We start from the raw sequence: 57,671 nt of genomic DNA, 5'->3' as shown, positions 1-57,671 counted from the left end.
GTGATGCACCGGCCAGACTAATCATCATCAAGCATAACCAATAATCATCATCATGAAGAGAATATATAAGTTATGGGCATGGATGGCAGCAGGATATATGCTGATGGCTGCCTGCCGTAAATCGGATTTTCCGGAAGTCAGTTCACCGGCTTATCTCCGGGTGTTCAACTGTTTGACCTATAATGTTACCATCGAAAATAAAGATGCGCCGCAGCCTTTCCTGACCATGCTGATAGATCCGCAGCTGGATGCTGCCGGCGTACCGGTGAATGCAGCCCTTACTTTTGACTTCCTGGATACCAGAGGCCCTCTTGCCAGGCCTTATCCCGATGCCGGCAACAGTGCTCTGTGGCAGAAGGAGTTTCCGGGAACAGCCAAAATACCGGTGGGGCCTATTGTGAACGGATACGATCTGTCGGGATATGGCATGATTACAGGAGGCCAGCATCGGTTTATGTTTGTCACCCGCCCGCGGAGCACTGATCCGTTTTACTCCCTGCCAGCCAGCGCACGTAACAAGGTGCTGGTAGATACTACCGTATCACTCACAGAAGGGGAGATATACACGATGAACATCCTGGAAAAGTCTGTATACAACAGAAAAGTGGGTGTTTACCTGCGTCAGGAACAGTTCACTAAAATGCCACTTTCCGACTCGCTGGTATACGTTAATTATTACAACCTGAGCTCAGAAGGATATGCCAAAACATTTGTGTTTGATGGAACTGCTATCAACAAATGTGTAAAGGACACCATGAATGTGTTTTATACCCTGTATGGTACAGATAGAATGCAGATGAAAGGTTTTACCAATGTGTTTTCGGCTAAAATGGTCCGTTCACAGGAAACCGGTGTACATCCTTATAGCAGCTTCCCGTTGTTTCCTGATCCGGCTTCCAGCCATATTTATGCAGGAACATCAGGTCAGTTTTTTAATATCGTGCTGCCAGGAAATCCACCTGAATATCAATTTGGTAACGGCGCTGAAAGTTATGGTACTTACACCTCTTTTGCCTTTGGCCCTGAAGCACCGGCTGCTGTCAATAATCTGGTCAGTGATCCCCGCACCGGCATGGTGATATCGGTATATTCCGGAATATACAACCCGCGCTCTTTTGCTACAGTCAATACCGTGGAGTATATCAATGGTAACCTGTACGTCACTACGCTGCAACGCCGCTATGATCCACCTGTTTACAAGTAAATGACCGGTAAAAAAAGAATAATTATGAAACGATATTTTCATTTGTTACTGTTATTCCTGATGGCTGTGGCCTGTAATAAAACAGACCTGGCCGTATCGGAAGAACGTCCTTCAGACATACGCGCTATCGGTGATTTTATCCGGAATAACTACGATCTGAGCCTGCTGTCGGCAGCCCTGCAGCAAACCGGCCTGATTGATAGTCTGAATACCAATGGAACTTTAACGGTATGGGCTCCTGATAATGCCGCTTTTAAAGCATTGGGTGTTCTCAAACCAGGCGACTTCAGCAAAATGAACCAGGACAGTTTGCGGGCATCTCTTAGGAATCTGATACAGACAGAACGTTTATTCATTCCCGATATACCCACCCAGATGGATAACAAGTATATAGCCATGGGTGGCGGCCCGCTTTATATCTCCATCTCAGCATTCGGTAACAATGCCGATAATTACCGGGCTACGGTAAACGGCTGTTATGTGTATGAGGCGCCTAAACGTAATCTCTCTCTGCGGAATGGTGTATTACATCTGCTGAAAGGAGTGCCTAAATATTTCCCGCAAACAGCTCAGGATTTTCTGGCCGCAGATACCAGCCTGTCGATTTTTGTTACGCTGATGAAAAAATCCGGTCAATGGGAAGCATTAAAAAACGAAGGACCTTATACAGTATATGCACCGCAGAATAATGTTTTCCAGCAGTACGGCCTTACAGCCGACAGCATCAATCGGCTGGATGTCAAAAAATATAAACCAGTCGCTTTTTCTGTGTATACGCTGGGCCTGCAGCCACATCACATCTTTGCCGGTGATTTAGATATACTGGGTGCCTACAACAGCCGCATCCTGCTGGATGGATACGGAATCTCTCCCGGCGGCAGCATCAATATATGGGCTCCCAATGGCTACTCCGGCTACCATAGCCCCGGTTTTATCGGATATGCCGGAGGCGTGAAAGGACAGGACAATCTCACCAGCAATGCGGTAGTGTTCCGGTTGAACAATATCATGTTGTATCCTGATTCTCTTTTAATCAAATAAAATAAACAAAATGAAATTTTTCATATATACGATGACGTTATCCATGTTGTTTTTTTCAGCCTGCCGGCTGAAAGACGCACAGGTAACGCCGGTAGGTGAACCTCTGCCGTATAACGGGCCGTCACAGACGGTAAAACAGATACTCGACGGTTCTGGTTTTACCATCTATAAGGCTATCTGGAAAAAGGTGAATATGGATTCGGTCATGGCCGATAACGGGTCACAGGCCTATACGCTGCTGGTACCTGCTGATGATGCATTTACCAAAGCCGGCATGACACTGAACACTGTAAACACTATGCCGGTGGCGGACCTGGACTCTCTGCTGTTTTATCATGTGGTAGATACCTGGCTGTCGGGCGATCAACTGAAAACACTGACTGGCAGCAATGCCATGCGCAGCCTGCTTACCAGAGGTGACCTGCCCAATTACAGCGACCGGTTTCCATACTACTATTATCAATACCTGGGGCTGCATGATGGCAAACTGGTGATCAATGGTAAACCACATCCCCTGAAAACCATGGAAGGTACCAACGGCACACTCTATGTGCTGGATGAAGTGCTGAAAAAACCAGAGAAGGACATGATCGATTACCTGAAAAATAATCCCGACTTCTCTATGCTGATGGAAGCATGCCGTATCAACGACAGCATCTATCGTCTGAACTGGGGTAGTCAGGGTTTTACCCAATTGCTCAGTACTGATGCCCGCAGCAAACAATTCACATTTTTTGCACCTACCAATCAGGCTTTTCAAAAGGCAGGATTTAATACCGTGGATGACCTGCGTAAAAGAGCACTGCGCTGGCCGGTAGGATACCAGCATTATGATGAGAACGGGTATTATGTAACACCCTACACCTCGCTGGATTCCATGTTTTTGGCCAATCATCTGGATTACAGTGGTGCCACACAGGCTGAATATCCTTTGCAGCTGTTTTCCAATGACCTGATGGATAATCCGGCGCTTGCCAACTACCTGATCAAAGCAGGTTCTCTTGCCCATCCGCCTTCGCAGTACATCCGTTTGGTATTTACCAGCTCTGCAGCCGGTATTATGGTAAGACAGCTGAATTCCCCCTCACCGGCAGTGCCACTGGCTACTACAGATCTGCTGTTCCGTAACGGGGTTATACATGTGATCAATGACGGAATGTTAATGCCGTAAGGTTTCACCCAAACATCTAACAACATGAAAAGAAATCTATTGCTGGCATCTCTGCTGTTGTTTTTTTCCTGTAAGAAAGACGATAACCAGCCTGCGGCAACAAACAGGAATAACAGTCTTGCATATGTTATCACCGATAATAAATTTAATTTTTCCTTTTTTAATACAGCCCTTACCGTTACCAACTTCGGCAATACCTTTTTTGAAAAAGGGCCTTATACGGTATTGATCCCTGATAATAATGCCTTCCAGCAATCGGGCTACAGCACCGAGAAAGATGTGGCGGTAGAAAAGGGATCGGTGCTGAACAACATGGTGAAGTATCATACACTGAATGGTATATGGCAACTGGATAAACTGCCTTTCCGCTTTAACCAGCCTATTACCACCGTTTCCGGTGCACAGCTGTTTGTAACCCATTGGGTAAGAAATCAGGATACCATCATCACTATCAACGGTACTCGTGTGACAGCCCTGAATATGCCGGCCAGCAATGGTTTGATACAGGTAATCAATACCGTATTAAATCCGTTGGTGCAGGATAAACTGAGCGATGCGGTAGCGGCAGAGCCAACACTGACCTATTTTAATGTGGCATTGCAGCAGGCAGGCATGAAAGATCTGCTGAGAGGAGTGGGGCCTTATACCATCTTCGCGCCGAACAATAGCGCATTTATCGCTGCTGGTTTCCCTACAACAGATAGTGTGGCCAATACTGATCCGGCTGTACTGAAAGCGTTGCTGCAGTTTCATATCCTGGCCAATCGTCGCTTTGTATATGACTATGCATTAAGTACAGACGCCTCTGGTCAAAGCCAGCAAACCATGCTAAACAACAGTAATACCACCGTTAATCTCATTAACAACGGAGATAATGGTATTACCATTCAGGGCTCCGGTAATACACAGCCATGCCAGCTGGTCAAATCCAATGTGCTGACCAACAATGGAGTGCTGCATATTATTGATAATGTATTGATGGAAAACTTCTAAAAGATCCGATCATGAAGAAATTTTATATACTCTGTTGCCTTTTGTGTGCGCTGTTTGGCATACAACTGAAGGCACAGGAAACCAGCGGCCGTTTGGACGGTCGTGTGGTTGACGGTAAAGGACAGCCGGTACCGGGAGTAACGGTAGTGGCTATACATACACCTACCGGCACCCGTTATGGAACAATAGCGGGTAATGATGGCCGTTATCATCTGGCAGGTTTACGCGTAGGTGGTCCTTATAGTGTACAGGCTTCTATGATGGGCATGGGCACGCAGAAAAAAGAAGGCCTGATGGTGCGTTTGGGAGAACCACTGCAACTGGCGATCGTACTGGAAGATAGTAAACAACAGCTGTCTGAAGTAGTGGTGAAAGGCAACAAGGGAGTACCGGCCAATACCTATGGCGCCGGTCAGAACATCAGCGGGTCACAGCTCCGTAGTATGCCTACTGTCAACAGAAGCATACAGGATATCACCAGGCTGGTGCCCCAGGCTTCGAAGGATAACGCTTTCGGGGGTACGAATTTCCGCTACAACAACGTAACACTGGATGGTGCCATCAACAACGATGCCATTGGCTTTAGCCCTTCCACCGGTGGTATCACCGGTACTTCCGGTATGCCCGGTGCCAGTACCCATACTAACCCGGTGTCTATGGATGCTATTGAAGATATGCAGGTATATCTGGCCCCCTTCGATGTGAAGATCGGTAACTTCACCGGTGGTAGTATCAACGCTGTAACCCGCAGCGGTACCAACACTTTCACCGGCTCCGTTTATGCGTTCGGCAGAAATGCCTCGCTCATCGGAAAAGATAAAGCCGGTTCGCTGGGCCGCATGAACAGCGACTTCTACGACTATCAGTCTGGTATCCGTTTAGGGTTTCCGATCATCAAAGACAAGCTGTTTTTCTTCACCAATGAAGAAGTCACCGGTCGCCGTGATCCTACGCAGCTGGTAGCCGGCCAGGCCGAAACAGCCCAGATCCTGAGTGTAAAAGATGAACAGGATATCCGCAATGCCACCACCGACCGCTATGGCAAAGCTTTTGATCCCGGCACCGGTGGTGTCTTCAACGCCACCAGCCAGTCACAGAAGTTCTTTAACCGCCTCGACTGGAATATCAATGAGAAACATCAGCTGTCTGTGCGTAACAATACCATCCTGTCCAACGCTGTCATTATGGACCGCGACCAGCAGGATTTTCGTTTCACCAGCATGGCTTATAAACAAACCAATAACCAGACCTCTACCGTGGCAGAGCTGAAAACCCGCTTCAACACAAAGCTGGCCAACAGCCTGATCGTAGGTTATACCGTTGTCAATGACAAACGTGATCCACAGTCAGACCCAAACCTGCCACAGGTGCAGATCATGGGCCGTACCCCCGGTACCACCATTTATATGGGCACCGACAGGGAAGCCGCCATCTTTAATCTGCAGCAGCGTACCTGGGAGATCACCGACAACGTTACATTGTACAAAGGAAAACATACTTTCCTTTTTGGTACCCATAATGAACTGTATCATGTCAAATACGGATTTGTAAACAGCTGGAATGGCCGTGTAGACTATCTCAGTATTGATGACTACCTCCATAACAATCCATGGAGAGTACGTGGCAGCTACAACTATACAGATAACAGCCGCGAATACATCCAGTCTCACCCGCAGTCCTTTAATGTAGACATGTTCAGTGTATACGCCCAGGATGAGATACAGCTGACAGACCGCCTGAAAATCACACCAGGTATCCGTGCCGACTATACGCTGTTGCCTGAAAAACCACTGCTCAGTGATAAAACCCGTAACGCCATACAGGACGGCTATTTCGGCAATACCTACTATTACACGCCATTAAACCAGATCCGGAACAACTACCTCAATCAGGTACAACTGTCGCCCCGTCTGGGTTTCCGCTACGACTGGATGGATAACCAACGCCTTATCCTGAGAGGAGGAGTGGGTATGTTTACCGGCCGTATCCCGCTGGCATGGCTGGCCTACGCCTACTACAACAACGGCGATACCTATGGAGCATTCGATCAGAAAGCAGATCAGCAGGCTTTTGTAGCAGGCACCGATCCGCTGAAACCTTCCGGCAACGGTATCGGTGGTTTCATCGGCCAGAATGGCGCTATTATCAATAACCGCAATTCCGGCAAAACACAGGTGGACGTAGTTGATAACAATTTTGTGATGCCTAAGGTGTTACGTACCAGCCTCGCCCTGGACTATACTACTAAAACAGGATATAAGTTCACCCTGGAAGGGATGTACACCAAAAGCCTGAAAGATGTGGTATTCCGTCAGGTAAACATCAAAGATGATCCCCGTTATTATGGTTATGATGAAGGATTGCAACAGCCGGTATACCGCGGCAGTATTGATCCCCGTTTTGCCAACGCCTATGAATTAGGTAATACTACCAAAGGCTACCGCTACAATATCAGCGGAAGTGTGAACCGTCGTTTTGATAATGGCCTGAATGCTGGGGTGTCCTATACTTTCGGAGAATCAAAAGATGTGTCCAACGGTATCCGTAACTCAATGGAAAGTAACTGGCAGCTCAATCAGTCGCTGCAGCCTAATAATCCGGACCTGGCCTACTCCAACTTCGATATTCGTCACCGTTTTGTGGTGCATGTTGACTATCGCAGGGCCTGGAACGAAAAATGGATCAGCAGCGCATCGCTGTTTTTCAGTGCGCAGTCCGGATCTCCTTTTACCTATGGCATTGTTAACAACAGCATCCAAGGCTTGCCACAACAAGTAAGCCTGGTATATATTCCACAGTCAGGTGAAGCGCTGCGTTATTTCCAGGATTATACAGATGCTTCCGGTGCTAATGTTACCGCTGCCGCCCAGGCAGAAGCCTTCAACAGATTTGTGGATGGTAATGCCTATCTGCGCAGCCGCAGAGGTGCTTTCACAGAACGTAATATGGGCCGCACACCCTGGAACAACCAGGCAGATTTTCATTTTGCGCAGGAATATCATTTCTCCGGAAAGCCTGGCAGCAGTTATCTCACATTCACACTCGATATCATGAATATCACCAATCTGCTGAACAAGGAATGGGGACGTTCTTATTTTTCTCCTAACACCTTTAACTCCACAGCGAGTGTAGGATTGACACCTTTTTATCCCGGCCGCCAGAGCAAGGAAAATTACCCGGTATATATGTTTACCGATCCCGGAAAACCTTATGCGGTCGACTTCTTCAACTCCCGCTATCAGATGCAGCTGGGGATGAGATATTCATTTTAAGGTCAATAAGTAAAAAACAACCTGATGAAACGATTTTTATTTTTTGTGATATATGCGTTGGCGTTATCGACAGTTGCCTGCAGAAAAGAAGAGAAGACAGCAATGGTGCCGCTGTCTGTTACAGACTTTCTGCCCAGCAGTGGTAATCCGGGTACTGTAGTAGCAGTACGAGGTACCGGCTTTAGCGGTAACGTGGCAGATAATAACGTATCTTTTAATGGCACAGCAGCCAGAGTGATGAGTGCCAATGATACCATGCTGATTGTACAGGCTCCTGAAAAGGGCAGTACTGGTGCTATTTCCGTTACTATCGGAGATCGTACTGCAAAAGGTGGTACCTATACTTACCAGGCACTCAGCATCCACGGTATCTCACCCGCCAATGGGCCGGAAGGTACCAACGTGTATATTTCCGGTGCAGGTTTCACCGGAACAGACGGCCCTGCAACAGTGAGTATCAACGGTCATCCTGCTATTGTGTCCAACTCAAACGATACTTTATTGATCGCTATTATACCGGCCAATGCTGGTGGTGGCCCTATTGAAGTATCTGTCAACGGAGAACACGCTAAAGGCCCTGCTTTCAATTTTCAGGCTATTTCCGCTATTAAACCTGCCAGGGGTGGTGCTGGTACTAAAGTAACCATCACCGGTACTGGTTTTAGTACAGATGTTGCCGGTAACCTGGTAGCTTTCAACGGACAACAGGCCACCGTAGAAAGCGCCACGGCTACTACAATGGTAGTAACGGTGCCGGATAATGTAAAAACAGGTCCGGTATCTCTCTCTGTCAACGGACAAAAGACTACCGGTCCGGTATTTACACAGGTGCCTCCTCCTGCTATCACCACTATCGCACCGCTAAGCGGCCCTGTGGGCAGTGTTATCACGATCACCGGTGATAACTTCAGTGAACTGATGGAGGAAGATACAGTTACCATTAATGGAAAAGCGGCTACTATCTTAAGTGCCAGCGCAAGGCAGCTGGTACTGAATGTGCCAGCCAGCACCACTTCCGGACCGTTAAAAGTCATCGTGAATGGCCAGCCGGTTAACGGTCCCGCCTATACGGTGCAGGCATTAGGTATCATCAGACTAGTACCAGACAACGGACTGGCGGGCTCTATTATCACCATAAAAGGTACCGGCTTTGATCCTACACCTGCCAATAACAAGGTAACCTTAAACGGTATGAACATTACCGTTAGTGCCGCTACTGATAGTACACTCACGGTAACCATGCCGACAGGGTTCACTACCGGCAACATGAATGTATCCACCGGCAGTCTCGCCGCTACAGGTCCTGTTTTCCGCAGAGCAGGTGTCAGCACTTATTACACCGGACCGGTAGCGAAAGGACAGCCGCATGGCCTGGTAATCGACAGTAAAGGAAACGTCTTCGTTGGAGAAGTCAATAAGATCACTAAAATAGCCCCTGACGGTACGGTTACAGATTTTGCAGGTGCGGCTACTAGTGGTAACCAGGATGGTACGGGAACGGCTGCACGTTTCTTCAATATCTATGGTTTGGTAATGGACGCTCAGGATAATATCTACGTGGCAGATGCCTTTAACAACAGTGTCCGTAAAGTAACACCAGACGGCAAAGTAACCACACTGATGTCTGGATTGAATGATTCTCCCCGTTATATTACCATAGATCCGGCTGGTAATCTCTACATCGGCACTGAATATAATGGTATTCACATGATCTCACAGGGAGGCGCTCAGATCAAACAGGTATCCAGGGCTACCGTTTCTGCTCCTTTTGTTTATCTGAATGGTTATCTGTATTGGTCCAATGGTGATGCAAACGTAGTACAACGTGGCAATGCATCGATGGGCATGTTTTCTGTTGTGGCGGGTGCATTTTTCCAGGATGGTTATGTAGATGGCGGCCTGGGTACAGGCAGGCTGAGCGGACCAGGCAGTATGATCTATGACCCGCATACCGGGCTCATTTACCTGGTAGACGGCGCTAACTATTCCATCAGGGCCGTATCACCGGCAGATGGTACAATCAGCACTATTACAGGAGCTGCCGGCAGCTATCAGTCTTACCGTCGCGGTAACAAAAATGGTACCCTGCAGGAAGCGCTGATCACACCTTCGCAGAACTCAGCCATGGCTTTAGACAAAGATGGAAACATCTACGTACTGGAACAAGACCTGGGCTTAATCAGAAAAATCACATTAAAATAACCATAAACCCAACAATCAACATCCAACATAGCCCAGGACTGAAGTCCTGGGCTATTTTTTGATATAATCATTCATCATTATTGGCAGCAGCCAGTCCCGGAGTTTTATCAGCTCCTCATTTTGCCAGAGATGATTAACAATCTGTTCCACTAAAGGAATCACCATCGCATTAAATCTTCGTATATCCCTGAGCGGTGGTATCGCTATTTGTAAAGCCCTGATTTTATCCTGCGAGAGATTTTCTCTTGCAGAGCCGGAGCGGAGCCCTGTCAGATACGGATACATAGTTTCCAGGGCAAACTTCAGATAGTAGGTATATTCCTGATCATGTGGCAGAATAGCACAAACGGCCTGATTAGTACAGGCTGGAATCCGTAATAGGCTTGTTTTACCGGCAGTAGTGCCATACATGGCCATCAGCAGGGTATTCTCCGGAAACATCCGGGCACTCGAATTGTTAAGACCTGATTCCGTAATGTAGTTGCTGGTAGTGGCAATATAAGGATGATTGAGTTCCCCGCTGTTGATCCAGGGAATATCCCCGTTTTCATAATATGATTTTTGAGAAGACCGTGGAGTGCCTCCGGACCCGGTGTTGGCAATAGTGCCCAGCTGCCGGATATGCCAGCCTTCGGGTAGCTGCTCTTTTAAAGATCCGGGAAAAATATATTGACCGAACCAATAATGGTAACAGGTTTTAGCGAGGGCTTCCAGTTCGGTATTGATCCTGATGTTTAATTCTATTTTATCATCCAGCGCAGATAATGCGGATACAATTTGTTCCTGTTGGGCCATCGTGGGTATGGTCACAGAGAGATTGCCCAGCGTGTCCTGATTGACATTGGAGATGTTGGTTTGCAGCGCGCTGTCAGCCAGCAGTTTCCGGTACCGCGGACTTCTCAGCAGATACAACAGATAATGTGGATGACATTTTTGAGGATGAGGCCTGAAGCGGATAATAAAGCCACTAAACAATGTATCTGCTGTCGGCTGATGCACCATGGCTACCATACCGGCACCGGTTTTGGTAAGTGATGATCGCGTGAATAATAAATCTCCCTGCTCTACCAGGTAGTGGGGGTAATGTGCCGGAAGTGCCCGTGGTAGCAGCTCATCCAGCATGGTGGTGGAAACATACCTGCCTTTGAACAGGTCTTTCACGGTGATGATTTTCAGGCCAGGCCCGTAACTCTCTTTACCGAAACTGATACCATTCCTGAAAGTACCGAGTGTACACAGTTTAACGTTATTCATGTTTAAGTGCTTCCAGTTGTTGATGGATCTGTTTCTCCAGGTGGGAGGCTGCGGCAAACAGCTCTTTCAGCGTTTGGGTATGTTGTTGTAATGTAATATGGAAAAGCTCCGGTGTCATTTTCTGTTGATCTGCCTTCATCTCAAAATACTGGCCTGGGTTGAGGGAATAGTTACCGGTTTCAATATCATCATAAGATACTACCACTGAAAGGCCTTCCACTGGCAGTTGTTGATTAAAGGCGCTGATGATCTGTGTTTCCTCTTCTGTCGATAGTATGGTACGCAGGCTTTTTCCTTCCCTGATGGTGGTACCTGATTTGGAGGCGTCCATCAGTATAACATCCTTCCGATGATGGTTCTTCTCCAGAAAAAGAACAGAAACATGTGTGCCGGTAGTGGCAAACAAATTGCCCGGCATTGATAATACGCCCCGCAGCAGTTTTTCTTTTATCAGCTGTTCCCTGATTTTTTTTTCGAGGCCGCTTTGGCTGGAAGTAAAACCGGTAGGCACAACGATCGCTGCTTTCCCTTGTGGTGCAAGGGAGTGCAGCACATGTTGAATAAACAGCAGGTAGATGGCCATTTTGTCTTTGCTCTTGCCGGGGATTTTGGGAATACCGGCGAAGAAACGTTCCTTGTTTTCGGATGTGTCCAGCTCTTGCCGGTAATCGCTGAAGTCGAGTTTAAAAGGAGGATTGGATACAATGAAGTCGAATTTTTTTTCGCGATGATATGGCTGCGTGATAGTATTACCCTGAATGATATGATGGATAAAGGGTGTGAGGTTGTTGAGTATCAGATTGAGCCGTAGCAGGTTCGATGATTTCTGGGAAATATCCTGAGAGTAGAGCGTGCAGTGGTCAGCTCCGATAGTATGGGACAAGCTTAGCAGCAGAGAGCCGGAACCAGCAGCGGGATCATAGCACGAAACATGTGATACCGGCTCAGGAACGAGGATCGCCGCGATCACCTTGGCCACGGCGGCTGGAGTATAATACTCCGCATATTTACCACCACTGTCGATATTATAATCTTTGATGAGATATTCAAAAATGGTGGCAAAAAAATCGAATGGCTGCGAAAAAAAATCCCCGAATTGATAAGGAGCTATTTTGTTGATGGCAGCTTTACAGAACTGATCTCTCAGGGCGCTATCGGTGATATACAGACTCAGTGCATCAAAGAGAGGAATCCGGCTGCCGGTGAATGTTTTAACGGTAAAAGTCTGGCTGTTGAGATGGTTGATGTCCTGCAGCGTATCATCCAGCAACTGCGCAAAGCCGCTTTCCTGTTGCCTTTCATGGAGTGTGGCAATAAAGTGGTGGGGATACAGGATAGCGGTATGTTTACCGGTTTGTGAAAGCAGGGAAGCATATCCGGTTTCAGACAGGGCGCCAAGTGCTTGTTCACAGCTTGTTTCCCGGGAGATGGCCGGTAACACCTTACGGGCTTCCGACAGAAATTTATCATTGATGAACTTGTAGAGGAACAGCTGTGAAATGATTTTAAATTCATTTCCATCATTGCCCAGGCCATGCTGTGCGCAGAGGCTTTTTAGTTCATCGATCAGGAGTATTGCCTTTGGGGCAAAATCGTGGGCTATCATATGTGCGTTTCATTTGCCTTTATTGATAATGCAGCGGGGTGGGGGATTTTCTCTTTACCGAATATAGGGAAGAAAAAGAGAAAACAGAAATCTGTTAAAGGCAAAAGGTCTGAGCGTTTAGCCCAGACCGTTAAGATATGTTGATGATCAGAGAATTTCCACCTCTTCGGGAACTACGAATAGCAGGGTACAGCCGGTTTGGCTGGTAACGGAATGTTTGAACCCTGGTGGCGTGTACAGATAGTCACCGGTATGCAGGGTGGTTTGTTCTACGATGGCCTCGCCCTGCAGCACAAAGATCTCTTCACCTGCAGGGTGGTTGTGATAAGGATAGTGTGCTCCCGGCTCAAACCGCAGCAGTATGGTTTTGGAACGACCGGCGGCTTCATCATAACGGAGCGATTTAACAAAAATGCCTTTGTAATGAATGCCTTTCTCGATGAGTGGTTGCCATTCGGTATGATTACTTTTAGTAATGTAGTGTTGGATGTCTGTGTTCATGATTTGGATGTTTATTATTTTAAATACTGGTCTATGCTCCACCGGTGTGCAGGCAGGGTAGACAGGAGGAAAGCGCCTGCGCTGAAGGCCAACACGGAATAGTCCAGCGGTTCTTTAATACCGGAAGAATAAGTCATAGCTGCAGCAAACAGTAGGGTAAGTATTGCGGCGCCAAAGGAGGTGATGGCTGTTTGGTATCCCAGTAGTAATAGGAGTCCCAGCAGGGTTTCCAGAATGGTGCTGGTGATGGCTATTGCCGGGATAAGGCTTTTGGGCGCAAATGTATTGACTTGCGCGGTATACTGCAGAAAGTTGCCCCAGCCGGAAGAGTATTTCCCCCATAAGCTTAATCTGCTGGCTACTGCTGATAAAAAGCCTGCGCCCAGTGCCAGCCGTAGTAAGAGCGCTGCTAAGTCCTGATAGGATCTCATGTGCCGATTGTTTTATACAGCACAAAGTTGACATTTCCGGGCGGGGCAAAAAATAGAGAATCCTGCAAAAAGCATGTAATATTTACAGGGTGTACTGTTCTTTAAATTGTTTGGGAGAGAGCTCCGCTTGTTTTTTGAAGAATTTGGAAAAATAGAAAGGATCGTTGAATCCCAGTTTGTAGGCGATTTCCTTTACGGAGAGGTCTCCGTAGGTCAGCAGCCTTTTGGCCTCGGAGGTGACCAGCCCGTAGATGACGTTCTGTGCTGTTTTGCCGGCATGTAACCTGGACTGCTCATTAAGTTTGGCTTCTGTAGTGCCTAACAGGGAAGCAAATTGTTTGAGGGTATAGTTTTGTTCAAAGTTATCACGCACCGCCTCCAGAAACCGGAGAAACAGGGCTTCCGGTTTCCAGATTTCATCACCCCGCTGTACCTTGGCCCTGTTAATGGCCACCAGCATCAGTGTTATCCGGCTATGTATAGAGATGAGATACTGATAGGGCTGTTGTTGTAACTCTTCTCTTATAAGCTCCAGCTGTGTTTCTAGGATGGTTTTGTCTACTGGTATCACTTCATTCATGGCAAAGTGGCAAAAAAGGCCGTTGTGGAAAATCAGCTCTATATCTCTGTCGTCCTTACAAAAGAAATCGAGGGTAAACTCCAGTATAAATCCTTTTGCTTTGGGTGTTTTCCGGATATGATGTATCTGGCCGGAAGTAATGGTGATCACATCGCCTGGCTGGAGGGTAAAGGCAGTATGGTCCACAAATACGTCGAGTTTGCCGGAAGAACAGTATACCAGCACGTATTTCATGATGCGTCGCGGTTGATCGGGAAGTGGTTGGTCCAGGTCTTTTATGTCAATCATGGATATGTTTTAATTGTTGTTATTGAAATGTGTCAGGATCTTTTCCCACCACGTCGGCTATACGAAAAGTAGTCTGTTGGCTGTTTATTTTTAAGACAAAAAACGCCTTATAACAGGGTTATAAGGCGTTAAAATTTTACCATCCATATCGGATCCATATTTTCCCATTAGGCCAAACTTTACGATCGACAAGAAATTTTTTCTTCATCCACTGCTTTTTGTTTTTGGAAACAACTTTCCAGCTGGGATAGTTTCTGAACCTTTCTTTCTCTGGCTTTCCTGATCCGTCATCTACATAACGAAGACAGGGGAAAGGCATTTCGCAGCAGCCTCCATAGAAATTGGAATGCCACTGGCAACGGGAACACCAGGCGTAAATTTCCTTTCTGGCAATGTTATAAGTCCTGCGATGGTCAGTAGTCTCTAAGACTTTAAATTTTTTCACTTGTAAACACATTTGGTGCTACAAGCCGTCGAATTCTTTTTTCATAATTGTCAACTGGTGAACAAATAAAAGTGCTTACAAAGTAGGAAAAACTTAGGATATATAAAGCCGCTGTTTTTTATCTATATCCATCCGAATAGTATAAATATATTATTTATTATTCATGTAAATAATTGTTAATTAAAATTATATGTATTAACTATTTTATGTGGTATATCTATTCAATAAAATTATTGAATAGATGAATGTTTCCTTATCTTTGTCTTGAAGTAAATGCAACGAGGCGGAACATAATACCGTTTTGTAAAAGTCATTTTAATCAAACTATTAAAAAACAAAAACATTGGAAATTAAACTAGGCTTAAAGGAAAACTGGCAGCAATTTTCGCTGCTGGTGCTGGTGAATATGCTGGTGGGGGGCATGGTGGGCCTTGAAAGGACAGTGGTACCATTAGTGGGTACGGAAGAATTTAAAATAGGTTCCGACGTTGTTGTCTTCTCTTTTATCATCGCATTCGGTGTTGTGAAAGCCTTTACCAATCTGATTTCGGGTGTATTAGCCGATAAATACACCCGAAAAAAAGTACTGATATCAGGATGGCTCTTCGGCTTGCCGGTTCCTTTCCTGTTGGCCTGGGGACCTGGCTGGAACTGGATACTGCTGGCCAATGTTCTTCTGGGTATCAGTCAGGGCCTGGCCTGGTCCATGACGGTGAACATGAAGATAGACCTGGTAGGACCGAAGAAACGTGGTTTAGCCATGGGCCTGAACGAGGCCGCAGGATACGGAGCGGTGGGCTTAACAGCCTTACTGACAGGATACCTCGCATCATCGTATGGACTAAGACCGCAACCTTTTTATATCGGTATCGCCTATACGATAATTGGCTTGTTGCTTTCTGTGCTGGTCATCAGAGATACCCGCAAATATGCACAGCTGGAATCAAAACAAATTAATACAACCACGGTCCCCAAACCGGGATTAGCCTGGGTTTTCAAAGAAACTTCATTGAAGAATAAAAACCTTTTTGCGGTTTCTCAGGCAGGGTTGGTCAATAATCTGAATGATGGCATGTCCTGGGGAGTGTTCCCGTTATTGTTCATTTCAGCAGGAGTAGGCCTGGAAGGTGTGGGATGGATAAAAGCCATATACCCGGTGGTATGGGGAGTGGGCCAGGTGGTGACGGGCCCGCTGGCAGACCGCTTGGGACGAAAACCACTGATCGTTTGGGGAATGTTTGTCCAGGTACTGGGTCATGTGGTAATTGGGTTTAAGTTTTTTGAACCGTTAACAGCCGGCCTGGTAGGATCTGTATTACTGGGATTGGGAACGGCCATGGTGTATCCGGCCTTATTGGCAGCTGTCGGTGATACGGCACATCCCGCCTGGAGGGCTTCCTCCCTGGGAGTATACCGGTTCTGGAGAGATATCGGTTATGCGGTGGGTGCATTGATGGCAGGCGTTGTGGCCGGTTTATTCGGACTGATATGGGCCGTACATATTGCCGGGCTCCTGACACTATTGTCCGGCCTGGTTGTTTTACTGCGGATGAAAGAAACCATCCACGCTAAGTCAGAGAACGTAGAACATAACACAACAACAGCTCAAACAATCTTGTCATAGTCTGTTAACTGGACTTTTCCCGGCTAACGGTAGGATAACCTTTGGCCTGCCAGTCGGGAAAACCTTCCAGCATCCTTTGCGCCTTGTAGCCTTGCTGCTGCAGCAGTTTGACTGCTTCATCCGCATAAACACAAAATGGTCCCCTGCAATAAGCTACAATTGTTTTTCCCTTGGGTAATTTTTTTAGATGCTCACCGAGTCGATCCACCGGCATAGACAGCGCTTTATGAATATGCCCGCGGTTGTATTCTTCTTCTGGTCTTACATCCAGTAAGATGACTTTGTTTTTTTCGATAAGGCTCAACAGCTCATCAGCTTCCACAGCTTCCAGATCATCATATCCGGCTCTGAAATCCTTTACGATTTTTTCTACTTCTGCATTATAAGACATCCCCAGTTCCCTTAAATGTACCCAGGCATCATAAACATTGCTGCCTGCAAGGGAATACCGGATAAAATTGCCATCCCTGGCAACGGTTACCAGTTTGGCATGCTTTAACGTTTGCAGATGCTGCGAAGTATTGGCTATGGATAAACCGGTATAATTAGCGATCTGCTCAACCGTAAAAGGCCCCTGGGCCAACAGATCTATGATTTCCATACGATGAGGATTGCCTAAGGCTTTTGTCACTTTCGCCAGTTCGCTGTATACCTTATGTTTAAAGTCTTGTTTATTCATCATCAGGAAAATGATTATCAAACAAAGATACGAAAGTATTCAATAATGTTATTGAATAGGCGGCGGCCCGGCTTTCTGAACAGGGATGGGCATTTTATGGGTATACAAATGTATTTTTGCCTCCATTATTGGCTGACGACAATGCTGAAGTATGATGAACGGATTTGAACTGATTTTACAGAACGTTGAAAAATATATCGCTCTTTCGGAAGCGGAAAAAGTCTTTTTTTGTTCGCTGCTACAGGAGCGCCTGTACCATAAAAAGGAATACCTGCACCGGGAAGGCAGTACCTGCGGTCAGCTGGTTTTCATCACCAGTGGATGTGTCAAGAGTTACCTGCTCGATACAAAAGGCAATGAACATATTTTAACCATCGCGATTACTGACTGGTGGGTGGCAGACTATAAGAGCCTCGTGTTTGATACACCTTCCGAATTGTTTATAGAAGCAGTGGAGCCAACACAAGTCCTGTTACTCTCTAAAAATAAACGGGAAGAACTGTTTAAAGAAATACCCCGTTTTGAACACTATTTCAGAATCCTTACTGAGCGTGCATTTGCAGTTAGTCAGCAGCGTATTACCGATATTTTAAGTCTTCCTGCGGTGCAGCGGTATGAAAAATTCCTCCAGCGTTATTCCCGGATTGCCGATTCGTTTTCCCAGCAACAAATTGCTTCTTTCATTGGTGTAACACCCGCCTTCTTCAGTCGTATGCTCAAATCCCGGCGTAAATAATATTATCTCCAAAAGTTTAACAACCCACTTGATCTAGGTCAAGTGACAGCCATTTTATTGTTCACACCTTTGTTGTGCGGTAGCGCGCTATACCACGCTGTTTTTATTATTCAAACATTAAACTATGAACAAACGTCATGGCTGGTGGCCCATGCTGGCATTATTATCACTACTACTCAGCGGCAGCATATCGGCGAATGCTTCTCACAAAAAAAAGAATATGGAAAAAAAAGCACTCATCATTATTGATGTTCAGAATGATTATTTCAAAGGCGGAAAAATGGAGTTGTACCGCCCCGATGCCGCAGCTGACAATATCAAACGGATATTGGAAAAATGCCGCAAAGAAGGGATTCCGGTAGTTTATATTCAACATGCTGCTGCAGATGGATTCCTGGTTGCCAATACTACCGGTGCCGAAATACATCCGTCAGTACTTCCGCTTCCTGGTGAAAAAATTATCACCAAACATTATCCGAACAGTTTTCGGGAAACAGCACTGCTGGACTATCTGAAACAAATCGGTGTATCCAATCTCATTATTACCGGCATGATGACGCATGTATGTGTGGATGCCACTACCAGGGCTGCCAAAGATCTGGGCTTTCATTGTACGGTGGTTGCTGATGCCTGTGCCACCAGAGAGCTGGAAGTAGACGCTGAAAAGGTACCTGCAGTGGATGTACAACGGGCACTGATTGGTTCACTGGGTTTTTATTATGCGGATATTGTTAATACACAGCAATACCTGAAGCAGTAAAGCGATACCCCAGGTCTTATAACCTGTATAAGGCCTGGGGTTCTCCTGCTACTGCACCCGGTTGTAAACCAGCAGTTGGGCTATGCCTTTGGCAGTTTCAGGACCACTAATCACCACCACATACGGTGCACCATCTATACCTGATGTAATTCCTGCAGTAGTCAGCAGTTTTCCATCCTGAATGTTCCTTACCATTGTCTGGTATATGATTCCCGGTTCACATGTTGAATATGATATTGATTAAAGGTTTTTAAAACATGTTTTTTTCGTGTAGATATGATGGTATTGGAAGCATTCCTTCCTGTTTTGTGTTTTGTTTTCTTTTAAAAAGGACGGGTAAATGAACAAAATGAATAGCTGTTTGTCCTTACTTAGGGCGTATCTTCAGTGATGCGTTAATGATTGGAATGTTTAACCTTTAATATCAGAAAAATATGCACTTATTAAGTCGTGTTTGTAAGCAGTTGTTCGTTTTTTTGTTTGTTAGAAAATCTTTTTATTCCCTTCATTACATCGTTTATAAAATGAGTATGTTAGGATTGGGAATAGGGAACTATGAAAATGAACGGGTGTCTGGAGAAAGGGCTTTTATCCGTCATTTGAAGAGGAAAGGCTTGTTGTCATCAGGTGTGATTTTCGATATTGGTGCTAACGTGGGGAACTATTCCGAAATGTTGCGGAGATATGAGGTGCAGTTACCGATCTTTGCTTTTGAGCCGCATCCGGCCTCTTTCAGGAAGTTGGAAGTAATGGCCACAAAACACGATTTTACGCCGGTATGGATGGCTGCCGGGGACCAGGAAGTCGATACCGTGATGTACGACTATTCCGGCAACGGAGGTTCAGAACATGCCAGCATGTACAAGGAAGTTATTGAAACCCTGCATGATGGCCTGGCCGAGGCTGTCGCTATTACGCAAACCACACTGGACGAATATGTGGCGTCCAGGCAGATTGATGAAATTGCTTTGCTGAAAATTGATACAGAAGGACATGAGTTGCCTGTACTAAAAGGTGCTAGTGGCTGCATCGCCAGTGGTATGGTGAAAGTGATACAGATTGAATTCAATGAGATGAATGTGATTTCCCATACTTTTTTCAAAGATATCGTTGACCTGCTACCAGGATATGATTTTTACCGGTTGTTACCCGATGGACTTCGGGCATTGGGTAAATACAATCCTGCACACTATGAAATTTTTTCCTTCCAGAATATTGTTGCCATCAGGGCAACGGAGCCTGTAGCATCTCCCGTTCGAAACGTTCCATGATATGATCAATGGCCAGTTGCTCCAATGCATATTTACGGGCATTCTCTGAAATATGAGATGTCTGTTCCTTTAATGTTTTCATGATAGTATGACTTAATGCGGCTGCATCATCTGCTTTCACGGCAACACCTATTTGGTGATGGTTGATCAGTTCAAACAACCCCGAACCTTCATTGGCTGTAACAATCGGTACGCCGCCTACTGCCAGGATGGTGGTGAGTTTGGATGGCATCACCAGGTCACTGGCCTGTCCTTTCTGGATAACCAGATGGAGGTCGGCCATGTTCAGAAAGTGATTGAAACTGGAAGCGGGTTGTAGCGGCATAAAACTGAGATTCTGTAATTGCCAGGAGGCAGCAATAGCTTCCAGCTGCTGACGATAAGGTCCGTCACCGCAAATCACAAAGCGGAGAAATGGTTGGTATTGCAGCTGCCTGGCTGCTTCCAGCACTGTTTCCAGCCCCTGTTTTTCTCCAAGTGCCCCCGAATACAATATCACTTTGCTATTAGGCGGAAAGCCAAATTGTTCCTTGAGGGCTGAACGGTCTTTCAATGGAAAAAAGCGGTTGACGTCTACCCAGTTGGGAAACAGCAGAACATCTCTGGATACTTTGGCGGCAATATTACTGACCATCTGAGGCGAAATACTGGAGATAATATCAGCCTGCCGGAGGATAAAGTTTTCCAGCCGGAACAGCTGCTGCAGCAGCCAGGGAGAACGTAGCATTCCCAGGTTACGGGCTGCTTCTATCTGCATGTCCTGGATATGATAAATGAAGCGGGTAGGACGTAGCTTTTTATAACTGGCGGCCAGCAGACCCAGATGAAAAGAAGGGGCAATCGTGATCACAAAATCAAACCGCCGTTGCAGCAACAGCTGCAGCATTTTTCCGGAGGCTGCAAGGCTGAAGGAAAAGTCCTGCAATACCCGCTTCTTCCCTGATGGCTGTGTCGGCACATAATGTGGACAACGGTATACCTTGATTGGTTTATGTCCTGCTGTTACATTTTCTTTTGAAAAAAAATATTGATTACGGCGGTATACCTGACTGATCTTCCATTCGGGGTAATAAGGATAAGTGGTCAGTACCGTACAGTCATATCCCCTGGCTGCGAGCCAGTGGATCAGCTCTCCGTTATACTTACCGATGCCATTGGGTTCCGGTGCGTAGTTGGAGGTGATCATGAGTATACGTTTGGCAGGTGTTTTCATGTCAGTAGGCATTTTTATCTCCTTTCAGCATATTAACGATCGTCTGGAAAACAATCTGACAATCGAGCCAGAAGCTGTAGTTTTCAATGTACCAGTTGTCCATATAGATGCGTTTCTGCCATTGGTCTATACGGTCGCCCTCACCTCTGCAGCCGTTGACCTGCGCCCAACCGGTGATACCTGGTTTTACCAGATGTCGCAGCATATAGTGTTGTATGGTTCTTTTCAGCTCCAGATGATGCGGCGTTACATAGGGCCGTGGGCCTACAAAAGACATGTCCCCTTTCAGTACATTAAAAAACTGCGGCAGCTCGTCAAGGTTTGTACGACGCAGGAATTTGCCGACAACTGTTACCCGCGGATCATTGCGCAGGGTGGGTCTGAATACGCCATTACTATCGTATTCAGTGTTCATCTCCATCGTTCTGAACTTATATAAGGTTAGTTTTTTGTTTTTCAGCCCCCATCTTTCCTGCTTATAGATAACAGGACCCCGGGAGGTGATTTTTATCAGAATGGCGATCAGCAGGAATAGCCAGGAGAAGGTGATAAGCATAAAAACAGTGAAGCAGATGTCAAACAACCGCTTGAATTGCTGATTGCCTGTGTGATCCAGCGGGGAGGAGCGGATGGTGATCACCGGAAAGTGGCCGAACAGGCTCATACTCACCGTGGAAGTACAATGTTTATAACAGTTGGCAATGATCTTCACACGTTTGGCTGCTTTTTCGCTGGTGACGATAATGTTTTCGGTTTCTTCCCGGCTGCTTTCAGGGATGGCCAGTACCACATCATCTATCTCATGATTTTCCAGAATATGCCCCAGTGCGGAAAGAGGGCCCAGGTATTTGCCATTGAGAGCATGATTGGGTTCATTGTCTACAAAGCCGATACATTGATAGCCAAAGTGGTCGTTGGCTGCAATGGTATTATGGAAGTGGATGGCGGTTTCTCCGGCACCTATGATCAGAATATTTTTCACGTTATATCCTTTCATCCTGATCCGAAGGAAGAGTTTTTTGATCAGGATTTTGGAGAACATCATACCGATGAAGATATAACCTGAATATATACCGACGAATAATCTCGGAGAGTAGAACATTTTAAAGAAATAAAACAAGGTAAACGTCAGAATACACACATGCAGCAGCAATGTTTTAATGAGCGCCATAAATTCATAGGAGAATGGACGGGAGCGGAAGTCCTCATACAGGTGAAGATGAACCCCGGTAGCTACCCAGGTGATGATGCTGATACACAGCACGGGTATGTTCAGTGGGTAATGTAGCACCTGTTGGAGGGCACAAACGGTCTGGTGTGTCAATAGATAAGCAATGGTGAGCACCAGGCAATCTATGAGTTGCCTTAGCAATAACGGCACATTAACAATGGTTTTCATAATCACGAATGCATAATCTGTTAAAAAAAAGTATTTCAGCTTATTTACTATCTGTCTCTTCGTTGGTATAATAGGTCCATTTGCAGAATCTGCAAATTGTCTGACTGAAGAAATCCTACGGGGGCTATAAAATCAAAGCCAAGCGATTTTACAAAATGGTGCATTTCATCGAAGAGCGGCTCGCCGCTGTACATAGGAATGAAGGAGGTTTCAAACAGCAGATAGTCTATTTGTTGCAGGGTAGCGGTTGCGCCGCGCAGTACTTCCTGCTCAAAGCCCTGTACGTCCAGCTTCAGCAGGGTGGGGCTTTTCAGTATAAGGTCCTGAAGGTGATCGAGCTGTGTTACCGGCACTGTCATTTTATGAGTACGGGCTGTCTGGGGTTGCAGCTGTATCTGTTCAGGAGATACCTGTAATGCTGAGCTGGCGTGGGAGTATTCGTTGCTGTAAAATTCCAGCGAACCCTCGCTGCTGCCCAGTGCGAAATTGAAGGTCTGGATGGCCGGTACCTTCCTGGTATGTTGCTGCAGCTCTTTGTAAGTGGTCGGTACGGGTTCAAAGGAATAAACATGTGCCTGTGGATAGCGGTGTGCAATGGCCAGGGCAAACTGGCCTATGTTGGCACCCACGTCCAGTACGGTATGCAATGCCGGGATATAGTGACTGCAGTTATAAACGAGCTGTGTGGAGGCCACAGAAGCTCCTCCCTGCAGAAAGGCGCCGGGGCCTCTTCCCGACCGGATCATCACTCTGGCAGCATCTGCCATTTTAAACAGGATATTCATCTTCGGAAAATTTATGGTTCCAGCAATGGTGATAAAAGCGGATCGTTTCCGCGATAGTGGTTTTCCAGGAAAAAAGACTGGCCTGCCGGTATCCTTTTTGAATCAGTTGTTGCCGGAGCGTGCCGGACTCCAGCTGGCGTATGCAGGCTGCAAATGTTTCTGCATGGGGTATTTCAGCCAGCAGACCGGCATCGCCTACTACTTCAGGGACAGAGGTCCGGTTACTGCCTACTACCGGACATCCGGCTTTCATGGCTTCTCCCGGTGGAAAACCAAAACCTTCGTATATAGAAGGGTACAACAAACAGAAAGCCTGATTATACAGATAGTTCAGCTCCTGATTGCTGACAACGGGCAACAGCTGATACCGGCCGGGTATACGTTGCTGTAGAAGCTGTATTTCCGCGCTGCTGGCAGAACCACCGCCCACGACTATCAGCCGGTATTCGCGGGGAAGCAGGGCAATAGTAGCTACCGCGGTCTGAAAGTTTTTGTAGTGGTTACGTCCTCCCACATACAATACAAAAGGTTTCTGTGTCAGTAATGCCGGCAGCCCGGGTGGGGGAGCAGGCGTATGCGGAAAAAAATCATCGCTGATGCCATGATGGATCACCCTGATTTTCCCGGGATCTGTTTGCGGATAAAAATGTAGTAGCTCTTGCCTTGTGCTGTCAGAGATACAGATGATACCATCTGCTTTGCGGATACCATAAGCTTTCTGCCGGATATTGACAAGGCTCCTGGGAAAGGCGCTGGACAATTTCCGTTCATGTGCAAAATCATGTACGGTGAGGATGTTCAGCACATCTTTTTGCGGAGATACCCGTAAATATCCTCCATGGAAAACAGCACGGGCAGGCAGTCGGTACCGGAGCGGCAGATAACGCAGCACACCGGCGGGCAGCATACTTTCCCGAATGCAGGGCCAGCGCTGATAAGCCATCTGTTGTTCAAATACATTACCCGGAGCCATGCCCGCATTCAGTAAATGAACGGAAAGCCCGCTATGGCATACACCTTTCAGCAACTCATACCAGTAGGCCGAAACACCTCCGGCCCGCTGAATCGTAAAAACAATATTGTCCAGGTATACTCTCATTTTTTCTTTAAGTTAATAGTGGCTCATGTACCAGTTCTTCGTCTTCCTCAGGTACGCTCAGGCATAACAGCGCCACGATCAGCAAAAACAAATCTATCTGGCTGAAAAAAAAGCATACGGATATATATACCAGATAATTGCGCTGGAATAGCGGTATCTCTCTTTCAACCCGTGTCAGCAGTAAAAAGAAAAATATCAGGCCGAATATGCCAAATTCTGCCAGAATGTAAAACCAACGCATATTCAGGTTATGTCCACCCACACCTTCCATGGCATTCATATATCGCAGCTGCCCTGAAAAATACTGGGAAGGGATAAAGGAACTGTTACCAGGGCCATACCCCGTCAATAAGAGATAAGGGTGGTCTTTCAGAAAATCCACGATCGGTAGTTCCATGTCCCGCTGAAGCGGAATGCCCAGCACCTGGTTGTCTTCCTGCCAGTATTGGGTATCGTATCTGCTGACCGAGCGTTCCAGTAACATGCGGGCAACAGGCTGATCACGGTTCTCCAGATAATATTTCATTAAAAAGTCTTTAGCGCTGGCAATGAGCAGAAACAAGCCAACGATCAGGCTCAGGCTGGCCAGTATCTTGAAACGCACACGATAAATGGGCTTCAGCAATACAAATACGATGAAGGCAGCGAACAAATTAATCCAGAAGGTTTGCGATGAAGTCTGCGCTGCCATCAGAAAAACCAGGAACGCAGATTTGTATTCGCGGTCACGCAGAAAAACCGGAATAGTCAGTGACAGGAAGGCGCAGAAAACCTTAGGTTCACCAAACAGTGCCTGTACCCTTACTCCGAGGAGGCCGTTGATGTCTTCCAGCATATATCTTTGTTGTAACCCGAGTAGTTCGCTCAGTATGTCGTTTTTTAACACCAGCTGTACAAACAGTTGTACAACACCCAAAGCGCAGGCAAACAATGCAATTTTTTTCATGGTGGCCAGCATCTGTTCAAAAGAGATCGTGTCTCTTTCCCGTAAGATCCTGGCACCGATAGCCAGCAGCGGGATATAGTTTTTGAGATAGAAATAAAGCGGCCGGAGATAATAGCTGGTGGTGCTACCCTGAATGGAGAAGGGATCTTCATACAACTGCGTCACCATCATCACCAGTATCTGGGAGATAAGCGGGAACACCAGTACGAACAGGTATTCCTGCCGGATAGGCTGACGGCCGGACAATACCTGATAACACTGGTCGATGGAGATAAAGAGGGCAATAAAAAAGGATGCATTAAAGGTAGGGCCAATGGTCATCACGGTGTATGCCTCGGTAGCAAAGGCATACAACAGCATCTCAAGGATGTTGATGCGCTTCCGGTAATAGGCAGTCAACAGCACTGTAGCTATCACCAGGGGCATGCTTTCCCTGAAAATTTCCACAAAAAGATAGTGGCTTCGAACGTCCATGTAGATGGGTTCCATGGTCTTATTTTTTCATTTCACTTTTTAAGCATTAACTGCTGGTATAACCTGAATAATGCTGGATTGCCTTTGATCACTTTCCGGACAGTTGTATACAGGCGACTGGGCGAAAACATCACTGATGCAGCGTAGTGGTCTGCTGCTTCATCCAGTATACGTTGTTCCGGATGAGTGATAATGGGTAGTTGGCCGTATACAATTTTTTTAAACCATCCCGGTTCCCGCATGGTATGCGTAGAGGCGGTACCATAACCGGTGTTTCGTACCAGGCTCAGGTTGGGGGTGATGGTCCAGCCTTTGTTGAACCATACGGACAGAAACCACTGTACGTCCCAGGTGTCGAGCTGTTGCCGTAGTATCGCTTTCATATCATGCTTCAGGGTAGTGCTTAAGCCTTCAGTAGAAAGACCCTGATAACGTTCCATGGTAAAGTCGTACTGTTTCCATGCTCTTTTCCAGGAAGCCCATCCCCATATATGCGCAAAGCGGGAGTAATAGTAGGAGGCATGTCCCCGGTGTTTACCAAACTGGAAGTTGCTGCCGTTGATGTGCATCACGGCCGGATCATGGCGGTAACGCTGTAACATCGCAGTACAGAAGGAAAAAAAAGTAGGGTCCGGAAGGCAGTCATCTTCCAGGATGATACCTTCTTCTGTTTGTTCAAAGAACCAGGAGACAGCACTGCTGACAGCTTTTCCGCAGCCAAGATTGTAGTGGCGGAAGAGAGTTTTTACTTCACAGGGCCAGTCGATGGCTGAGAGTACGGCCTGTCGGGTTTCTTCACAGAAGAGGGCTTCGGCTGGCCTGTCGGGCCGTGGTCCGTCTGCCGCCACAAACAGGTGTGCCGGCCTTTGCTGTCGCAGATAGGGCATCAGCGTCCGCACCTTGTCGGGCCGGTTGAATATCAATAGTAAAACCGGTGTGTTCATCATAACCATTCATTGCCTTTTAACCGGTTGTTCCGGAAGAAATAAGTGTAATAGGTTTTGGCAAAAATGCTGTAACCCATTTCCCGCATCAGGCAGAGTAATTCGCTGTCGCCTTCCTTTTCCAGCTCAAATGGCTGTGATTCTACCAGTACATAGGATGGCCGGTATTTATCCCAGTTATTGGAGCGGAGTACTTCCAGGTCCATTCCTTCTGCATCGATGGTAATAAAATCGATGGGAGTGCCGGGGTCCAGGTAGTGGTCCAGTATATCGGCCAGCGGACGGGTTTCCACCTTTTTCCGATCAATGACCTGGTAGCAGGGCTCCTGGGTGTATTCCAGCACTTTTTCTGCAGAAAAGGTATTCAGTGCCGGTTCGTTAAAGATTGCGTAGGTAAGCTCTTGCAGAACACCGGAAACACCCATCTCCAGATTGATGTCTTTAGGCCGGTATTTGTTGAACAATGCCTGTGTGCCGGGAAGCGGATCAATATTGATTCCCCGCCAGTTTCTTTTGTAAAACAGGTAAGTGTTGGAAAAACGGAAGGGGTGATGGGCGCCAATATCTACATAAACACCTTTTTTCTTTTTTTCGAAAATACGTTTGAGGATAAGGTCTTCCCCTTCCGAGCTGTAGGCCATCACACTGTAGCGGATGCGGGGGAAGAGTGCGGAGACGATTTTTCCGGCAATATTTTTCACATTATTCATTGGTGATTGATTTATGTGAATTGGTAAACAAATAGCTGTTCCATGACTTGCGCAGGGCATGGCTGAAATCTATTATGTCAGCGTATATCCTGGCGGGGTGTATCATTTCGCGGGTCAGTAACCATGCCTTTCCGCTGCCGTCCAGTACCGCCATCATGATGTAGACCCCGAAATAGGCCACCACTGTGGCAATGGCAGCACCTTTGCCGCCCATATGAGGTATTAGCAGAAAATTGATGGCGATGTTCAGGGCGAGGCTAACCATATTGCCATACAGATACAATTTGTATTTCCCTTCTATAAAAAAGTATTGTACCATCGCCATCATCAGGAACACCGGAATGGCAGACCAGATATGGATCCGGAGAATAGCGGCTGCGGTGGTGTAGGCGGTACCGTAGAGTAAGGGAATGAGTATTCCGGCCGACAGGCTGATCGCCGCCGCCAGCAGGAGGCTGATAAGACAGGAGGCCCGCAGCCATCTACCCAGTGTTTGCAGATAAGCCTGCTCATCTTCCTGTTTTTTCCTGAACAGCATGGGAAGCATAGCCGTGGACACTACGGTAGGGAGAGCGTTCCATAGTTCAGAAATACGCACAGCCACTACATAGTTACCCAATTCTTCCGGCGTACTCAGTATGTTGAGCAGTATATTATCAACCTTCATAAACAGTACTACGAGGAGGTTGGCCATGATGAGTACCCAGCTTTCCCCCAGCAACCGCCGGGCCATACGGAAGTTCACCTGTTTGAGTGACAACGGCGCAAACTGCAGACTATACCGGCCCAGTATCCAGGCGTAGGTAACGGCCAGCTCCAATAAGGAGAGCCAGAGGAAAGTGAGCAGCGATGCACCATAAAAAATAGCCAGGCATTTGAGGGCACAAAAAAGCAGGAACACAGTTACCTTAGGTACGATCACGGTCTTCAGACTGTTGTTTACCTGATAAAAAGCATCCATCACATCAAATGACTGAAACAGCATCGTAAAGGATGAAAAGATGATGCAGAGCAGATACACCGGATCGGGGTCCAGCAGATGAACGAGGAGGATGCTGAGAAACATGCAGGCCAGGGCGGCTATCAGCCGCATAAGAGCAATAGTGCTTACAATACGGCCCTGCTCTGTTTCACTGGCCATTAGTTCCTTTATTGCCAGTTTGTCCATCCCCAATATCGCGACACTGCCCATAATAGCGCTGAAGGCAATGGTGTAGTTCCATATGCCGAATATGCGGGGACCCAGGTGCCTGGCCAACAGGGCCAGCACCAGTATACCCGGAAAGAGCTTGCTGATTTTATCCATCAGCAGCCAGCTGCTATTTTCAAATACTTTACGCAATTCTTTTCGCTGTTTTTTTGAAAATGGAGGTCCAGTTACCCTTGCGACGCTTCTTCTCGTTGTAGGCATATTTGCCATAGTAGTAGTAAGGGTAGAAGGTATCCTGAACAATACCATTAAAAATGATTCCCTTCTTCTTGAAAATAGTTTCTTTGATATTTTCTTCTACCGCTATCAGCTTCACTTTCTGGGTGAAGTTGTAACGGATGGCAAACAGTGTACAGTCTACGTATTGTGCAATGCTTTTGGCATCTGAAACAATCCCTACCGGTGAAGTATCGATGATGATATAATCGAACCTGTTTTTGAGTTCTGCAAGCAAAGCCATCATACGCGGGCTTTCTATCAGCTCTATCGGGTTGGGTGGAATAGGGCCGGAAGAAACAAGGAAGAGGTTATTGGTGTCCGGTACTACCCGGATGATTTCTTCCATTGATTTGTTGCCCACAATATAATTGGTGATGCCGGTTTCATGGTCCAGTCCCAGGAAGGTGGACAGTTTGGGTTTACGCAGGTCCATTTCCAGGATGACGACCTTTTTATTATTCACCGTCAGTGAATTGGCCAGATGGGCCGAAATAAATGTTTTGCCTTCTCCGGAAATACTGGAAGTGATCATCACAGTGGCAGGTCCTTTGTGGTCTGCCAGCAGGAAGCGCAGGTTGGTGCGGAGGTTAAAAACCTGTTCTGTGAGTACAGAGTGGCTGCTGAGGGAGAAGTCGCGTATGCCTTCTGTTTGCTGGAAGATTTCAGCACTGACAGGCAGGTTGAATATCTGCTCGATTTCTTTCCGGCTGATTATCCGTGGATTGAGGAAATATTTGATGTATACATAAGTACTCACGGCTATCAGTGTTAGTACCACAACAACGATATACACCGTTGACCTTTTGGGGAAAACCGGTTTCTCCGGTACAAAAGCCGGTGAGATGACTTTGTTGTCGATCACGTTGCTGGCGTTGGTGACGGCAGTTTCCTCCTTTTTCTTCAGTAGATAGAGGTAAAGGTTTTCCTTCACGCTTTGTTGTCTTTTGATATTGATATATTCCCGGGCGTAGGAGGGGATATTGGCGATCTGGCCCTGTATGCTGTTTACTTTTTCCTGGGTGGCTTGCTGTGCTACGTCGGCATTGCGGCGGTACCCGCTGATATAGCTGCGGATAGTGTTTCTGGCAGCTTTCACCTGAGCATCCAGGTTTTCCATCAGGAAGCTGGATGGTTGCAGGGAGAGTGTCAGTTTGCGCTGTGCCTGAAGAGCTTCTTCATAGCGGTTGATCATACCGGTAAGGGTTTGGTCTACCGTGCCGGTCACCGGGGCAAAGGGGGCTTGATTTTCGGGGTTGTTGATATATCGTTCCACTTCGTCCATCACCGACAATTGCAGATTGGCTTCACTGAGTTTGATATCCGCTTCTTTTACCTGTTCCAGGGCCAGTTTGGAGCTGGCATCGATATCGGTGATACCGCGTTCTACCTTAAACCGTTCTTCCTCTTGTTCCAGCAGGCTGAGTTCATCTTTCAGGGAGTCCAGCCGGGCATTCAGGAAGTTGATGGTTTTAACGCCGGCTTTGTTTTTATCGCTGAGGGTATAATCGTTGTATTCTTCCAGCAAGGCGTTGAGAAAATCCGCGCTTCGCCGGGCTACAGGGTCCTTGTAGGTGATCATAATCACGGTGGCGTCGCGGTTTACCAGGGCGGTGGTGATATCGGCTACCGACTTGTAGGACATTTCTATCGCGGAGTCTACCCGGATGTGGTAGGGGGCTGATGTAGCAAGCGGAATACGTTTGTTGGGAACCAGGGCGAAGGTGTCTTTTCCTGCTTTAAAGGGCCTGTTGGGCGCGACAAGGAAATGTACTGCTTGTTTGGTTTTGCCGATATATGCAGTCACGTAGTAGTGTTGCTGATAGGGGGTGATATCAAAGGTATAATTACCGGTGCGTGAACTGTCACTCAGTACTTTGATCATGATGGGGGCCTGGGGATACCATTCCTTGCTCTGCAGATGCTGTTTGGTGAAATACCGGATATTAAAATGATTGCTGCTGATGACCCTTTGTAGTAGGATGGGAGAATGCAGCAGCTCCATTTCGTTTTCCATGTTTTTACCGCTGCCGAGCAGGGAGAGTGACTTCAGGATATCAGCTTCCTCTCCGCCGCCATTTTTCTTTTCATCCTTCAGGTACAGGCGTGCCGAGGACATATAGGAGGCGGGTATATACCGGATAAAAGTATATCCGGCACCCATAGCCAACAGGATGGCCAGCAGGTATAAAGGCCAGTGAAAAAGCATTTTCCTGAACAGGTCGCTCATGTCGAGAGCGGCCGGTTTGTTGTGTATTACTTTGAGCTTTGCCATGGTGTTTTCATTTACTGAGTAATACAATGGTGGTGGCCAGTGAAATAACGCTGAGTATAACCGGTAGTAAAGGAAGAATGCGCGAGTTGCCAAGCTCCTTACCCGGGCCGGGTTTGATATATATCACATCATTATTGGCCAGATAATAATAAGGTGATCTCAATGTTTTGCTGCTGTTGAGGTCCAGTGTGGTGTAATACTTCACGCCATCTGTTTCACGGATGACCATTACATCTTTCCGGATGGCGGAGGGGTTCATGTCTCCGGCCATGCTGAGGGCATCGAGGATGGAGGCTCTTTCAGCGCCGATCCTGAAGGTGCCGGGGTGGGCTACATCTCCCAGTACCGAGACTTTGAAGTTGACCATACGGGTAGAGACATACACATTTCTGAGTGTTTTGGACAGTTCAGCGGTTACTTCTTCATTAATGACCTTGGTGGTTTTGTCCCTGACATACAGTTTTCCGATGATGGGAAGACTGATATAGCCGGTGCTGTCTACCAGATATCCCTGATCTATGCCAGTTCCCGATGGATTCGGAGGGCTGACCAGATTAGGGTTAAAGAGTTGGCTGACGTCCTTGTCCGGCGTACTGACGTTGATCTGTAATACGTCTCCTGGCTGTATCCTCAGCTGAGGGCATTTTTCAAGAGAGTCAGTGCCGGTTTTGGCAGCAATGTCGTTGAAATAAGTAATTTTCCTGCTGCCGGTGCATCCCGCCAGATAAACGGACAGGACCAGCAGGATAATTCGGAATGACTGCATACACCTGATACTTTTAGATGATAACAACAAATTCAATTGTGTCTTATATAGCAGCGCCGGCCGGTGCTTTTCACAGTGGCGCAAATGTTTTTTTCAGGATGCCAGGACGCTTTTCCGGGAAAGGGTGGCTTGTCTGATTTTGTCCTGGGCGGGTTGTTCAAAATAATAGAAAACGGCCATGCTCAACAGGAACACCATGCTCACAAACAGGATCATAGCCCAGGGTGAGAGCAGCAGGTGTCGGTCAAGATGAAACTGCTGCATGAGCAGCACTGTGACGATCTGCAAAGGGAAATGCAACAGATAGATCGCATAGCTGCAGTTGCCCAATAAAGCCCAGCGGCGGTGTAGCTGTCCCCTGACGGTTTCCAGTAATACCAATGACAGGATAGTACAAGGGGCTACGGTAACCCTGAACAGAAGATTTCTGATCACTCCATATATGTCGGCAGCTTTATCCGGGCTAATATTCGGGTTGAGCCGGATGATGCCGTAGTTACATATTTGCTCAAAGAAAGGGTAATAATAGAATATGACTGTGAGTGTCCAAAGAATAATGGTAAGGATTCCTATTATTTTAAAATATTGTCTGGCCTTATTTTGTTGCAGGATATAAGAGTAGGTATAGTACAAAAGAGATCCCAGGAAAAAGGAGAAGACCCCTTTTCCGATCAGGATGTCATAGTGTTGCATCACCGCGCCTGCAGGTATCAGCAGTAGCAGGAGCATTTTGTTGGTGTGCCATTTCAGTTTACAGATAAGGAAGAAGAGCAGGTACAGGAATATTTCCACGGATACGGACCAGGAAGGTGCATTGAAAGAGGGGCCTACTTCCACGCCCCAGTTTTGCATAAAGAGCAGGTTGAGACAGAAGTGATAGATGTCGTTGTATTGTATGAAAAAGTAGTGTCCCATCCGTCTGTACATGATTGCCTGTAATATAGCCACGGCTATCAGTGTTACCAGATGGAGCGGGTACAGCCTTGATATGCGGTAGATGGAAAATTTTTTAAAATTGATTTTCCCGCTGGCGATAGCATTGGAGTATAACCAGAAGAAGATAAAACCCGATAGTTGGAAGAAGATATCTACTGAAAGCATACCATGTGTATAAAACAGCGATAGATATGGGTAGAGTGGAAGTTGAGGATTCAGGTCGCCTTCCGGTACGAATACGTCACCGGGGTAGAAGAATACCTGCCAGTGAAACAATATCACAATGATAGCCGCAATGCCCCTGAAAGCATCCAGACTGTGAAAATAGGCTGGTGTAACTTGGTTACGGGTTTCCATCATAAAATATGATTAAAGGGGGGTTACCAATGTGCGTTTCCGATAGCTGGAAGTTAACAAGAATTTGGACTTGAAGATGAGTCTGAATTTGAATGAACAGAATAACCCATATTTTGAATGATGAACAAAATGAATAAGCAATGTGTGCCATAAATAAAAAGATGCAGGTACCATTGTATTGATACCTGCATCCTTTTATTTACACTTTTTATAGATCAAATATTGGTCAGGATGTCGTTACGCTTTTTTCGGGAACGGCAGTTTGCCTGATTTTGTCCTGGGCCGGCCGTTCAAAATAATAGTAGGCAGCCAGGCTTAGTACACTCAGTACACTCAGAAAAAGAAGCATCGCCCATGGAGAAAGGAGCAGATTCCGGTCGAGTTCGAATTGTTGCAGGATCAATACTGCGGCAATTTGTAAGGGGAAATGTAATAGATAAAAAGCATAACTGCAGTTGCCAACTACAGCCCACCAGTGGTGAAACTGCCCTCTGACGGTTTCCAGTAATAAAACAAAAAGAATAGTGCAGGGGACTACCGTAATCCTGAAGAGAAGATTTCTGACTATTTCGTATTGGGCAGCAGATTGTTTGGGGCTGATATTGGGACGGAACAATCCGTTAGCATAGTCCCATGTCTGTTCCTGGATGGGGTAATGATAGGATGTGATTACCGGTATCCATAATATTATAGTTAGTGATCCTATTATTTTAAGGTATTTTTTTGTTTTGTTTTTTTGAAGGATATAAATAAATATATAGTATAGGATGCCACCGAAGAAAAATGAAAAGATTCCTTTCCCGATCAGCAGTCCGAGGTGCTGTAAAGCGGCACCTGCCAGTATTAGAAGTAACAGGATGGCTTTATTGGTGTGCCATTTCAGTCTGCAGATGAGGAAAAAGAGCAGGTACATGAGGATTTCCACTGATGTAGACCAGGAAGGCGCATTGTGGGAGGTGCCTGCTTCGAAGCCCCAGTTCTGTACGAAGAACAGATGGAGAAAAAAATGGTAGGCGTCGTTGTGCTGAATGACAAAATAGTGTCCCATAAATTGCAGCATCAGTAGTTGTAAAATTACTACTGCAATCAGTGCAACCAGATGAAGAGGGTAGAGCCTTGATAAGCGATAGACAGCGAATTTTTTAAAATCAGTTTCTCCGTCTGCTATTTTGGTTGAATATAACCAGAAGAAAATAAAGCCGGAAAGCTGGAAGAAAATATCTATAGATAACGAACTATAGGTATAAAAAAAAGAAAGGTAGGAATATAAGGGCAATGCGGTGTCTTTCTCTCCGCCGGGGACAAATACGTCATCGGGGTAGAAAAACTTTTGCCAATGAAACAATACAACAGCAATAGCCGCAATACACCGGAGGATGTTGAGGCTGTGGAAATAGTGTGGGACAGCAATGGGACGGGCTTCCATCTTGAAATGGGGTTTAGAGGTGTGTCTTATAGGTTGAGGCCGTAAGTTAGCAAGAATTCGGATGTGATGAAGAACGGATATCAATTGAATGAAATAGTCAGATTTTTAAAAAGTGAATAAAATGAACAGGCTGTGTGTGCCATAAAGAAAAGAATGCTTATATTAGAATAATGATCCCTGCGGAGATATTGTACATTTTTTGAATTCCCAATATGCGAACATGAAATACAGAATTGACTTCAGAGGCCCCCAGGAGGCCCTGCTCTATACCGCTGTTTGCAGCTCCATACCGGAAGTTGAAATATTACTTCAACAAGTATTGCGATACGACTGGGCCGATGAACACGGTGCCTATACAATGACCTTATACGATCTGTCATCGGAGCATGAGCAGGTTGTTCATGTATATCGTTTTAAAATGGAACCTCCCTATACACAGGAAGCTTTTGCGGCCCACCATGCAGCGCAGGGCGGCACCTCCCTGTAAAAGCCCCGGCTGTTATTGTTACCAAATCATTAATTCACATCCCCGGATAGCTAAAATCCGGGACGATTTGTTCACCTTAGACAAACTATTACTATGAAGAAAAAGACCCTTTTCCTGGCACTTGCCACCTGTGCTATCTTTGGCTGTAAGAAAGAAATGCTTGACAGCACTAATCCCTCTATTCACGCTCTGTCCACCAGCAATGCAGGTATCGGTACCCTTGCTGTTGCGCTGAATGGCTGGATGAGCAACCTCCCCGACAACACCAATCTGACAGCTCTCTCTATTCCCGGAACACACGACAGCGGTGCGCGTTTTGAGCCTATTGGCGGTACCGCCAAATGCCAGGACCTTACCATTGCCCAGCAACTGGATGCCGGCACAAGATTTCTGGATATCAGATGCCGTCATATTGATAATGCATTTGCCATCCATCATGGAAGTATCTATCAAAACATGAACTTCACAGATGTGCTGAACGCCTGCTACGCCTTCCTGGCCAACAATCCCGGCGAAACCATCGTAATGAGCGTGAAGGAAGAATACGATCCCAGCAACAATACCAGATCATTCGAGCAAACATTTGACAGCTATACACAATTGCAACCATCAAAATGGTATCTGGCCGCCAGTGTTCCCAACCTCGGACAGGTAAGAGGTAAAATTGTGCTCCTCAGAAGATTTGGTGCTTCTGGCACACCTAAAGGCATTGATGCTACGAACTGGGCCGATAATACCACTTTCTCCATCAACAACGCGAACGCCAATCTCCGGGTGCAGGATCAGTACCAGGTGCCGGATAACAATGTTAAATGGACCAACATCAGCAATCTGTTTACAGAAGCCAGGTCAAGTAACCCATCTACCTTGTACATCAATTTCACCAGCGGTTACAAACCACTGATATTTGGTATTCCAAGTATCACCAGTGTTTCCAACACCATCAACCCGCAGGTGAACAGCTACTTCACCAGCAATACCCATGGCAGGGTAGGAATTCTTCCCATGGATTTTGCCACCGCGGATAGAAATACACTTATCATCAATACTAATTTCTAATTACAAGAAAACATTTAAAAAAACCTTCATCTTCCCGGCGGAAGGTGGAGGTTTTTTTATGCGTTAATGAGATTTTATTGCAGTTTTTTTTCTTGTACTGATAGTTTTTAACGTGACTGCAAATCTGCTGCATAATGACATTGTAGTTTTACTGCGATATGGAAACCTTAGATACAAGTGCGTGTATCTGATAGCTATTTAAAGTCACACTCAATCATGGTAATACACTATGCCGTTGTAATTGGGAAACCAGTTTAATTAAAGAAACGAAAGGAATAAGAAATGAAAAAACCATTAGTTATTTTATCGATTGGCATCTGGAAGCATTTTTTAGTTAATAAGCACTATTGTTCTCCTTCTTAAAGTGTCTCTGACACTCATTTGCCTCTTTTTATGTTTGGCTGATTGCATAAGTTCCCTGTCTGACAGGCAGCGGTCTTATGACAGGTAATGAATGTTTGTTGCTGAGCAGCAACATTGTAACCGTGCATACCACCCCCTCTTAAAACTAACTCGTGACAGGTTAATAAACCTGAATGCCCATTCATTGTGTAAACCGTTTTTTAAACGTGTGACAGATCAGCATGTCACTCATCGAATACTTTTAATTAAATACTATCTATGAGCTATTTACAATTTCCCCGACTTCATTTTTCAGGAAAATTCCAGTCCGACATCCCGACAGTTAATAACCCCCGAAACTATTATGATAATGATGATTTCCAGACGAGTTATCAGCTGCCTGCCTATCCGATAGGTAACGGTGGCCCCAGTCCCAACGGAACCGGCAGCTGGCGGCTTTATAACTGTACTGTTCAACGTGTTACTTACCTGGATGGCACCACTTGTGATGATGCTACGCTGGACCCCATTATCGGCATGCCTTTGAGCGGAGTAGACAGCCGGGTGGATGGTAAAATGGTGGACCTTGATACCGATGAAAAAACAACTGAACTGTGGGGATTTCAGGTGATAGTGGGCAATGGTGATAATGCTGTTTTTCAAGGCGAGTATGAAGTGTCTGCTTTTAGTGACTATTGGTTTCGTGCACAGGACGCCATTTTCGGCGATCTTGGAGGCAGTGCGTTTTATCAGAGTGTGCTGAATATTGGCAAATGGAACAATGCCATAAAATCCCGTTACCTGAATGAACTGGCGGCAGGTTTGCCGTCCGGACAGGCCCCGGAGAAACTGAGCATTAAATTCAATCTGGATGCTTTCGATTTTAATCCCAGTTCTACTACCTTTCTTTTTGGCCGTATTACAGGAACCATTGGCAGATATCTTCCTGCGGAACCACTACATTTTGTAAATAACCGCACGCTGTTTCCCAACCCTGCTGCGCGTATTGGCCTTAACACTGCTTACTGCAAAGTAGACAATGGCGTGGTGCATGTTGATCTGGGAAATAGTCTGCCTATGGAGAAAGGTGTCACTGCCAATGTTGATCAGATTTACCTGGCTGTGTTACCAGCTACCGGAGCACCGGTATTACTGGGTGAGATCAACTATGCAGAAACCAACTGGTATGCTGCTACGGCAGGTGTGGTATCTATACCTTTTACGCCGGATAAAGCTGCATTAATTGAGAATAACCCACTCGCCATTTTTCATACTGCATCCGGCAGAACATTACTGCAGGAAAACGAGGGAGGTATATTCGTGAATGCAGATGCATTTACATTCCGCTTTAACCCCGGAGAAAAACAAACGGTCAGGTTATATGCAAGTGCTTTGGGAAAACCGTTATCCAACCAGGTTATCCGGCTGTTTAATGTTCCGGGGCGGAGGACTAAGCCAGGTGCTCCGTCTGCAATAAGTTTCCCGGATACTGTTACTACCAATGCAGCCGGTGTAGCAGAAATACCTGTCACAGCCAGTGATCCGGGAACACCCAGAGGATTTATTGATGGGCAGGTGTATTATATCGGCTACTCATTAGGGAATATACGTAGTAACAATATGGTTATGATAAAAGTATATTCCGGGTATAAGGTACCTGACCAGCCTACCTGGATGGAGCATGTACAGCCTATTTTCCAGCAGTATGCCAATCTGTATCCGGTGATGAAATCTATTGTAGACCTGTCTAACTATGCCAGTGTTATGCAGCGGCTGCATGCGTTGAAAAATGTTTTCAGACTACCTATCTCCAGTCCTAATTATATGCCTGTTACCCGGGATCTTTCCGCTGCGAAGCTGGAAATGCTCCGTAAGTGGCTGGATAATCCGGTGTATATGAAACTGGACAGTATTGAGCATCTGAAGCAGGCATTACAAACAGCCCTGGAACTGGAGCATGCTACCATTCCTCCATATCTGTGCGCTTTATATAGTATAAAACAGGGGCATAATATTGAAGTGGCTGAATTGATCAGAGGCGTTGTAATGGAAGAGATGCTGCATATGGCGCTGGTATCGAATCTGTTGATTGCTATCGGTGGTAGCCCTGATATGGTGCATCCCGCGTTTGTACCGCGTTATCCTGCTTCGTTGCCAGGTGGTCTGCGTGCAGGCCTTACCGTTCACTTGCGTCGCTGCTCCATAGAGCACATCCGTGATACCTTTATGACGATTGAAGAACCGGAAGAAGTGATTCAGACAAAAATGAAGGCGCTTAATCAGCAATGGCCGGAAGGTTCCAATCCATATACCATTGGCTGGTTTTATGATGAGATCAAGCGTGGACTGACCGATTTGAGTAAGGCTGGAAAAATTACTTTCGGTAATGAAGATAAACAGGTTAAGGAATGGAACGGACAAGGAAAGTTGTTCGCTATTAAAAATTTGCAGGATGCGCTGAACGCACTGGAACAGATCAAAGATCAGGGAGAAGGTATGTCTGCCAACGATCCACAGGATGGAGATGGTGAGCTGGCGCATTATTACAAGTTCGCTGAAATAGTAAACGGACATCATCTGGAACGTAAAAAAGACGGCACCTTTGCATATACAGGAGCTAAAATACCTTTTGATCCCAAAGGTGTATGGCCGATAGAAGATGATCCGCAACCAGTGAACTATCCTGAGAACTCCCGTGCTCAGATATTGTCTGTACAGTTTGCACAGTCTTATCAGGCTATGTTAAAGGGACTGCATCGTACGTTCAATGGTGAGCCAGCGTATTTGCAGGAAGCTGTAGGTACTATGTTTGCACTGTCTCTGATGGCCCGTAAGCTGGTGGAAACACCTACTGGTATTGGTAATGGTACTACCATGGCACCTGCTTTTCTGTTGCCGTAAACAATGAATGTCCAAACGTAGTTGCCTGATATTGTTGTGCTGTTTGAAGTGTATCATTTTGAACAGCACAACAATTTATATAGCATGAATGTGTTGTTGCCAACCAGAATTTAAAAAAAAGTTTTCAATTTTAGTTTTTATTCATAAATTTATTTTCTCATTTTGCCATATAGAAAAAAACCACAAACACCAACTCAATAACCAGGAAACCTAAAAAAGTAACAGATTACCCAGTAAACATTTTATTATCAAACCCGACATTTTAATACTGAATTTTTTATGCAGTATAGCCAGCGCAATTCCTTTATAGCTGCCATACCATTAAAAGGGAAGCAATATTGATTAACTACACCAGCAGGAGGTTGAAATATTAAAAGAGTAAATGATCGCTCGTTGTTCATCTGTCAGCTCTTCTTTTTCAGATATGCATTTGGTCGCGGAAAGATCCGTTGACGCTTATGAATTGAATACTACTTTTCGTACTGGCCAGGCATAACCTGGTTCAAGCTCGTGTATATGTTTGCAAAACATCACGCACTTGCTTTTACATATTTATTAGCATCACAGGGAACCCTGATAGTGTGAAACAAAAATGTTCTCACACAAGCGACAGCTATATCCCTGATATTTTATAATATCCCAAGAGCGCTAACAACTCAGGCAATCGTGTGCGGATTGCCGGGAATCTGCCGCCCAACGGGCACGGAGCCCTGTTTGTTCCTTACTTACTATTTCTGGATACAATACTATACTCAAAATATAAAACAATATGTTCCAAAAGGCGATTTCGCTGCACCCAGCGCAGCATGATATTTTCATGGATCAATTGATATATCCTGATAGCTCTCATTATAACACAGGCGGATACCTGAAAATAACAGGCTCTCTTGATAAAGAAAAATTTGCAGCTGCGGTTTATTCATTGCCAGCTGTATTTGATGCACTCAGAATGAGGTTTGGTGTCACAGATGATATACCACATATGTATTTTGATGACAGCTACCTGTCATATCCTATGGAGGAAGTGGATGCCAGTGATATACCGGACAATAGTGCTGTAATGGAGCAATGGATAAAAGACAGACTGAATATCCCTTTCAGACTGGGAAAAGATCCATTGTTGTATGAATATTATCTCATCAACATAAATGAAGGAGAGTATTGGTGGTATTTTAAACATCATCATCTGTTAATAGATGGTATAGGCCTTGCCGCTGTTTTCCAATACGTTGCCAAAAAGTATAATGCACTGGTAAAAGGAGAGGAGGTAACATTCAGCTTCCCTTCCTATCGGGATGAAGCTATCAAGGCCCATGCCTATTATCAATCTGAAGACTATGCCAGAGAGGGTGCTTACTGGAAAACAAGAATCGGTGAGAAACCGGATAGCGTGCTGAAGAAAAGACAAGGTACTGCGCATCAGAAAGAGGGAGGTACTTATCTGCTGGATATCGCAAATGAAGACAGAGCTTGGATGGACGAATTGGAAAAGCGGTCAGGCGTGAGTTTGCAGCAATTGACAATAGCTGCATTATTGATCTATTTTGCTAAATCGACATTGCAGACTTCTATCATATTTGGTGTTCCGTTACATAAAAGAAGAACGAAACAATTACGGACCATCCCCGGTATTTTTATGGGTGTTATTCCTTTTAAAGGGATTTATCAGCCGGATATTACTTTGATAGAGCTGTTGAAACAGATCGCTTCTTCTCAAAGGGAAGATTATCGTTATCAGAACTATCTTGTCAGCGATCTGAAAAAAATGATGCAGATCGGCCATATCAACGATTACCTGATTGAAGTGATCGTAAACTATGCGCTGCTTGATTTTGAGATACAAATGGAAGGAGGTGTAAAAGCGACTACCTCCACGCTATCTAATCCGGACCTTTCATTCCCGCTGGAGCTGATGTGGAAGGATTATGGTAAACAACAGCCGATACAGCTGAGGATGGATTATCAGGCACAGTTCTTTTCTGCAGAAGAGATGCCTTTAATCGCGCAGCGTCTTATGCATATTCTGCATCAGTTTAAAGATAGTCTGGATGCACCTGTGGGGCAGATCAGCATTCTGCCGGATGAAGAAGAACACGAATTGTTGTCTGCATTCAATGCTACTGCGGTAGCATATCCTCCGGACCAAACATGGCTGGACCTGTTTGTTTCCCAGGTATCGCGTACACCTGAGGCCACCGCGGTGGTATTTAAAGATATTGCTATCAGCTACCAGCAATTGGAAGAGCGCTCCAATCAGCTGGCGCATTATCTGCAAAGCCTGGGTGTAAAAGAGGAAACATTAGTGCCGATTTGTCTGGAACGTTCTGTGGAAATGATAATAGGCATATTGGGAATCTTAAAGGCAGGAGCTGCATATGTACCTATCGATCCGGATTATCCGGAAGACAGGATCCGTTTTATGCTTTCAGATACCGGTGCTGGCTGGCTGCTCTCTGATAGAGCCACAGCTTCACGTTTGCACGCAACAGGCAACATACAGGTGATCACTTTGGATGATGATCGCAGCAGTATAGATGATTATCCCAATACAGCACCATCTACTTCCCTTACTCCGGCCAGCCTGGCATATGTAATCTATACTTCCGGTACTACCGGTCAGCCCAAAGGTGTAATGAATGAGCATGGAGGGCTGTTAAACAGATTGCTGTGGACACAGGATTATTTTAAGCTGGATAGCACTGATGCGGTACTACAGAAAACTACTTTCTGTTTCGATGTATCTGTATGGGAGTTGTTATGGCCGCTGATCACCGGTGCCAAGCTGGTGTTTGCCCTACCGGAAGAACACAGGAATGCTGATTATCTGAAGGCAGTTATTGCACAACAGGGTATCACCACTATTCACTTTGTGCCTTCCATGTTACATGCTTTTCTGGAGAATATTAAAACAGGTGATTGTCCTGGTTTGCGACGTGTGCTTTGTAGTGGTGAAGCCTTGTTGCCGCAGCAGGTACAGGCATTCAAACAGAAAAAAATCCGCGCCGGCTTGTATAACCTGTACGGCCCTACGGAGGCTGCCATTGATGTAACCTGCTGGCCAGTGCCGGAAGATGATGTCAGCCCTGAAATGGTTCCTATCGGGAAACCCGTTGCCAACACATCTCTGTACATACTGGATGCATCTGGCCACATAGCGCCAATAGGAGTGCCAGGAGAACTACACATCGGCGGAGTACAGGTGGCACGCGGATATCTTAACCGCCCTGAGTTAACGGCTCAGAAATTTATCAATGATCCGTTTGCGCATACTGCACATGCAAGAATGTACCGTACCGGCGACCAGGCAAGATGGCTGCCGGACGGGAATATCGAATATCTGGGCAGAAAAGATGACCAGGTGAAGATCCGTGGCTACCGTATCGAAACAGGTGAGATTGAAAGTGTAATGATGCAATGCGAACTGGTAAGTCAGGCTGTGGTAGTGCCCAGGGCTGATAACCAGGGATTGATAGGTTATGTAGTGCCCCGGGGAGATTTCGACAAAAATATTATCCTGGCCTATCTGCAGTCGAGACTGCCGGGATATATGGTGCCGGCCTTTTTGATACCCCTCGATAAATTGCCGCTCAGTACAAACGGTAAGGTGGACAAAAAAGCTTTGCCCGCTGTTGATGTACATGAACTACTGACGGAGGACTATGTAGCTCCCCGCAATGAACGGGAACAAATACTGGCGGATATCTGGCAGGAATTGCTGCTTGTGTCACGGGTAGGGATATACGATAACTTTTTTGAGCTGGGTGGTGACTCTATCATTACAATTCAGGTTGTAAGCCGTGCAAGGCGTTCCGGCTACGAATTACAACCCCGCGATTTATTTGCTTGTCAAACAATTGCTGCGCTTTCAGCTTTTCTGTTGAAACAGGAAAATACCAGGACTGTCGGCGAACAGGGAATACTGACCGGCAACAGCGGATTATTGCCTGTACAGCAGTTTTATTTTGAAACAACAAACAACACCGGAACTCATTTCAACCAGAGCCTGTTACTGAAAGTAAGCAAGACTGCCAGCGCGGATAAACTATCCAGGGTTATCACTCAACTGGTGCGTCATCACGATGCCTTGCGTTTCGGCTATCAATACCAAAGAGGTACCTGGGAACAGACATACGGAAGTGAGGAGCCTGCATTGGAAATACTGGATCTGCGGGGTACCGACCCGGCTTTCTTGTCTGCCAGCATTGCAGTTGAGGGAGAAAAGTTCCAGCGCAGTACGGATATCGGAAATGGTATTCTCTTTAAGGCTGTACTGGTGTTCACCCCCGATGAGGAAGAAGAGAACCGTTTGCTGCTGATTGTGCACCATCTTGCTGTAGATGGTGTATCCTGGAGGATTTTACTGGAAGATGCTGTATTACTGCTGAATGCTGATGATGCTGAAATGACCAGTGTATTGGGACATAAAGGTAGTTCCTATCGCCAGTGGTATCATGCATTGGATGACTACAGTAAATTGCCCCGTTTATTAAACCAACAATCCTACTGGGAAAAAATCACGGAAAGGTTTACTCCCTCAATCGTAGAAAATGTTTATGAGGGTCCGGTTACCATGGCTGATACAGCAAGTCTGGTAATAAAGCTGGATGCGGCACAAACGCAAAGCCTGCTCCAGGAGGCACCTAAAGCTTATCATACAGAGATCAATGATATTTTATTAAGCGCACTTGCTTTAACACTCACAGCATGGAATGACAACCATAGTGTAGTGGTGGGGCTGGAAGGACATGGCAGGGAAGACATTACTACCGGCATTGATATCAACCGTACCGTTGGCTGGTTTACCAGTATGTACCCGGTATTGCTGGAGGTGAAGACCAGGAATAACAATGCGTCGCTGATAAAAGAGGTAAAGGAGCAGTTACGTAAAATAACCGACAAGGGCATAGGATATGGCGTATTGAAATATATCAACCAGGTGGCCTCCCTGCGGGGAAATACTCCCTGGGATATCCTGTTTAACTACCTCGGGCAACTGGATAGCCTGGTGGCCCGGAATGCCTGGCTGAGTGCTCCTATGGAATCGCTGAGTCTTTTTGCCAGTGAGGAACACCGGGTTCATGAAAAAATAGCAATCGACAGCTATATCCAGGAAGGTGTGCTGGTAGTGAACTGGCGTTATAGCACGAGGCATTATAGCCTCGCCGGTATTGAAAAGCTGGCATCGGATTATTTATCCAATTTGCAGATGCTGATCGATCACTGTGCTTCTCAACGGGCGGTTTCATTTACTCCTGCGGACTATGGGCTGGGAGCGTATATCGATCATGAAGCATTGGATAAATTTTTGGATGCTCCTTACGGTGGTATGTCACGCCGCCAGCAGTTGACTGGTTTGTATCGCCTGACTGGTTTGCAGGAAGGTATTCTGTTTCATTCATTGTACAATCAGCAATCAGATGTCTATCTTGAGCAATTGACCTGTGATCTGGGAGCGTTCAACGAAACGATACTCTTACAGGGTCTGCAGCATCTGGTACAACAGCACACCATCCTGCGCAGCGTTTTCTATTACGATGAATTCAGCGTTCCGGTACAGTGTGTGCTCAGGGATGTACAATTGCCAGTAACAGTACTGGATTACCGGCATCTGAACGAAAGCGAGCAACAGAAAGCGATAGCCCAATATGAAGAAGCCGATCGCCGGCTGGGCTTTGATTTTAACCAGGCTCCATTGACGCGTTTCTGTCTGATCCGGCTTGAAGATGATCACTACCGCTTAATATGGACATTCCATCATATTCTGTTGGATGGATGGTCTTTGCCGATATTGCTTGCTGAGCTGCTGCAGTATTATGAGACGGCTATTACGGGCGAAAAGCCAGCCGCCACGGTAGAAGACAGGTTCGGAGATTTTATCCGGTACCTCGACTATCAGGATAAGGACCAGTCATTGCAGTATTGGAGTGATTACCTGCGTACGATGAGTGAGGGGTGCCTGTTGCCTTTCATTGGAGCGGTAGCCGGCCGTACAAAGGGAGTGGGCGTCTATAAAGAACATCTGTTACAGCTGGATACGTTGGTGTCTGACAGGATTGCGTTATATGCCCGTCGTCATCATATTACACAAAATACGTTGATGCAGGGCGTTTGGAGTTACCTGTTGTACCGTTATACAGGCCGTAAGGATATCGCATTTGGCATCACCGTTGCCGGCAGGCCGGAAGAGTTGCAGGGAGTGGAACAGCGGGTTGGTATGTTTATCAATACACTACCCCTATATACGACGGTAGAGCGGGAGAATGGTATCGTTGCATGGTTGCAGCAACTGCAGGAAAGTCAGCAGGAAAGCCGCAAATATCAATATACAGGATTAAAGGATATTCAACAGCGTACCGGCATTACAGGAGATCTGTTCGATACTTCCATCACGTTTCAGAATTATCCCCTGAACAGTGTATTGGCATTGAAAGACTGGCAGCTGAAAATAACCAACCTGGCCGCCCATCCGCATACCAACTATCCTTTGACCATCATCATTCATACAGGAACAACCACCCGACTGCTATTTAGTTATAACAATGATCTGTTGGACACGTTTTATGTGCAACAGATCGCTGCACAGTTCAATCATGTGCTTTTGCAGATAGTAGATGATCAGGTGGAGCATATTAACAATATTGAGCTGTTAACCTCTACAGAACGGGAGCTGCTATTATCTGCCAATAATCAGTTAACATTAACAGGGACAGATCAAACTATCCTGGATAACTTTGCAGCTGTGGTAGCCCGTACGCCACAAGCCACTGCGCTGGTGTTTGAAGGAAAAACACTGAGTTATCAGGAACTGAACCAACGCTCTGACCGGTTAGCTGCTTATCTGCATCACCACGGCGTAGGTGCCAATACGTTAGTGCCGCTGTTCATAGAGCGCTCCGCCGATATGATAGTAGGCATCCTGGGTATCCTGAAGGCCGGCGGCGCTTATGTTCCTATTGAACAGGATTATCCGCAGGAACGGATTAGTTATATTTTGAAGGATACCGCCGCTACGCTGATAGTCAGCAGTAGTACCTGTCGCGGCCTGTTGCCCTCTACCATGGCGCAGGTGGTTTCACTGGATGAAGAACTGTCTGTGGAAACAATCCTTTCTCTTCCCCGTCCATCAGCTGAGCAGTTGTTGTATGTGATCTATACCTCCGGCAGTACAGGAGCGCCTAAAGGTGTAATGGTCACCCATCGTAATCTGACTGATTACCTGTCCGGTTTGCAGGCGGCTGTTCCCATAACAGATTGCCATTCCTTTGCTTTGCTGACCGGTATCGCGACCGATCTGGGTAATACCGTGTTATATGGTTCACTGGCCAGCGGTGGAAAACTACATCTCTTTTCCAAGGCCTTTATCAACGATAGTGAAAAACTGCATACTTATTTCGAATCTCATCGGATAGATTGTATCAAGGTGGTGCCTTCCTATTGGAAAGCGGTATCGGCTCCGGACAGGCTGCTGTTACCGGAAAAACTGTTGATATTTGGAGGTGAGGCGTTGGAAACGGCTGTGGTAGATAGTATACAGGCTACCGGTAAAGGATGTACGATTGTTAATCACTATGGTCCTACGGAAACGACTATCGGAAAATTACTGCATGTGGTGAATGATCATGCTGTCTATGGTCCGCATATTCCTATAGGGAAGCCTTTCTCCAATACCCGTGTTTATGTACTGAGCCCTGCGATGGAACTGTGTCCTGCAGGTATTCCGGGAGAGTTATACATCGGTGGTGATGGGGTGGCTGCGGGCTACCTTCATAATGAAACCCTCACAGCAGAACGGTTTATCGATGATCCCTTCCTGGAAGGAGGTAGGTTGTACCGCACGGGTGATATCGTGAAGTATGCTCCGGACGGCAACATTTTGTTCATTGGCCGTGGAGATGATCAGGTGAAGATCCGTGGTTACCGGGTAGAGTTAGGGGAGATAGAACGTACACTGAACGCCTATGAAAGTGTGGAACAGGGTGTTGTGGTGGTAAGAGGAGAGGCCAAAACATTAGTGGGTTACGTTACGGCTGCACGTGCATTTGATAAATCTGATTTGTTATCTTATTTAAAAGCACAGTTACCGGACTATATGGTACCGGCACAGCTGGTGGTGATGGAGCAATTCCCGCTGCTGAACAACGGAAAGATTGACCGTCGTGCTTTACCGGATCCGGAAACAGCCGGTGTGGCTACCAGCACGTATGCAGCGCCGGTTACTGAATTGGAGACAGCGCTTGCCGCTATCTGGTCGTTGTTGCTGGAGGTACCACAGGTAGGGCTACACGATGATTTCTTTGCATTGGGAGGGCATTCGCTGCTGGCTATCCGCCTCATCTCGGCGATGCGTAAACAGCTGTCGGTAGAAGTAACGATTGCTGATGTTTTTGACTATCCTACTATCAGCCAGTTATCAGCACAGTTAGATCAGCGTGCCGGTAATGTATTGATGCCGGCGGTAACCCGCCAGGAAAGGCCGGGTCGCATCCCGCTTTCGTATAGTCAGGAACGTTTATGGTTCATCGATCAGCTGGAAGGAAGCACCAACTATCACGTTGCTGCAGCCTTTAAGCTGGAAGGAACACTTGACCGTATAGCTTTGTCCATGGCTCTGCAAACAATTGTAGACCGTCATGAGGTACTACGGACCGTTATCACGGAAGAAGAAGGTACGGCCTACCAACATGTACTGGATGCGGGTTTGTGGCAGTTACAAATAACGGAGGGGCTGGCTAATTTAAATCAGGATCTGTTGGAGGAACATATCCGGTCGTTTATTGAAACACCGTTTGATCTGTCAACAGACCATAAATTAAGGGCACAGCTTATCGTATTGGGAGAAACAACACATGTTCTGGTCATTACATTGCACCATATTGCTTCTGATGGATGGTCTTCGGCTATCCTTATAAAAGAGTTGGTGGAACTGTATAGTGCCTTCTTAAACAAGCGACCTGCACAACTGGAAGAGTTATCTATACAATATGCTGATTATGCTATCTGGCAACGCAAACATCTCTCCGGCACTTTATTGGATAAAAAACTCGGGTACTGGAAAAACAAGCTAACGGAGACGCATGTACTGCAATTGCCTTATGACTACCCCCGGACGCCCTTTACCGGCAAACGGGGAGCCTATAAGTACTTCCAGCTGGATAGTGATTTATCAGCGCAGCTGAAAGCATTTTCACAACAACAGGGCGTGACCATGTATATGACGTTACTGACGGTCTTAAAGGTGTTGTTGTATCGTTATACTGGTGAAGAAGATATCTCTGTAGGAAGTCCTACGGCCGGAAGAACCCAGCAGGAAGTAGAAGGGCTGATAGGCTTCTTCATTAATACGCTGGTGTTGCGGAGTGATCTGAAGGATAATCCTTCCTTTGTTACACTCTTGCAGCAGGTGAAACAAACCACGCTGGATGCCTATGCTCATCAGGAAGCTCCTTTTGAAAAAGTAGTGGAAGCTGTGGTGACTACCCGTGATCTTACCCGTCATCCTTTGTTCCAGGTGATGTTTGTATGGCAGAACATGCCTGATTTGCCAGCACTTCGTTTTGGTGATGTACAGTTGTCAGAAGTACCGGTGTCACGTACCACTTCTCAGTTAGATCTGACGCTGTCGCTGCAGGAAAGCCAGGACGGCTTATTGGGGACTATCCAGTATTTCGCGGATCTGTTTAGTGAAGAAACGGTTGTGCAACTGATTGGGCAGTATGAGGCATTGCTGCGGGCGGTAATACAAGCACCGGAAGAACGCATCGGCACATTGAAACTGTTGGATAAGGAAGATGGACTTGATTTGATGAAAACCTTCAATGATAACGTTGAAGCATATCCGGAAGATAAAACGATTGATACTTTATTTGCTGAACAAGCTGTCCTTCATCCGTTGGTGACTGCAGTCGTGGCAGGCGGACAAACGCTTAGCTACAACGAACTGGAGCAACGCTCCAATCAGCTGGCGCATTATCTGCAACATATCGGTGTAAACAACGGAACATATGTAGGTATATGTATAGAAAGGTCTCTGGAGATGATTGTGGGTATCCTGGGCATCCTGAAGGCAGGTGCAGCTTATGTGCCTATAGACCCGGACTACCCATCGGAAAGGATCAGTCATATACTCACAGATACAGATGTACAGGTCATATTAAGCAGCCATGCCAGCAAAGGAGCAGTGGAGAATAATACTGGGATTATTATCCTGCTGGATGGAGACAGGAATAAGATAGATACCTTCCCTGTTACTGCGCTTAGCAGACAGGTTCAGTCCTCAGCGGCAGCTTATGTGATTTATACTTCCGGTTCTACCGGCAAACCCAAAGGGGTGATCGCCAGGCATCGTGGTGTAGTAAACCTGATACACTGCCAGAGCAAAGCATATCAGATAACACCGGAAGAAAGAATATTGATGACTTCGGATTATAGCTTCGATGCCTCTGTGGAGCAGCTGTTCTTTGCCCTGTTGAATGGGGTAACGGTGGTGCTGGCAGATAAGGAGGTACTGGCTGATATGACGTTATTAGAACAGCTCTTACATGAACAACGTATATCGCATCTGGAGGTTACACCCGGGCTGCTCTCCAATATTACAGCCGGCAAATACAGTGCATTAAAAAGGATTGTATCCGGAGGAGAGGCATGCCGTAGTGAATTGGCTGAACGATGGAGTAGCTATGTTGATTTCTATAACATCTACGGACCTACGGAAACCACCATCTCTGCACTGATTTATCAATATACGGGAAGCAGGTCTTACCCAACAGGAACTTTACCCATAGGTAAACCACTCGCCAATGTGAGGGTTTATATTCTGGATAATGAAGGCCATCCGGTACCTGTTGGTGTTAAAGGAGAGCTGTACATCGGTGGTGCTGGTGTTACAGCCGGTTATCTGAACAACCCGGAATTAACGGCTGCAAGGTTTATCAGGGACCCATTTACAGATGAACCTGGAGCAACCATGTACCGCAGCGGCGATACGGCTAAATGGTTGCCTGACGGCAATATCCTGTACCTGGGCCGTGCAGATGAACAGGTGAAGGTGCGTGGCTACCGCATAGAATTAGGTGAAATAGAACGGGTACTACAGCAAAGCGGTCTGGTAAAACAAGTGGTGGTACATACCAAACAGGATGGTTCGGGTACCAGGCAGCTGGTGGGGTATGTGGTGCCATCAGCTGCGGGCTTTGATAAAGGTCCGGTAATGAATTACTTAAAACAACATTTGCCCGATTATATGGTGCCGGCGTTATGGGTAGCGCTGGAAACACTTCCGCTGACAGCCAATGGTAAGGTGGATAGGAAAAAACTGCCGGAGCCGGAAATAAGTGCCTCAATGGATACATACACAGCTCCGCGCAATGAGATGGAACATACGCTGGCTGCTATATGGCAGGAACAGTTGCAGATACAACGTATAGGTGTACACGATAATTTCTTTGAACTGGGTGGGCATTCATTGCTGGCGATAAGATTAATAACGGTCATTCGAAAACAACTGCAGACGGCCCTTTCTGTAAAAGATCTGTTCAGTTATCCGTCTGTAGCTGCTCTTGCAGCTTTTATTGCACAGGAAGAATACAATACTCCGTTGCCGGTACTTTCTGCTCAGCCCCGGCCGGCACGTGTTCCATTATCGTATAGCCAGGAACGTTTGTGGTTTATTGATCATCTGGAAGGCAGTGTACATTATCATATTCCAATGGTGTTGAAGCTGAAGGGTAACGTAAGCCGTTCTGCTATGGAGCGTGCGCTGCAAACTATCATCAACCGCCATGAGGTGTTGCGGACGGTGATTGTTGAAGAAGATGGCGTAGCTTATCAGTCAGTATTGCCTGCAAACAGCTGGGCGATGGATACTATTAGTGCGCCGGTTGATGTAACTTCTTTCCTGGAACATCCGTTTGTTTTGTCAGCAGATCATATGCTGCGGGCAGGTTGGTTGCAGGTGGCAGCGGGAGAGTATGTGATGGCGCTGGTATTGCATCATATTGCTGCTGATGGCTGGTCTATGCCTGTTATTATGGAGGAGTTGTCTGTATTGTATACAGCCTATGCTGAAGAGAGGGAGGTGTTATTACCTGACCTCGAACTGCAATATGCTGATTATGCACTCTGGCAGCGGTCATATGTTAGTGGTGTGGTGCTGGAACGTCAGCAGACTTACTGGAAGGAACGTCTGAGTGGAATAACGCCGCTGGAGCTTCCGCTGGATTACCAGCGACCTGCCATGCAGGATCAATCCGGAGGGAAGGTGCATTACAGTGTGGATGCTAAAGTGGCCGATGCCATGCGGCGATATAGTCAGCAGCAGGGTGTTACCTTATTCACGACGATGTTGTCTGTACTCAAAGTCCTCCTATACCGCTATACCGGCCAGGATGATATCTGTATAGGCAGTGCCGTGGCAGGACGTGGTCTTCATGAATTTGACAAGCTGATTGGCTGTTTTGTAAATACGCTGGCGTTGCGCAGCAGGGTAGATGGCAGCCTGTCGTTTACCACATTGTTGCAACAGGTGAAAACGATGTTGTTGTCGGCATATGAACACCAGGACCTTCCATTTGAAAAAGTGGTGGAACTGGTAGTAGAAGAACGTGACCTCAGCCGCAGCCCACTATTTGATGTAATGTTTCAGTTACAGAATATTGGAGAACTGGAGCCTGTTCGCCTGAAAGATATTACTGTATCCGCTGAATTTATAGAACACAGGATTACCAAATTCGATCTGACTTTTGGTGTGATAGAAACAGCTGAAGGTTTTATACTGGAAATAGAATACAGTAAGGCATTGTTCAGAGAAGCCACCATACTGCAGATGGCAGCTCATTATGCGCAGTTGTTAAAGTCAGTGGCGGCAACACCGGACCGGCAGATCAGCATACTCCCTATCCTCACACAGCCGGACGAACAGCTGTTGTCGAAATGGATGAGTGGACCGGTTGTAAACTATGGAGCAAACAAACATTTTGTACAGCTGTTTGAAGAACAGGTATTGAAGAGCCCCGAGGTAATAGCGGTGGTGCATGAAAATAATGTATTGACCTACCGGGAACTGGACGAGCGGGCTAATCAGCTCTCCCATTATCTTCGTGATAGGGGTGTTACGACAGACAGCCTGGTTGCTATCTGCCTGAATAAAGGCGTGGATATGCTTGTCAGCATCCTGGGTATATGGAAGGCAGGCGGCGCCTATATCCCAATAGACCCCAACTACCCCGATGAGCGCATTCACTATATCCTCGAAGATGCGGCGGCCGGAGTAATGATCTGTAATAAGCCAGTTGATATTGCCGGCAAGACGCTTGTGATCAACCCGGATAACCCGGATATACTGGAGAATCAACCGGTTATTGCTCCGGTAAATATCACCGCTCCGGGAGATCTGTCTTATGTAATCTATACCTCTGGTTCCACTGGTAAGCCCAAAGGTGTGCTGGTAGAGCATCGCGGCATGCTCAATCACCTGTTTGCAAAAATTGATGATCTGGAGATGGACGCAGGTACGGTGTTAGCCTTTACTGCATCCTACACATTTGATATTTCTGTATGGCAGATGTTTGCTGCCTTACTATGCGGAGGCCGGACTGTTATTTATTCGGATGATCTGGTGTTACAGCCATCCGGGCTGATAAAACAGGTAGAGGAAGATGCGGTGACCATACTGGAGTTAGTGCCTTCTTATCTGTCGGCTGTATTGCAGGAGGAAACAGGTGTAACGTTGACAAGGCTGCAATACCTGCTGGTAACGGGTGAGGCTGTACGTAGATCTCTGCTGGAACAATGGTTCAGCCATAAAGATTATGGTAAGATACCTGTTGTGAATGCTTATGGTCCTACTGAAGCGTCTGATGATATCACACATCATTTTATGTATCAAACACCCGGTGATAACAACGTGCCACTTGGGAAACCCGTACGGAATCTACGCATTTATATACTGAATGATCAGGGACAGTTATGCCCTGCCGGTATAACAGGAGAGATCTGTGTATCAGGTATTGGCGTATCCCGTGGATACCTTAACCGTCCTGATCTGACGGCAGCAAGATTTGTAGCGGATCCTTTCCGAGCCGGAGAACGGATGTACAAAACAGGAGACGCGGGTAAATGGTTGCCGGATGGTACTATAGCCTATCTGGGACGTACAGATGAACAGGTGAAAATCCGTGGGTACCGTATTGAATTAGGGGAGATAGAAAGTGTATTGCAATCATTTGATCAGGTAAGTCAGTGTGCAGTAATAGCTAAGGCAGATAAGCAGGGAAACAAACAACTGATAGGTTATGTAGTGGCTAAAGAATTTGACAGAGAAGCAGCCATTACTTATCTGCAGCAACAATTGCCAGAGTATATGGTGCCCTTGTTGATCGTATTGGATGCGTTGCCACTTACTGCCAATGGTAAAATAGACAGAAAAGCATTGCCTGATCCATCCGCTGAAATATTATCAACGGATGAATATGTGGCACCGCGTAATGAAACAGAACAGTTGCTGGCTGATATCTGGAAAGGATTATTGGGTGTAACACGGGTAGGCATACACGACAATTTCTTCCGCCTTGGCGGTGATTCTATCATTACGATCCAGATGGTGAGCCGTGCCAAGCGCGCAGGATATGAGTTACAGGTGAAAGAAGTCTTTCTGTATCCTACTGTTGCCCGTTTAAGTACGGTGATGGCTGCACGAAAAGGAGCAACAGCGGCATCTGCCGGAGAGCAAGGCATCCTGGAAGGCACTGCCGGGCTTCTCCCTATTCAGCAGCATTTCTTTGAAGAAGCGCTGGAGAATGCCGCCGGAATGCATCATTATAACCAACGGGTGTTACTGGCACTGGATAAGGATATTGATGAAGTAATACTTTCAGCGGTATTGCAACGTTTGCAGGAACAACATGATGCTCTGCGTTTTGCCTATCATCAAAAAGAGGGTGAATGGATACAGCAATACAGTACCCATTACAGCAGGCTGGCAACAGAAGATCTTCGCCAGGTGCCCGCGGAAGCAGTGTCATTATCGATTACTGCCTGCTGCGAACAATATCAGCAAAGTCTGGATATAGCTTCGGGTGATGTGGTCCGAATGGTGTTTATCCAAACCCCGCAGACTGAATCCCATAACCGTTTATTACTGGTTATTCATCACCTGGCGGTAGATAGTGTGTCCTGGCGTATTCTCCTGGAAGATACCGGTCGTTTATTACAGGCCGCACTGGACGGTAAATCTGTTGACCTGGGTGCAAAAAGCGCCTCCTACCGCGGCTGGTATAATGAATTACAGGATTACAGCAAAGGGGCTCGTCTGTTATCTCAGGCCCGTTATTGGGAGAAGGTGGTACAAGCTGCTTACCATTTACCGGTAGATAATAGTTATGATGGGATAGTCAGAATGAAAGATATCAACAGCCACACCATGCGGCTGGAAACAGAACTTACCCGCCAGCTGTTGCAGGATGCCTCTAAAGCCTATCAAACAGAAATCAATGATTTGCTGTTGGCTGCATTGGCCCGCACATTATCCGACTGGAGTGGCAGCGAAGAGGTGGTGATCGGACTGGAAGGGCATGGACGGGAAGACCTGGGAACTGCTATCAATACAGATCGTACTGTGGGTTGGTTTACATCCCTGTATCCCGTATTGCTACATGCCGGCAGCCGCAACGAAAGCGGATTGATTAAAAGTGTGAAGGAACAATTACGGGAGTTGCCGGACAAAGGCATTGGTTATGGTGTATTAAAGTATATCCATAAAACAGCTGCATTACAACATATACAGCCCTGGGATATTGTGTTTAACTATCTCGGTCAGATAGATACTGTTTCAGATAATGACAGTAAATTTTTCCTTGCGAAAGAATTAGGCGGAGAGAATATCAGCAAGGAACACATGGTGAGGGAACGGCTAATGGTAAACGGACAGGTGCAGCATGGCCTGCTTACCCTGGTATGGAGCTACAGCAGCAAACATTATGAAGCGGATACCATCGAAAAAATAGCGGCCCTCTATTATCAGCATCTGGTATCTCTGATCATTCATTGTGCCGGACAGGCCAAACAAGCAACCATACCTACTCCATCTGATTACGGATTAACAGGTCAGGTGAAATACCAGCAGCTGGACAAATTTTTAGCGGCAAAGGCTGCCGCCAGTGTCCTGCAGCTCAGCACTGTTTATCCGCTCAGCGGTTTACAGGAGGGAATGCTTTTCCACGGATTGTACGATGATGGCAGTAAAGCTTATATAGAACAGTTTACCTGCGATATTGAAGGGGGTAATGTTGGTTGGCTGGAACAAAGCTGGAATTATTTATTGAAACGTCATAGCATCCTTCGCACCGCCTTCGACTATCAGTCATTGGGTATTCCGGTTCAATGTGTATACGAAAAAGCAAAAATTCCATTTGAGATACTGGACTACCGGGAGATGGATACTGACAGACAGGAAACCGCTATAGCAGAGTATCTGGATAAAGACAGAGCATTGGGCTTTGACTTTACATCAGTGCCACTTATGCGCATCACACTATTCCGGACCGGAGCGCATCGCTACCGTATGTTATGGAGCTTCCACCATATTTTACTGGATGGCTGGTCATTGCCTGTAGTATTGGAAGAGTTGCTGGAGAGCTACGAAGCCTTGTCAGAAGGCAGGCCACAGCCGGCTTTCACAGAAGATCGCTACGAAGACTATATACGCTATATCGGCAATAAAGATAAATGGAAGGAAGAAGCTTACTGGCGGGAGTATATGAAAGAGGTGGAAACAGGAAGTTTATTGCCATTTATCGCTGCCGGTGAAACAGAACGTACAAGAGGAGGAGGCACCTACGAAGATATTAAGCTGCGCCTGGATGCCTCACTACATAAGGATTTGGAGAACTATGCGCAACATCACGGTCTGACTGTTAACACCGTCATGCAAGGTGTATGGGCATTTATCCTGCATGTGTATACCGGAAACAAGGATGTTACCTTTGGAGTTACCGTATCCGGCCGTCCGGGCGATTTGCCGGATGTAGAACAAAGGGTGGGCATCTACATCAATACACTTCCTTTACATCAGCAGATAGACGCTGATAAGGATATTACACAATGGCTGAAAGATATACAGCTCAGCCAGATTGCTTCCCGCGATTATGAACATACCGCTTTGGGTAAAATTCAAACCTGGACCGGCGTAAGCGGCGATTTGTTTGATAGTCTGCTGATATTTGAGAACTATCCGGTAAGCGAAGTGATTGCCGGTAAACAATGGAAGTTAAAACTCTCCAACCTCGGATTAAAAGAACAAACCAACTATCCTTTAAATATTACTATCTCCTCTTCACGGGAAACCAATGTTACATTCAGTTATAATAAGGATTTGCTGGAAGAGGTTTATGTAACGCAGCTGAGCGGCCACTTCAGGGAAGTGCTGCAACAGTTGGTAGGCACGGAAAAAGTGAGGCTGGGTGATATTGATCTGCTCACGGGTACAGAGCGTTCTTTGTTGTTGAATACGTTCTCCGGACCTGTAGTACATTATCCGGAACAGCTAACTGTAATGGACGTATTTGAGGAGTATGTGTTAAAGTCTCCTGATGCAGTGGCGGTGTTATATAACAACAATACACTGTCTTACCGCGAGCTGAATAAACAAGCCAATCAACTTGCCCATTACCTGCGTAGCGTTGGTGTTACCAAAGATAATATCGTGGCTATCTGCATGAATAAAGGGTTTGATATGATTGTGAGCGTGCTCGGTATATGGAAGGCTGGTGGTGCTTACGTGCCTATAGATCCCGGCTATCCGGAAGAACGTATCAGCTTTATGCTGGAAGATACAGGTGCAAAAGTGATGATCTGTAATAAAGATATCAGTAGTACAGGTAATGCATTGGTTGTCCGCCTGGATAACCCGGAAGTATTGAGAGATCAGCCTGTCACTTCTCCGGTGAAGATTACCGCTCCCGGCGATCTGGCTTATGCCATCTATACCTCTGGTTCTACTGGTAAGCCTAAAGGCACCATGGTGGAACATGCTGGGTTGTTGAATCATAGTCTGGCGATGATCAGTGAACTGAAAA

General features: G+C 46.3%; 34 protein-coding genes (2 of these 34 cut by a window edge). 15 read left to right on the top strand and 19 right to left on the bottom strand.

The window, feature by feature from the left end:
• The 7 genes in view from DF182_RS01820 to DF182_RS01790 are tightly spaced (at most 24 nt apart) and all read left to right on the top strand, a layout consistent with a single transcriptional unit that may run on beyond the window.
• Positions 1 to 44: the end of a DUF4397 domain-containing protein gene (locus DF182_RS01820; protein ID WP_161964027.1), read on the top strand. The gene continues 1,687 nt to the left of window position 1, outside the view; 44 of the gene's 1,731 nt are visible here — the last part of the coding sequence; its start codon lies off the left edge, out of view; its stop codon occupies positions 42 to 44.
• Between the two features lie 8 nt (positions 45 to 52).
• Positions 53 to 1,204 (top strand): hypothetical protein, encoded by a 1,152-nt coding sequence (locus DF182_RS01815; protein ID WP_147243315.1) that lies wholly within the window; start codon positions 53 to 55, stop codon positions 1,202 to 1,204.
• A gap of 24 nt (positions 1,205 to 1,228) precedes the next feature.
• Positions 1,229 to 2,245, top strand: a complete 1,017-nt coding sequence (locus DF182_RS01810; protein WP_161964026.1) for a fasciclin domain-containing protein — start codon at positions 1,229 to 1,231, stop codon at positions 2,243 to 2,245.
• Positions 2,246 to 2,255: 10 nt separating this feature from the next.
• Positions 2,256 to 3,416, top strand: a complete 1,161-nt coding sequence (locus DF182_RS01805; RefSeq protein WP_113613979.1) for a fasciclin domain-containing protein — start codon at positions 2,256 to 2,258, stop codon at positions 3,414 to 3,416.
• 24 nt (positions 3,417 to 3,440) lie between these two features.
• On the top strand, positions 3,441 to 4,409 hold the full coding sequence (locus DF182_RS01800) for a fasciclin domain-containing protein (protein WP_113613978.1): 969 nt from the start codon (positions 3,441 to 3,443) through the stop codon (positions 4,407 to 4,409).
• Positions 4,410 to 4,420: 11 nt separating this feature from the next.
• A complete protein-coding gene (locus tag DF182_RS01795) occupies positions 4,421 to 7,681 on the top strand; it encodes a TonB-dependent receptor (RefSeq protein WP_113613977.1) in 3,261 nt (1,086 codons plus the stop codon).
• A 24-nt stretch (positions 7,682 to 7,705) separates the two neighbouring features.
• Entirely contained in the window at positions 7,706 to 9,883 is a 2,178-nt protein-coding gene (locus DF182_RS01790; protein ID WP_113613976.1) for an IPT/TIG domain-containing protein, read from the top strand.
• Positions 9,884 to 9,934: 51 nt separating this feature from the next.
• Here the strand turns inward: DF182_RS01790 and DF182_RS01785 are convergent, their stop codons facing one another.
• The 5 genes from DF182_RS01785 to DF182_RS01765 all read right to left on the bottom strand — a co-directional run bounded on the left by DF182_RS01785 (position 9,935) and on the right by DF182_RS01765 (position 14,543).
• Positions 9,935 to 11,137, bottom strand: coding sequence for a restriction endonuclease subunit S (locus DF182_RS01785; protein WP_113613975.1), 1,203 nt, complete (start codon positions 11,135 to 11,137; stop codon positions 9,935 to 9,937).
• A complete protein-coding gene (locus DF182_RS01780; protein ID WP_113613974.1) occupies positions 11,130 to 12,743 on the bottom strand; it encodes an HsdM family class I SAM-dependent methyltransferase in 1,614 nt (537 codons plus the stop codon). Before DF182_RS01780 ends, DF182_RS01785 begins: the two co-directional genes overlap by 8 nt.
• Before the next feature lie 147 nt (positions 12,744 to 12,890).
• A complete protein-coding gene (locus DF182_RS01775; protein ID WP_113613973.1) occupies positions 12,891 to 13,244 on the bottom strand; it encodes a cupin domain-containing protein in 354 nt (117 codons plus the stop codon).
• Positions 13,245 to 13,258: 14 nt separating this feature from the next.
• Positions 13,259 to 13,675 (bottom strand): TQO small subunit DoxD, encoded by a 417-nt coding sequence (locus tag DF182_RS01770; RefSeq protein WP_113613972.1) that lies wholly within the window; start codon positions 13,673 to 13,675, stop codon positions 13,259 to 13,261.
• An 82-nt stretch (positions 13,676 to 13,757) separates the two neighbouring features.
• Positions 13,758 to 14,543 carry a helix-turn-helix domain-containing protein gene (locus DF182_RS01765; protein WP_113613971.1) on the bottom strand — a complete coding sequence of 262 codons (786 nt, stop codon included), beginning with the start codon at positions 14,541 to 14,543 and terminating at the stop codon, positions 13,758 to 13,760.
• A 788-nt stretch (positions 14,544 to 15,331) separates the two neighbouring features.
• On the opposite strand from DF182_RS01765, the gene DF182_RS01755 reads away from it, so the two are divergent.
• Positions 15,332 to 16,612, top strand: coding sequence for an MFS transporter (locus tag DF182_RS01755; protein ID WP_245957347.1), 1,281 nt, complete (start codon positions 15,332 to 15,334; stop codon positions 16,610 to 16,612).
• Between the two features lie 4 nt (positions 16,613 to 16,616).
• On the opposite strand, the gene DF182_RS01750 is transcribed toward DF182_RS01755, so the two are convergent.
• Entirely contained in the window at positions 16,617 to 17,294 is a 678-nt protein-coding gene (locus DF182_RS01750) for an ArsR/SmtB family transcription factor (protein WP_211327022.1), read from the bottom strand.
• Positions 17,295 to 17,442: 148 nt separating this feature from the next.
• Here DF182_RS01750 and DF182_RS01745 point away from each other — a divergent pair, with 148 nt between their 5' ends.
• Positions 17,443 to 18,027: a Crp/Fnr family transcriptional regulator gene (locus DF182_RS01745; protein WP_113613969.1), complete on the top strand. Its 585-nt coding sequence runs from the start codon at positions 17,443 to 17,445 to the stop codon at positions 18,025 to 18,027.
• Positions 18,028 to 18,151: 124 nt separating this feature from the next.
• A complete protein-coding gene (locus DF182_RS01740) occupies positions 18,152 to 18,787 on the top strand; it encodes a cysteine hydrolase family protein (RefSeq protein ID WP_211327021.1) in 636 nt (211 codons plus the stop codon).
• Between the two features lie 48 nt (positions 18,788 to 18,835).
• Here DF182_RS01740 and DF182_RS32245 read toward each other — a convergent pair whose 3' ends face one another.
• A complete protein-coding gene (locus tag DF182_RS32245; protein WP_153259989.1) occupies positions 18,836 to 18,982 on the bottom strand; it encodes a type 1 glutamine amidotransferase family protein in 147 nt (48 codons plus the stop codon).
• Positions 18,983 to 19,317: 335 nt separating this feature from the next.
• On the opposite strand from DF182_RS32245, the gene DF182_RS01735 reads away from it, so the two are divergent.
• Complete coding sequence (locus DF182_RS01735; protein ID WP_245957346.1) at positions 19,318 to 20,058, top strand: FkbM family methyltransferase; 741 nt, start codon at positions 19,318 to 19,320, stop codon at positions 20,056 to 20,058.
• On the opposite strand, the gene DF182_RS01730 is transcribed toward DF182_RS01735, so the two are convergent.
• From DF182_RS01730 to DF182_RS01675, 12 genes are all read right to left on the bottom strand, one after another.
• Positions 20,012 to 21,271, bottom strand: a complete 1,260-nt coding sequence (locus DF182_RS01730; protein ID WP_113613967.1) for a WcaI family glycosyltransferase — start codon at positions 21,269 to 21,271, stop codon at positions 20,012 to 20,014. The genes DF182_RS01735 and DF182_RS01730 overlap by 47 nt on opposite strands.
• Position 21,272: 1 nt before the next feature.
• A complete protein-coding gene (locus DF182_RS01725; RefSeq protein WP_113613966.1) occupies positions 21,273 to 22,670 on the bottom strand; it encodes an undecaprenyl-phosphate glucose phosphotransferase in 1,398 nt (465 codons plus the stop codon).
• Between the two features lie 47 nt (positions 22,671 to 22,717).
• Positions 22,718 to 23,455 (bottom strand): FkbM family methyltransferase, encoded by a 738-nt coding sequence (locus DF182_RS01720; RefSeq protein ID WP_113613965.1) that lies wholly within the window; start codon positions 23,453 to 23,455, stop codon positions 22,718 to 22,720.
• Positions 23,439 to 24,554: a glycosyltransferase family 4 protein gene (locus DF182_RS01715; protein WP_113613964.1), complete on the bottom strand. Its 1,116-nt coding sequence runs from the start codon at positions 24,552 to 24,554 to the stop codon at positions 23,439 to 23,441. Before DF182_RS01715 ends, DF182_RS01720 begins: the two co-directional genes overlap by 17 nt.
• A gap of 7 nt (positions 24,555 to 24,561) precedes the next feature.
• Positions 24,562 to 25,989, bottom strand: coding sequence for a hypothetical protein (locus DF182_RS01710; RefSeq protein ID WP_113613963.1), 1,428 nt, complete (start codon positions 25,987 to 25,989; stop codon positions 24,562 to 24,564).
• Between the two features lie 17 nt (positions 25,990 to 26,006).
• Positions 26,007 to 26,921, bottom strand: coding sequence for a nucleotide-diphospho-sugar transferase (locus DF182_RS01705; protein ID WP_147243314.1), 915 nt, complete (start codon positions 26,919 to 26,921; stop codon positions 26,007 to 26,009).
• Complete coding sequence (locus DF182_RS01700; RefSeq protein WP_113613961.1) at positions 26,918 to 27,628, bottom strand: FkbM family methyltransferase; 711 nt, start codon at positions 27,626 to 27,628, stop codon at positions 26,918 to 26,920. The genes DF182_RS01705 and DF182_RS01700 overlap by 4 nt, the downstream gene beginning before the upstream one ends.
• Positions 27,621 to 28,970 carry a flippase gene (locus DF182_RS01695; RefSeq protein WP_161964025.1) on the bottom strand — a complete coding sequence of 450 codons (1,350 nt, stop codon included), beginning with the start codon at positions 28,968 to 28,970 and terminating at the stop codon, positions 27,621 to 27,623. The genes DF182_RS01700 and DF182_RS01695 overlap by 8 nt, the downstream gene beginning before the upstream one ends.
• A complete protein-coding gene (locus DF182_RS01690) occupies positions 28,963 to 31,329 on the bottom strand; it encodes a GumC family protein (RefSeq protein ID WP_113613959.1) in 2,367 nt (788 codons plus the stop codon). Before DF182_RS01690 ends, DF182_RS01695 begins: the two co-directional genes overlap by 8 nt.
• A gap of 7 nt (positions 31,330 to 31,336) precedes the next feature.
• Positions 31,337 to 32,095: a polysaccharide biosynthesis/export family protein gene (locus tag DF182_RS01685; RefSeq protein ID WP_113613958.1), complete on the bottom strand. Its 759-nt coding sequence runs from the start codon at positions 32,093 to 32,095 to the stop codon at positions 31,337 to 31,339.
• Positions 32,096 to 32,188: 93 nt separating this feature from the next.
• Positions 32,189 to 33,391, bottom strand: a complete 1,203-nt coding sequence (locus tag DF182_RS01680) for an acyltransferase family protein (protein ID WP_113613957.1) — start codon at positions 33,389 to 33,391, stop codon at positions 32,189 to 32,191.
• Positions 33,392 to 33,614: 223 nt separating this feature from the next.
• The gene (locus DF182_RS01675; RefSeq protein WP_113613956.1) at positions 33,615 to 34,814 is read right to left on the bottom strand and encodes an acyltransferase family protein; all 1,200 of its coding nucleotides are present in this window, start codon (positions 34,812 to 34,814) and stop codon (positions 33,615 to 33,617) included.
• Positions 34,815 to 35,034: 220 nt separating this feature from the next.
• Here DF182_RS01675 and DF182_RS01670 point away from each other — a divergent pair, with 220 nt between their 5' ends.
• The 4 genes from DF182_RS01670 to DF182_RS01655 all read left to right on the top strand — a co-directional run.
• Positions 35,035 to 35,301, top strand: a complete 267-nt coding sequence (locus DF182_RS01670) for a hypothetical protein (RefSeq protein WP_113613955.1) — start codon at positions 35,035 to 35,037, stop codon at positions 35,299 to 35,301.
• A 93-nt stretch (positions 35,302 to 35,394) separates the two neighbouring features.
• Positions 35,395 to 36,360 carry a phosphatidylinositol-specific phospholipase C gene (locus DF182_RS01665; protein WP_113613954.1) on the top strand — a complete coding sequence of 322 codons (966 nt, stop codon included), beginning with the start codon at positions 35,395 to 35,397 and terminating at the stop codon, positions 36,358 to 36,360.
• 621 nt (positions 36,361 to 36,981) lie between these two features.
• Positions 36,982 to 39,603, top strand: coding sequence for a ferritin-like domain-containing protein (locus DF182_RS01660; RefSeq protein ID WP_113613953.1), 2,622 nt, complete (start codon positions 36,982 to 36,984; stop codon positions 39,601 to 39,603).
• Positions 39,604 to 40,372: 769 nt separating this feature from the next.
• A protein-coding gene (locus DF182_RS01655) for a non-ribosomal peptide synthase/polyketide synthase (protein WP_113613952.1) crosses the window boundary here: on the top strand, positions 40,373 to 57,671 show its 5' portion. The gene runs 1,256 nt beyond the window's last position; the window shows 17,299 of its 18,555 coding nt (coding positions 1–17,299); its start codon is at positions 40,373 to 40,375; its stop codon lies beyond the right edge, outside the window.

The organism is Chitinophaga flava, from assembly GCF_003308995.1.
GTDB lineage: Bacteria > Bacteroidota > Bacteroidia > Chitinophagales > Chitinophagaceae > Chitinophaga > Chitinophaga flava.
This window is presented reverse-complemented; position numbering and strand designations above follow the sequence as displayed.

Coding starts and splice junctions, on each gene's coding strand:
- DF182_RS01815 (WP_147243315.1), top strand. CDS start 53: ATGAAGAGAATATATAAGTTATGGGCATGGATGGCAGCAGGATATATG.
- DF182_RS01785 (WP_113613975.1), bottom strand. CDS start 11,137: ATGAATAACGTTAAACTGTGTACACTCGGTACTTTCAGGAATGGTATC.
- DF182_RS01800 (WP_113613978.1), top strand. CDS start 3,441: ATGAAAAGAAATCTATTGCTGGCATCTCTGCTGTTGTTTTTTTCCTGT.
- DF182_RS01735 (WP_245957346.1), top strand. CDS start 19,318: ATGTTAGGATTGGGAATAGGGAACTATGAAAATGAACGGGTGTCTGGA.
- DF182_RS01710 (WP_113613963.1), bottom strand. CDS start 25,989: ATGGAACCCATCTACATGGACGTTCGAAGCCACTATCTTTTTGTGGAA.
- DF182_RS01805 (WP_113613979.1), top strand. CDS start 2,256: ATGAAATTTTTCATATATACGATGACGTTATCCATGTTGTTTTTTTCA.
- DF182_RS01765 (WP_113613971.1), bottom strand. CDS start 14,543: ATGATTGACATAAAAGACCTGGACCAACCACTTCCCGATCAACCGCGA.
- DF182_RS01775 (WP_113613973.1), bottom strand. CDS start 13,244: ATGAACACAGACATCCAACACTACATTACTAAAAGTAATCATACCGAA.
- DF182_RS01660 (WP_113613953.1), top strand. CDS start 36,982: ATGAGCTATTTACAATTTCCCCGACTTCATTTTTCAGGAAAATTCCAG.
- DF182_RS01680 (WP_113613957.1), bottom strand. CDS start 33,391: ATGATGGAAACCCGTAACCAAGTTACACCAGCCTATTTTCACAGTCTG.
- DF182_RS01770 (WP_113613972.1), bottom strand. CDS start 13,675: ATGAGATCCTATCAGGACTTAGCAGCGCTCTTACTACGGCTGGCACTG.
- DF182_RS01685 (WP_113613958.1), bottom strand. CDS start 32,095: ATGCAGTCATTCCGAATTATCCTGCTGGTCCTGTCCGTTTATCTGGCG.
- DF182_RS01810 (WP_161964026.1), top strand. CDS start 1,229: ATGAAACGATATTTTCATTTGTTACTGTTATTCCTGATGGCTGTGGCC.
- DF182_RS01750 (WP_211327022.1), bottom strand. CDS start 17,294: ATGATGAATAAACAAGACTTTAAACATAAGGTATACAGCGAACTGGCG.
- DF182_RS01790 (WP_113613976.1), top strand. CDS start 7,706: ATGAAACGATTTTTATTTTTTGTGATATATGCGTTGGCGTTATCGACA.
- DF182_RS01795 (WP_113613977.1), top strand. CDS start 4,421: ATGAAGAAATTTTATATACTCTGTTGCCTTTTGTGTGCGCTGTTTGGC.
- DF182_RS01665 (WP_113613954.1), top strand. CDS start 35,395: ATGAAGAAAAAGACCCTTTTCCTGGCACTTGCCACCTGTGCTATCTTT.
- DF182_RS01725 (WP_113613966.1), bottom strand. CDS start 22,670: ATGAAAACCATTGTTAATGTGCCGTTATTGCTAAGGCAACTCATAGAT.
- DF182_RS01700 (WP_113613961.1), bottom strand. CDS start 27,628: ATGAATAATGTGAAAAATATTGCCGGAAAAATCGTCTCCGCACTCTTC.
- DF182_RS32245 (WP_153259989.1), bottom strand. CDS start 18,982: ATGGTAAGGAACATTCAGGATGGAAAACTGCTGACTACTGCAGGAATT.
- DF182_RS01730 (WP_113613967.1), bottom strand. CDS start 21,271: ATGAAAACACCTGCCAAACGTATACTCATGATCACCTCCAACTACGCA.
- DF182_RS01740 (WP_211327021.1), top strand. CDS start 18,152: ATGAACAAACGTCATGGCTGGTGGCCCATGCTGGCATTATTATCACTA.
- DF182_RS01720 (WP_113613965.1), bottom strand. CDS start 23,455: ATGAATATCCTGTTTAAAATGGCAGATGCTGCCAGAGTGATGATCCGG.
- DF182_RS01715 (WP_113613964.1), bottom strand. CDS start 24,554: ATGAGAGTATACCTGGACAATATTGTTTTTACGATTCAGCGGGCCGGA.
- DF182_RS01745 (WP_113613969.1), top strand. CDS start 17,443: ATGATGAACGGATTTGAACTGATTTTACAGAACGTTGAAAAATATATC.
- DF182_RS01780 (WP_113613974.1), bottom strand. CDS start 12,743: ATGATAGCCCACGATTTTGCCCCAAAGGCAATACTCCTGATCGATGAA.
- DF182_RS01670 (WP_113613955.1), top strand. CDS start 35,035: ATGAAATACAGAATTGACTTCAGAGGCCCCCAGGAGGCCCTGCTCTAT.
- DF182_RS01690 (WP_113613959.1), bottom strand. CDS start 31,329: ATGGCAAAGCTCAAAGTAATACACAACAAACCGGCCGCTCTCGACATG.
- DF182_RS01675 (WP_113613956.1), bottom strand. CDS start 34,814: ATGGAAGCCCGTCCCATTGCTGTCCCACACTATTTCCACAGCCTCAAC.
- DF182_RS01705 (WP_147243314.1), bottom strand. CDS start 26,921: ATGATGAACACACCGGTTTTACTATTGATATTCAACCGGCCCGACAAG.